Source organism: Collimonas rhizosphaerae (genome assembly GCF_038896935.1).
Taxonomy (GTDB): Bacteria; Pseudomonadota; Gammaproteobacteria; order Burkholderiales; family Burkholderiaceae_D; genus Collimonas; species Collimonas rhizosphaerae.
Genome location: NZ_JBANDC010000016.1, coordinates 56,424 through 113,264 on the forward strand (window position 1 = coordinate 56,424; position 56,841 = coordinate 113,264).

General features: G+C 61.4%; 53 protein-coding genes and 1 tRNA gene (2 of these 54 running past the window's edge). 28 read left to right on the top strand and 26 right to left on the bottom strand.

Translation table 11 applies throughout. The features are described from left to right. Both V8G57_RS19900 and V8G57_RS19905 read right to left on the bottom strand, forming a co-directional pair. Positions 1–107, bottom strand: partial view of a sugar ABC transporter ATP-binding protein gene (locus V8G57_RS19900; RefSeq protein ID WP_342830818.1) — the start only. The gene continues 1,381 nt to the left of window position 1, outside the view; only the first 107 of its 1,488 coding nucleotides appear in the window; it begins with the start codon at positions 105–107; its stop codon lies off the left edge, out of view. Positions 108–109: 2 nt separating this feature from the next. After that, positions 110–1,117, bottom strand: a complete 1,008-nt coding sequence (locus tag V8G57_RS19905; protein WP_092392447.1) for a LacI family DNA-binding transcriptional regulator — start codon at positions 1,115–1,117, stop codon at positions 110–112. 217 nt (positions 1,118–1,334) lie between these two features. On the opposite strand from V8G57_RS19905, the gene V8G57_RS19910 reads away from it, so the two are divergent. From V8G57_RS19910 to V8G57_RS19920, 3 genes are all read left to right on the top strand, one after another. After that, positions 1,335–2,627: an MFS transporter gene (locus V8G57_RS19910; protein ID WP_342830819.1), complete on the top strand. Its 1,293-nt coding sequence runs from the start codon at positions 1,335–1,337 to the stop codon at positions 2,625–2,627. 160 nt (positions 2,628–2,787) lie between these two features. Further along, on the top strand, positions 2,788–3,780 hold the full coding sequence (gene iolG, locus V8G57_RS19915) for an inositol 2-dehydrogenase (protein ID WP_342830820.1): 993 nt from the start codon (positions 2,788–2,790) through the stop codon (positions 3,778–3,780). Continuing rightward, positions 3,777–4,802: a Gfo/Idh/MocA family oxidoreductase gene (locus V8G57_RS19920; protein ID WP_342830822.1), complete on the top strand. Its 1,026-nt coding sequence runs from the start codon at positions 3,777–3,779 to the stop codon at positions 4,800–4,802. Before iolG ends, V8G57_RS19920 begins: the two co-directional genes overlap by 4 nt. A 25-nt stretch (positions 4,803–4,827) precedes the next feature. On the opposite strand, the gene V8G57_RS19925 is transcribed toward V8G57_RS19920, so the two are convergent. Next, a complete protein-coding gene (locus V8G57_RS19925; RefSeq protein WP_092392455.1) occupies positions 4,828–5,685 on the bottom strand; it encodes an oxidoreductase in 858 nt (285 codons plus the stop codon). Between the two features lie 168 nt (positions 5,686–5,853). Beyond that, a complete protein-coding gene (locus V8G57_RS19930) occupies positions 5,854–6,720 on the bottom strand; it encodes a MurR/RpiR family transcriptional regulator (RefSeq protein ID WP_092392457.1) in 867 nt (288 codons plus the stop codon). A 195-nt stretch (positions 6,721–6,915) separates the two neighbouring features. Here V8G57_RS19930 and V8G57_RS19935 point away from each other — a divergent pair, with 195 nt between their 5' ends. From V8G57_RS19935 to V8G57_RS19970, 8 genes are all read left to right on the top strand, one after another. Beyond that, positions 6,916–7,959 (top strand): substrate-binding domain-containing protein, encoded by a 1,044-nt coding sequence (locus V8G57_RS19935; protein ID WP_144742439.1) that lies wholly within the window; start codon positions 6,916–6,918, stop codon positions 7,957–7,959. A gap of 189 nt (positions 7,960–8,148) precedes the next feature. Further along, the gene (locus V8G57_RS19940) at positions 8,149–9,309 is read left to right on the top strand and encodes an ABC transporter permease (protein WP_254784858.1); all 1,161 of its coding nucleotides are present in this window, start codon (positions 8,149–8,151) and stop codon (positions 9,307–9,309) included. A gap of 2 nt (positions 9,310–9,311) precedes the next feature. Continuing rightward, complete coding sequence (locus V8G57_RS19945; RefSeq protein WP_342830824.1) at positions 9,312–10,094, top strand: ATP-binding cassette domain-containing protein; 783 nt, start codon at positions 9,312–9,314, stop codon at positions 10,092–10,094. A 12-nt stretch (positions 10,095–10,106) separates the two neighbouring features. Then, on the top strand, positions 10,107–12,065 hold the full coding sequence (locus V8G57_RS19950) for a bifunctional 5-dehydro-2-deoxygluconokinase/5-dehydro-2-deoxyphosphogluconate aldolase (RefSeq protein ID WP_342830826.1): 1,959 nt from the start codon (positions 10,107–10,109) through the stop codon (positions 12,063–12,065). Next, the gene (gene iolD, locus V8G57_RS19955; protein ID WP_342830828.1) at positions 12,062–13,927 is read left to right on the top strand and encodes a 3D-(3,5/4)-trihydroxycyclohexane-1,2-dione acylhydrolase (decyclizing); all 1,866 of its coding nucleotides are present in this window, start codon (positions 12,062–12,064) and stop codon (positions 13,925–13,927) included. Before V8G57_RS19950 ends, iolD begins: the two co-directional genes overlap by 4 nt. A gap of 46 nt (positions 13,928–13,973) precedes the next feature. Beyond that, a complete protein-coding gene (gene iolE, locus V8G57_RS19960; protein ID WP_342830829.1) occupies positions 13,974–14,882 on the top strand; it encodes a myo-inosose-2 dehydratase in 909 nt (302 codons plus the stop codon). Further along, positions 14,879–15,673, top strand: coding sequence for a 5-deoxy-glucuronate isomerase (gene iolB, locus V8G57_RS19965; protein WP_092392472.1), 795 nt, complete (start codon positions 14,879–14,881; stop codon positions 15,671–15,673). Before iolE ends, iolB begins: the two co-directional genes overlap by 4 nt. 143 nt (positions 15,674–15,816) lie before the next feature. Next, positions 15,817–15,901, top strand: a tRNA-Leu gene (locus V8G57_RS19970). 170 nt (positions 15,902–16,071) lie between these two features. Here V8G57_RS19970 and V8G57_RS19975 read toward each other — a convergent pair. Beyond that, the gene (locus V8G57_RS19975; protein ID WP_342830830.1) at positions 16,072–20,127 is read right to left on the bottom strand and encodes a Pls/PosA family non-ribosomal peptide synthetase; all 4,056 of its coding nucleotides are present in this window, start codon (positions 20,125–20,127) and stop codon (positions 16,072–16,074) included. Positions 20,128–20,489: 362 nt separating this feature from the next. Between V8G57_RS19975 and V8G57_RS19980 the strand changes: the two genes are divergently transcribed. Then, positions 20,490–23,312, top strand: coding sequence for an EAL domain-containing protein (locus V8G57_RS19980; RefSeq protein ID WP_342830831.1), 2,823 nt, complete (start codon positions 20,490–20,492; stop codon positions 23,310–23,312). 20 nt (positions 23,313–23,332) lie between these two features. On the opposite strand, the gene V8G57_RS19985 is transcribed toward V8G57_RS19980, so the two are convergent. From V8G57_RS19985 to V8G57_RS20000, 4 genes are all read right to left on the bottom strand, one after another. Next, on the bottom strand, positions 23,333–24,553 hold the full coding sequence (locus V8G57_RS19985) for a winged helix-turn-helix domain-containing protein (protein WP_342830833.1): 1,221 nt from the start codon (positions 24,551–24,553) through the stop codon (positions 23,333–23,335). Between the two features lie 12 nt (positions 24,554–24,565). After that, entirely contained in the window at positions 24,566–25,453 is an 888-nt protein-coding gene (locus V8G57_RS19990; protein ID WP_342830834.1) for a Dyp-type peroxidase, read from the bottom strand. Positions 25,454–25,545: 92 nt separating this feature from the next. Then, positions 25,546–26,856: a type II toxin-antitoxin system HipA family toxin gene (locus tag V8G57_RS19995; RefSeq protein ID WP_342830835.1), complete on the bottom strand. Its 1,311-nt coding sequence runs from the start codon at positions 26,854–26,856 to the stop codon at positions 25,546–25,548. Next, positions 26,853–27,140, bottom strand: coding sequence for a helix-turn-helix domain-containing protein (locus V8G57_RS20000; RefSeq protein WP_139219966.1), 288 nt, complete (start codon positions 27,138–27,140; stop codon positions 26,853–26,855). Before V8G57_RS20000 ends, V8G57_RS19995 begins: the two co-directional genes overlap by 4 nt. Positions 27,141–27,411: 271 nt before the next feature. Here V8G57_RS20000 and tauA point away from each other — a divergent pair, with 271 nt between their 5' ends. Genes tauA through tauC form a run of 3 tightly spaced genes read left to right on the top strand, consistent with a single transcriptional unit; the run spans position 27,412 to position 30,107 of the window. Then, on the top strand, positions 27,412–28,416 hold the full coding sequence (gene tauA, locus V8G57_RS20005) for a taurine ABC transporter substrate-binding protein (RefSeq protein ID WP_092392485.1): 1,005 nt from the start codon (positions 27,412–27,414) through the stop codon (positions 28,414–28,416). Between the two features lie 9 nt (positions 28,417–28,425). After that, complete coding sequence (locus V8G57_RS20010) at positions 28,426–29,229, top strand: taurine ABC transporter ATP-binding protein (protein WP_342830837.1); 804 nt, start codon at positions 28,426–28,428, stop codon at positions 29,227–29,229. Next, positions 29,226–30,107, top strand: coding sequence for a taurine ABC transporter permease TauC (gene tauC, locus V8G57_RS20015; RefSeq protein ID WP_342830838.1), 882 nt, complete (start codon positions 29,226–29,228; stop codon positions 30,105–30,107). The genes V8G57_RS20010 and tauC overlap by 4 nt, the downstream gene beginning before the upstream one ends. Before the next feature lie 75 nt (positions 30,108–30,182). On the opposite strand, the gene V8G57_RS20020 is transcribed toward tauC, so the two are convergent. Further along, entirely contained in the window at positions 30,183–30,917 is a 735-nt protein-coding gene (locus V8G57_RS20020) for an SDR family oxidoreductase (protein ID WP_342830839.1), read from the bottom strand. Positions 30,918–31,119: 202 nt separating this feature from the next. On the opposite strand from V8G57_RS20020, the gene V8G57_RS20025 reads away from it, so the two are divergent. Next, entirely contained in the window at positions 31,120–32,082 is a 963-nt protein-coding gene (locus tag V8G57_RS20025) for an AraC family transcriptional regulator (protein WP_092392493.1), read from the top strand. A 10-nt stretch (positions 32,083–32,092) separates the two neighbouring features. On the opposite strand, the gene V8G57_RS20030 is transcribed toward V8G57_RS20025, so the two are convergent. From V8G57_RS20030 to V8G57_RS20065, 8 genes are all read right to left on the bottom strand, one after another. Further along, the gene (locus tag V8G57_RS20030; protein ID WP_342830841.1) at positions 32,093–33,268 is read right to left on the bottom strand and encodes a low temperature requirement protein A; all 1,176 of its coding nucleotides are present in this window, start codon (positions 33,266–33,268) and stop codon (positions 32,093–32,095) included. Between the two features lie 153 nt (positions 33,269–33,421). Beyond that, positions 33,422–33,973, bottom strand: a complete 552-nt coding sequence (locus V8G57_RS20035; protein ID WP_092392497.1) for an acyl-homoserine-lactone synthase — start codon at positions 33,971–33,973, stop codon at positions 33,422–33,424. 185 nt (positions 33,974–34,158) lie between these two features. Next, positions 34,159–34,845 (bottom strand): autoinducer binding domain-containing protein, encoded by a 687-nt coding sequence (locus tag V8G57_RS20040; protein ID WP_254784859.1) that lies wholly within the window; start codon positions 34,843–34,845, stop codon positions 34,159–34,161. Between the two features lie 339 nt (positions 34,846–35,184). After that, positions 35,185–36,564: an ATP-dependent RNA helicase DbpA gene (dbpA, locus tag V8G57_RS20045; protein ID WP_092392501.1), complete on the bottom strand. Its 1,380-nt coding sequence runs from the start codon at positions 36,562–36,564 to the stop codon at positions 35,185–35,187. Between the two features lie 103 nt (positions 36,565–36,667). After that, positions 36,668–37,054 (bottom strand): SMU1112c/YaeR family gloxylase I-like metalloprotein, encoded by a 387-nt coding sequence (gene gloA2 / locus V8G57_RS20050; RefSeq protein WP_092392503.1) that lies wholly within the window; start codon positions 37,052–37,054, stop codon positions 36,668–36,670. Between the two features lie 65 nt (positions 37,055–37,119). After that, positions 37,120–37,650 carry a chromate transporter gene (locus V8G57_RS20055; RefSeq protein ID WP_342830850.1) on the bottom strand — a complete coding sequence of 177 codons (531 nt, stop codon included), beginning with the start codon at positions 37,648–37,650 and terminating at the stop codon, positions 37,120–37,122. Next, complete coding sequence (locus V8G57_RS20060; protein WP_092392507.1) at positions 37,647–38,219, bottom strand: chromate transporter; 573 nt, start codon at positions 38,217–38,219, stop codon at positions 37,647–37,649. The genes V8G57_RS20055 and V8G57_RS20060 overlap by 4 nt, the downstream gene beginning before the upstream one ends. Positions 38,220–38,237: 18 nt before the next feature. After that, complete coding sequence (locus tag V8G57_RS20065; protein ID WP_342830852.1) at positions 38,238–39,017, bottom strand: methyltransferase domain-containing protein; 780 nt, start codon at positions 39,015–39,017, stop codon at positions 38,238–38,240. A gap of 182 nt (positions 39,018–39,199) precedes the next feature. On the opposite strand from V8G57_RS20065, the gene V8G57_RS20070 reads away from it, so the two are divergent. Beyond that, positions 39,200–40,090: a transcriptional regulator GcvA gene (locus tag V8G57_RS20070; RefSeq protein ID WP_092392511.1), complete on the top strand. Its 891-nt coding sequence runs from the start codon at positions 39,200–39,202 to the stop codon at positions 40,088–40,090. 103 nt (positions 40,091–40,193) lie between these two features. Further along, entirely contained in the window at positions 40,194–41,477 is a 1,284-nt protein-coding gene (locus V8G57_RS20075) for a lipase family protein (protein ID WP_092392513.1), read from the top strand. A 5-nt stretch (positions 41,478–41,482) separates the two neighbouring features. Here V8G57_RS20075 and V8G57_RS20080 read toward each other — a convergent pair whose 3' ends face one another. The 3 genes from V8G57_RS20080 to V8G57_RS20090 are packed head-to-tail and all read right to left on the bottom strand — an operon-like array spanning position 41,483 to position 43,835. Then, positions 41,483–42,130: a hypothetical protein gene (locus V8G57_RS20080; protein ID WP_342830855.1), complete on the bottom strand. Its 648-nt coding sequence runs from the start codon at positions 42,128–42,130 to the stop codon at positions 41,483–41,485. Next, positions 42,127–43,077 (bottom strand): MlaD family protein, encoded by a 951-nt coding sequence (locus tag V8G57_RS20085; protein WP_092392517.1) that lies wholly within the window; start codon positions 43,075–43,077, stop codon positions 42,127–42,129. The genes V8G57_RS20080 and V8G57_RS20085 overlap by 4 nt, the downstream gene beginning before the upstream one ends. Positions 43,078–43,091: 14 nt before the next feature. Further along, positions 43,092–43,835 carry an ABC transporter permease gene (locus V8G57_RS20090; RefSeq protein ID WP_342830886.1) on the bottom strand — a complete coding sequence of 248 codons (744 nt, stop codon included), beginning with the start codon at positions 43,833–43,835 and terminating at the stop codon, positions 43,092–43,094. A 239-nt stretch (positions 43,836–44,074) separates the two neighbouring features. Here V8G57_RS20090 and V8G57_RS20095 point away from each other — a divergent pair, with 239 nt between their 5' ends. Beyond that, entirely contained in the window at positions 44,075–44,563 is a 489-nt protein-coding gene (locus tag V8G57_RS20095; protein WP_144742467.1) for a DUF4019 domain-containing protein, read from the top strand. Positions 44,564–44,694: 131 nt separating this feature from the next. Here V8G57_RS20095 and V8G57_RS20100 read toward each other — a convergent pair whose 3' ends face one another. Beyond that, positions 44,695–45,015, bottom strand: coding sequence for a hypothetical protein (locus tag V8G57_RS20100; RefSeq protein WP_425458310.1), 321 nt, complete (start codon positions 45,013–45,015; stop codon positions 44,695–44,697). A 29-nt stretch (positions 45,016–45,044) separates the two neighbouring features. Between V8G57_RS20100 and V8G57_RS20105 the strand changes: the two genes are divergently transcribed. Next, positions 45,045–45,332 carry a hypothetical protein gene (locus tag V8G57_RS20105; RefSeq protein ID WP_342830858.1) on the top strand — a complete coding sequence of 96 codons (288 nt, stop codon included), beginning with the start codon at positions 45,045–45,047 and terminating at the stop codon, positions 45,330–45,332. Here V8G57_RS20105 and V8G57_RS20110 read toward each other — a convergent pair. Together V8G57_RS20110 and V8G57_RS20115 are read right to left on the bottom strand one after the other, a co-directional pair. Continuing rightward, positions 45,329–46,495, bottom strand: a complete 1,167-nt coding sequence (locus V8G57_RS20110) for a tetratricopeptide repeat protein (RefSeq protein ID WP_342830860.1) — start codon at positions 46,493–46,495, stop codon at positions 45,329–45,331. The two genes, V8G57_RS20105 and V8G57_RS20110, sit on opposite strands and share 4 nt — an antisense overlap. Before the next feature lie 74 nt (positions 46,496–46,569). After that, positions 46,570–47,010: a CBS domain-containing protein gene (locus V8G57_RS20115; RefSeq protein ID WP_342830862.1), complete on the bottom strand. Its 441-nt coding sequence runs from the start codon at positions 47,008–47,010 to the stop codon at positions 46,570–46,572. A 463-nt stretch (positions 47,011–47,473) separates the two neighbouring features. Here V8G57_RS20115 and V8G57_RS20120 point away from each other — a divergent pair, with 463 nt between their 5' ends. Genes V8G57_RS20120 through V8G57_RS20130 form a run of 3 tightly spaced genes read left to right on the top strand, consistent with a single transcriptional unit; the run spans position 47,474 to position 49,851 of the window. Further along, positions 47,474–49,030 (top strand): cache domain-containing sensor histidine kinase, encoded by a 1,557-nt coding sequence (locus V8G57_RS20120; protein WP_175500847.1) that lies wholly within the window; start codon positions 47,474–47,476, stop codon positions 49,028–49,030. A 27-nt stretch (positions 49,031–49,057) separates the two neighbouring features. Further along, positions 49,058–49,417, top strand: coding sequence for a response regulator (locus V8G57_RS20125; protein ID WP_092392531.1), 360 nt, complete (start codon positions 49,058–49,060; stop codon positions 49,415–49,417). Between the two features lie 56 nt (positions 49,418–49,473). Next, positions 49,474–49,851, top strand: a complete 378-nt coding sequence (locus V8G57_RS20130) for an Hpt domain-containing protein (RefSeq protein WP_342830864.1) — start codon at positions 49,474–49,476, stop codon at positions 49,849–49,851. Positions 49,852–49,855: 4 nt separating this feature from the next. On the opposite strand, the gene V8G57_RS20135 is transcribed toward V8G57_RS20130, so the two are convergent. Together V8G57_RS20135 and V8G57_RS20140 are read right to left on the bottom strand one after the other, a co-directional pair. After that, the gene (locus V8G57_RS20135) at positions 49,856–50,494 is read right to left on the bottom strand and encodes a phosphatase PAP2 family protein (RefSeq protein ID WP_175500849.1); all 639 of its coding nucleotides are present in this window, start codon (positions 50,492–50,494) and stop codon (positions 49,856–49,858) included. A gap of 104 nt (positions 50,495–50,598) precedes the next feature. After that, positions 50,599–51,225 (bottom strand): helix-turn-helix domain-containing protein, encoded by a 627-nt coding sequence (locus V8G57_RS20140; RefSeq protein ID WP_092392536.1) that lies wholly within the window; start codon positions 51,223–51,225, stop codon positions 50,599–50,601. 371 nt (positions 51,226–51,596) lie between these two features. On the opposite strand from V8G57_RS20140, the gene V8G57_RS20145 reads away from it, so the two are divergent. The 5 genes from V8G57_RS20145 to V8G57_RS20165 form a co-directional block, all read left to right on the top strand. Continuing rightward, positions 51,597–52,718 (top strand): polysaccharide biosynthesis/export family protein, encoded by a 1,122-nt coding sequence (locus tag V8G57_RS20145; RefSeq protein WP_342830867.1) that lies wholly within the window; start codon positions 51,597–51,599, stop codon positions 52,716–52,718. Further along, the gene (locus V8G57_RS20150; RefSeq protein WP_092392540.1) at positions 52,715–53,152 is read left to right on the top strand and encodes a low molecular weight protein-tyrosine-phosphatase; all 438 of its coding nucleotides are present in this window, start codon (positions 52,715–52,717) and stop codon (positions 53,150–53,152) included. Before V8G57_RS20145 ends, V8G57_RS20150 begins: the two co-directional genes overlap by 4 nt. 126 nt (positions 53,153–53,278) lie before the next feature. After that, complete coding sequence (locus V8G57_RS20155) at positions 53,279–55,519, top strand: polysaccharide biosynthesis tyrosine autokinase (RefSeq protein WP_342830871.1); 2,241 nt, start codon at positions 53,279–53,281, stop codon at positions 55,517–55,519. A 13-nt stretch (positions 55,520–55,532) separates the two neighbouring features. Next, on the top strand, positions 55,533–56,735 hold the full coding sequence (locus V8G57_RS20160; RefSeq protein ID WP_342830873.1) for a hypothetical protein: 1,203 nt from the start codon (positions 55,533–55,535) through the stop codon (positions 56,733–56,735). Then, positions 56,732–56,841 carry the beginning of a polysaccharide pyruvyl transferase family protein gene (locus V8G57_RS20165; protein ID WP_342830875.1) on the top strand. 1,111 nt of this gene lie beyond the right edge of the window, so 110 of the gene's 1,221 nt are visible here — the first part of the coding sequence; it begins with the start codon at positions 56,732–56,734; its stop codon lies beyond the right edge, outside the window. The genes V8G57_RS20160 and V8G57_RS20165 overlap by 4 nt, the downstream gene beginning before the upstream one ends.

Consider the following 56,841-nt stretch of genomic DNA (forward strand, 5'->3'; position numbering starts at 1 on the left):
AGCAAACCGTAGACCCGGCCCAGTTCCACGTCGAAACTGACGCCATGCAGCACCCGCACCGCGCCAAAATCCTTGCGGATATTCTCGAAGCGGACGGCGACGCTCATGGTCAGCTGCTTTCTCTCTGGACCAGCTGGTGGGGCAGCAGCACGCCTTGCACGGTCGCCTCCGGATCAGCCAGCCGCCGCAGCAACAGCTGCGCCGCGGTTTCGCCGAGGGCGCGCATGGGCTGGGCGATGGTGGTCAGCGCCGGCCAGGTCTGCGCGGCGATGGCGATGTCGTCGAAACCCACCACGGCGACTTCCTCCGGCACCCGTTTGTTCAACTGGCGCAGGGCGCTCAGGGCGCCGATGGCCAGCGTGTCCGATACGGCGAATACGGCGGTGGGCGCGTCCGGCTGCGCCATCATCTGCAAGGTGGCGTGTTTGCCGGCTTCATAGTCCAGGCTGTCAACCTGGCGCCGCCATTGCGGGCGCGCCTGCAGTCCGGCGGACTGCAGGGCGTCAAGGTAGCCGCGCTGGCGCTCGCGCGCGTAGCGATAGCGCTGGTCCGAGTTGACCAGGCCGATCCGGGTATGGCCGCGGGTTATCAGGTGGCGCACGGCGTCGCCGGCGGCGCGGTAGTTGTCGACGCCCACATACGGCACGGCGATGCCGGGATCGAATTCGCAGCAGGCGACCCATGGCAGGACATTCGATTCGTTGGCCAGGGCGTGCTGTACGGTGTCGGGATCGAGGCAGATTGCGCCGTCGGCGCGGTGCGTGCGCAACAGGTCGAAGTAGGCGCTCTCGCGTCCGGCTTCGGCGCCGGTATCGCACAGCATGACGAAATAACCGTGCTCGCGCGCCACGCTGTCGATGCCGCGCACGATCTCCGAATAAAACGGATTGCCGACGTCCGGCACCATGGTCAGCAGCAGGCGGCTGGCGGCGGTGCGCAGGTTGCGCGCCAGGTGGTTCAGGCGGTAGCCCAGCGCCGTCACGGAGGCCATGACCTTGTCGCGGGTCCCTGGCCGTACGCCATCCATGTCGTTCATGACGCGTGATACGGTAGCCACCGATACGCCGGCATGCAGCGCGACAGCGGAGATCGAGGCGGACGTGGATTTAGGCGGCATGCGAGGAATTTGTTTGCTGTGGCCAATTTAAATGTAATCGATTACATTTGATTTATACGTGCTCGCTGCATGGCTGGCAAGGTGAATCCATGCTGTGATGCAACATCAAAACTGGATAGGGAAAGGGCAAGGAGAGGGAGAATTCAAGCGCAAGAAAGGGTTCAGAAAATAACCGAAACCGGGGTATCACCGTGGTCAAACAAAAAAGGATATGTCTATGAGCAGCATTGCAAGCAACAGCAGCACCGTCGCAACGCCTTTCGAACAGCACCCGCAGACCTGGCGCGCAGTCATTTCGTCGTCCATCGGCAATGCCCTGGAATGGTTCGATGTCTTGCTGTACAGCGCCATGGCGGTCACCATCGCCAAGCTGTTTTTCCCGACCTCGAACCAGACCGTCTCGCTGCTGATTACCTTTGCCACCTTCGGCGTCTCGTTTTTCATGCGGCCGCTGGGAGCGGTCGTCATCGGCGCCTATTCCGACCGGGTCGGCCGCAAGGCGGCCTTGACGCTGTCGATCCTGCTGATGATGATCGGCACCTTGCTGATCGCCATCATGCCGACCTACGCGCAGATCGGCCTGTGGGCGCCGGCCGGCATCGTGCTGGCGCGCTTGCTGCAAGGCTTTTCCGCCGGCGGCGAATTCGGCAGCTCGACCGCTTTCCTGGTGGAGCATGCGCCGCACCGGCGCGGATTCTTTTCCAGCTGGCAGGTCGCCAGCCAGGGCCTGAGCATCGTGCTGGCGGCGCTGGCGGGTGCGCTGCTGTCGTCGCAGCTCTCCACCGAGCAGCTGGAATCGTGGGGCTGGCGCTTGCCGTTTTTCTTTGGCCTGCTGATCGGGCCGGCCGGCTATTACATCCGCAAGAACCTGGAAGAGTCGCCTGAGTTCGCCCAGGCCGACGCAACCCGTACGCCGCTGCGCGACATCATGGCGAGCCAGAAGATGCGCCTGCTGATCGGTTCCGGCAGCGTCATCATGGCTACCGTGTCGGTCTACCTGGTGGTGTACATGCCGACCTATGCGGTCAAGCAGCTGGGCATGACTTCGACCGCCTCGTTCAGCGCCACCATCCTGGCCGGCCTGATCATGCTGCTGTTTTCGCCGGTGGTCGGCCAGTTGTCCGATAAATATGGCCGCACCCCGTTCATGCTGGGCAGCAGCGTGCTGTTCGTGCTGCTGACTTACCCCCTGTTTTCCTGGCTGTCGCTCAACCCGAGCTTTTTCAACCTGCTGCTGGTGCAAGGCGTCATCGGCTTGCTGATGACTATGTATTTCGCTTCGATGCCGGCGCTGCTGTCTGACATTTTTCCTGTTCAGACCCGTGGCACCGGCATGTCCCTGAGCTACAACATCGCGGTGATGATTTTCGGCGGTTTTGCAGGCATGACGATTACCTGGCTGATTGCGGTTACAGAGAACAAGCTGGCGGTGACCTTTTACGTGATCGGCGGGGCATTGCTGAGCGTGCTCGCCACGCTTGCCGCGCGTTACAAGCTGCGCTTGCGTTAAGCGCTGGAAATGCATGGCAGTCAAGGTGGCTTGCCTGTCATGCAAAAAATATTCGATTAAAAAATTAAACGAAAAATTGTTTCTATTTTTAAGAATCGTGCCTACAATGGCAGAAAGCGGCAACCAGACCAAAATACAAACATAGACTCGGAGATGAACCATGATGAACGTTGCGGTGTTCGGCGCCGGCCGTATCGGCAAGATCCATGCGGGCAACCTGGTGCTGCAGCCGGGCGCCAGGCTGAAATATGTGAGCGACGTCAACCTCCAGGCGGCGCAGGAACTGGCGGCGCAGCATGGCGCGCAAGTGGCGGATATCGATAGCGTCCTGGCCGATCCCGGCATCGGCGCGGTGCTGATCGCTTCCAGCACCGACACCCACGCAGAGCTGATCATGCGGGCGGCGGCGGCAGGCAAGGCGATTTTTTGCGAAAAGCCGGTCGACCTGACGCTGGAGCGCGCCAAGGCATGCGCGCGCGCGGTGGCGGACGCCGGCGTGACTTGCATGATCGGTTTCCAGCGCCGCTTCGATCCGACATTCCATGCGCTGAAGACGCGCCTGGCGGCAGGGGAAATCGGCGATCCGGAAATGCTGATCGTCACCAGCCGCGATCCTGGCGCGCCGCCGGTGTCGTATATCAAGAGCTCGGGCGGCATATTCAAGGACATGCTGATCCACGATTTCGACATTTTCCGCTGGATACTGGATGACGAGGCTGTCAGCATCTCGGCCACCGGCAGTTGCCTGACCGACCCGGCGATCGCCGAAGCCGGCGACATCGATTGCACCGCGGTTACCATCCGCAGCCGCCGCGGCCGCCTGTGCCAGATCAATACCAGCCGCCGCGCCGCCTATGGCTACGACCAGCGTTTCGAAGTGCTGGGCAGCAAAGGCATGCTGCAGGCCGGCAATCACAAGCCGACCGAAGTGATCGCCGCCACCGGGCACAGCGTCAGCCAGGACAAGCCGGAACATTTTTTCCTGGAGCGCTATCGCGCTGCCTATGCCAGCGAGATCGCCCATTTCTTTGATGCGGTGGTCAACCAGGTCGCCGTGCGCACCACGATAGAAGACGGTGTCAAGGCGCTGGAACTGGCTGAGGCGGCAACCTTGTCGTGGCGTGAAAACCGTACCATCGAGCTGGCCAAATGAGCCGGGCGCGGACACTGAAAGTTGGCATCGTCGGCCTTGGCAGGCTAGGGCGGCGCCATGCGGAAAACCTGATGTCGCGGGTGGCCGGCGCTGAGCTGGTCGCGGCTTGCAGTCCCTTGCCGGCGGAACTCGAATGGGCGCGCGACACGCTGCAGGTGCCGCACCTGTATGCCGATTACGGAGCCTTGCTGGCGCATGACGGGCTGGATGCGGTGTTCCTGGTGACGCCGACATCCTTGCACCCGCAGCAGATCATCCAAGCCTTGCAAGCCGGCAAACACGTGTTTTGCGAAAAACCCTTGTCGCTGGACCTGGAAGATTGCCGCCGGGTCAGCGCCGAGGCGGCACGCCATCCGCAGCTGAAGGTGATGATCGGCTTTGTGCGCCGGTTCGACGCCAGCTACCAGGATGCGTACAAGAAAATCCAGCAGGGCGCCATCGGTGCGCCGTTCATGGTGTATTCGCAGACTTGCGACCAGTACGATCCGGATGGGTTTTTCGTCAAATTCGCCGCCACCAGCGGCGGCATCTTCCTCGATTGCAGCGTGCACGATATCGACCTGGCGCGCTGGCTGCTCGGCAACCCGCGGGCGGTCCGGGTCTACGCCGGCGGCACCCGCGCCATCCACCAGGATCTGCAGCAGTTCCAGGACGTCGATAACGGCGTCGCCATTTGCGAGTTCGATAATGGCAAGATTGCCACCTTTTACGCCTCGCGCACGATGGCGCACGGACACGACACCATGACGGAAATCACGGGGACGGCGGGACGCCTGACAGTGGGCAGCAATCCGCGCAAGAACCGCGTGGAGATTGCCGATGTCCATGGCGTCCGCAACGAATGCCTGCCCAGTTTCTTCGAGCGTTTTGAGGATGCCTTCCTGACCGAGGTCAGCACGTTCGTCGATGCGATACGCCGGGAGCAAAAGCTGGAGCTCACCCTGGATGACGCTACCGAGGCAACCCGGATCGGTATTGCCTTGCGCGAGTCATTGCTGTCCGGGCAAGCGGTCCTGCTGTAACTGCCTTTGCGCCGGGGGCGGCTGGCTAGCCCCCGATTGCCGTAAACGCAGCATCCGAGCAGGCAGTGTCCTCGCCGATTTTCCGCCACTTTGCGGTTTCTTCATCCATGTAGGCGCGTTTTTGCTCCCACAATCCGTAAGCATCCGCTCCTAGCAGGATGCGTAACGGCGGCTCGCTGCTTTCGACCACCTTGATCATGACCTGGGCCGCCTTGCGCGGATCGCCCAGCTGCTTGCCGTTGACGCCGTCGAGATAGCTGCGGATGGGTTCAATCACAGGTTGGTAGTCAGGAATGTCTGTCTCCGGCCGCACGTTGGCCTGGCCGGCGAATTCGGTGCGGAATGCGCCAGGTTCGATGATGCTGACGCGGATCCCGAGCGGCTTGAGTTCATCGTGCAAAGCCTCTGAATAGCCTTCCAGCGCGAACTTGGCAGCACCGTAAAGCGCAAATCCGCCGACATTGACGCGCCCGCCGATGCTGGAAACGTTGAGGATGTGGCCGCTTTTCCTGGCGCGCATGCCCGGCAATACGGCGCGGATCATTTCAGCGCAGGCGATGAAGTTGATTTCCATCTGCTCGCGCAGCTGCGCCGAGGAAAATTCTTCCGCCGCACCCAAGCTGCCGCGGCCGGCATTGTTGACTAAAACATCAATTTTTCCAAAGCGCTGGATGGCCGCCTGGAGCGCCGCCTGCCGATCATTTTCACTGGTGACGTCCAGGCGCGCGGCCAGCGCCGTGTCCGGATATTGTTGCGCCAGGTCGGCGTTGGCCTCGGTTCTGCGCGCAGCCAATACGGCCTTGTCGCCGCGGCTGAGAACCGCTTCCGCAAGTGCGCGTCCCAGGCCGCTGCTGCTGCCGGTGATGAAGTAAACTTTACTCATTGCATGTTCTCCTCAGGTCAGGAAAGTCCTGCGCAACATCGTGCGCAATTGGCAAGGCGGGAAGTATTACTGGAATTACTGAAGCATGGCTTGCCGCTGCATCAATCCGTGCTGCGGATCACAGCGGCAAGAGCGCTATTCTAGCGCCGCAAGGGACGCCGTGCATTACTACTCATCATAACCGTCGATGGCGCCGGTCTCTTCTACATTCAGTTCCAGGCGATATGCCAGTGCGATGAACAACGCCTGGCACAGGCACATCGCATTGGTCAGCGAACGGAAGGCGAAGGCGCTGCCTTCTTTCACCGTCAGCAAGACAGATGCGTGCCGCGCCAGCGGACTCAGCTGGCTGTCGGTGATGACCAGCGACTTGGCCTGGTGGTGGTGCGCCAGCCGCACGCAAGCCTGGGTTTCCTTGCCGTAAGGAGTAAAGCTGATCGCGATCACGACGTCGTTCTTGCCGATGCTGCGGATCTGCTCGCGGATCATGCCGCCGAGGCCGGACAGCAGGTGCACGCGCTTGTTGGTGTGCTGCAGGGCGTACACGATGTAGCTGGCGATGGGGAAGGAGCGGCGCACGCCGATCACGTAGATGTTGTCGGCCTTCTGCAGCAGCTTGACCGCGGCGTCGAACTGCACGTCGTCCATGCCGTTCAACAGCTCGTCCAGGCCGCTGCGGCTGGCGGCGATGAATTCGCGCGCCATCGAGCCGCCGGTGAGCGGGGTCGGCTTGGCGTCGATCAGCTTGCGTATCCGCTGCTGGTAGTTTTGAGACGGTATCGCCTGCGCCGTATAGGCGTCGCGAAACACCGCCTGCATCTCGCTGAAGCCGCTGAAGCCGAACTGCTTGGCAAAGCGCACGATGGCGGACGGCTGCACATCGCAATGCTCGGCGATGTCGCTGATCCGTTCCAGCATCAGGCTGCTGCGATGCTGTTCCACATAGGTGGCGATAATCTTCAGCTGGCGCGAAAGCGTTGCGTATTGTTCGGCGATTTGCAGCATCAGCTGGTCGACAGTCGGCGTATCTGCCATGGTGTTCTTTCTGGTTTATGTCGTGAAGCAATTATAAAGAAAATCTGGCAAGTGAAAATAAAATTCTAATTTAAATTTAATTGAAAAAAACGTTGCATATTGCACCTGCTTGTTCTATTGTTTAATACCGATGACGCTGTCGGATCCGGGCGATCAGCCTAAAGGGTAGTGAACAAAACAACAACGGAGACAACTATGCAACGACTCAGATGCAAGGGCCTGGCCAGGGCCCTGATGGTGACGGCGCTGGCGATGAGCTTTGGCGCCATGAACCCCAGTTATGCCGCAAATGAAAAATTCGTCCTGATCAGCCATGCGCCGGACTCCGATTCCTGGTGGAACACCATCAAGAACGCCATCAAGCAGGCCGGCGAAGATTTTAACGTCACGGTCGATTACCGCAATCCGCCGAACGGCGACCTGGCCGACATGTCGCGCCTGATCGAACAGGCGGCGGCCCGCCACTACGATGGCGTGATCGCCAGCATTGCCGATTTCAGCGTGCTGAAAAAAGCCATGGAAAACGTCACGGCCAAGAAGATCCCGCTGGTCACCATCAATTCCGGCACCCAGCAGCAAAGTGAAGAATTGGGCGCGGTGATGCACGTCGGCCAGCCGGAATACGATGCAGGCAAGGGCGCCGGGGAAAAAGCCAAGGCAGCCGGCATCAAATCTTTCCTGTGCGTCAACCATTACGCCACTAATCCATCCTCGTTTGAACGCTGCCGCGGTTTTGCCGAAGCCATCGGCGCCGACTATAAAAAATCGACGCTGGACGCAGGCCAGGACCCGACCGGCATAGAGAGCAAGGTCAGCGCCTACCTGCGCAACAATCCCGGCACCCAGGCAGTGCTGGCGCTCGGCCCGGATTCAGCCTCGCCAAGCTTGCGCGCGCTGCAAAAGATGGGCTTGAAAGGCAAGATGTGGTTCGCCACCTTCGACCTCTCCGAAGAAGTCGCCAAGGGCATCAAGGACGGTTCGGTGCAGTTTGCGATTGACCAGCAGCCCTACCTGCAAGGTTATATCCCGGTCGCCGTGCTGGCCATCATGACGCAAAACAAGACCACCGACGTCGCCACCATCCAGGCCAAGCTGAAAGCCAATCCGAAATTCCAGGCACGGCTGGCCGAATATGGCCTGGCGCCGCTCTACGGACCGCGCCACATCAGTTCCGGTCCAGGCTACATCACCAAGGACAATCTCGACAAAGTGTTGAAATACGCCGGCCAGTATCGCTGATCGGGGGCTTGTCTTACACGGCTGCCCGTAACGGCGACGGCACGGGCAGCCAGGCGGAAACCCAGGGGGACGATGCACCCCGGGCCTTGTTTCGTCCGTAGCATCTCGCCATACCCCAACCGGGCGGTCCGACACGCGGCTAACGCGGTTAAGTTCGCGGTTAAGTTAATACATGCAGGAGAGACAACCATGAATTCAAGCAGTGCGCACGCTGACAAGCTAGGCGCGGACGGCAGCGGCCCGGCGCAGCAGAAGAGCGCGCCAAAAGACGAACGGGTGCGCCAGGAAGGCTCCTTGAAGCGCTTCCTCGGACGGCCGGAATTCGCCTCGCTGGCAGGCGCTATCCTGGTCTTTATCGTATTCGGTTTTGCCGCCGGCGATTCCGGCATGTTCAACCTGGACGGGGTGGTCAACTGGATGCAGGTGGCAGCCTACCTGGGCCTGATTTCGATCGGCGCCTGCGTGCTGATGATCGCCGGCGAGTTCGACCTGTCGATCGGTTCGATGATCGGCTTTGCCGGCATGATGGTGGCGATTCCCACTGTCTATTTCCACTGGCCGTTCTGGCTGGCGGTCATGTTTGCCTTCGCCGGCTCGATGGCACTGGGCTGGCTCAACGGCTACCTGGTAGTCAAGACCCGGCTGCCTTCCTTCATCGTCACGCTGGCGTTCATGTTCATCCTGCGCGGCCTGACGCTGGCGCTGTCGATCATGTTCGCCAACCGCACCATTGTCAGCGGCGTCGGCGACCTGGCGGCCAACGACTGGCTGGGCAGCTGGCTGTTCACCGGCAATCTCGGCAGCGGGCTGTTCCACTGGATGGCCAGCCATGGCTGGATCGCCACCATGAGCAACGGCCAGCCGTTGGTTGCGGGCATTCCCAAGGTCATCGCCTGGTGGCTGGTACTGGCGCTTGGGGCCAGCTTTGTCCTGGCGCGCACTCGTTTCGGCAACTGGATCTTCGCTGTCGGCGGCGACGCCAACGCCGCCAAGAATGTCGGCGTGCCGGTGAAGCGGGTCAAGACGTCGCTGTTTGTGTTTACCGCCTTCTGCGCCTGCCTGTTTGCCGTGCTGCAGGTGGCCGACGTCGGCTCGGCGGCGGCCGACCGCGGCCTGCAAAAGGAATTCGAAGCGATCATTGCTGCCGTGATCGGCGGCGCCTTGCTGACCGGCGGTTACGGTTCGGTGATCGGCGCCTGCTTCGGCGCCCTGATTTTCGGCGTGGTGCAGATCGGCATCACCTATACCAATCTCAATTCCGACTGGTTCCGGGTGTTCCTCGGCGTGATGCTGCTGGTAGCGGTATTGTTCAACAACTATGTCCGTCGCCGCGTGACGGAGGCGAGGTAATCATGAGCGATACCATTTTAGCCCTGGAAAATGTCAGCAAGTATTTCGGTTCGGTGATTGCCCTGCAAAATGTCACATTGCGCCTGAAAAAAGGCGAGGTGCATTGCCTGCTGGGCGACAACGGCGCCGGCAAGTCGACCTTGATCAAGACGCTGGCGGGCGTGCACAAGCCCTCCGAAGGAGAATACCTGGTGGATGGCAAGCCGGTCTCTTTCAACTCGCCGAAAGAGGCGCTGGATGTCGGCGTGGCGACCGTGTACCAGGATCTGGCGCTGGTGCCGCTGCTGTCGGTGGCGCGTAATTTCTTCATGGGGCGCGAGCCGACCAAGAAAGTGTTCGGCATCACCGTCATGGATATCAACTACGCGGCCGAGACGGCGCGCGAAAAGCTGGCTGAAATGGGCATCATGGTGCGCGATCCGCATCATGCGATAGGCACCATGTCGGGCGGCGAAAAGCAATGCCTGGCGATTGCCCGCGCGATTCATTTCGGCGCCCGCGTCCTGATCCTGGACGAACCGACCGCGGCGCTCGGCGTGAAGCAGTCGTTCAATGTGCTCAAGCTGATCCACAAGGCGCGCGAACGCGGCATTTCGGTGATTTTCATTACCCACAATGTGCATCACGCCTATCCGATCGGAGATTCCTTCACCTTGCTCAACCGCGGCAAATCGATGGGCACCTTCACCAAGGACAACGTCACCAAGGATGAAGTCCTGGACATGATGGCGGGCGGCGCGGAAATGCAGACGCTGATGAATCAGTTGGAAGGCATACAGGTTTAAAGGAAGGCACTCATGCTAAACACTAACAATACCTTCGCATCAGGGCGCAAGCTCGATGTGGTTTGCATCGGGCGCCTGGCGGTGGACCTGTATGCGCAGCAGATCGGCGCGCCGCTGGCGGATGTCAGCAGTTTTGCCAAATACCTGGGCGGGTCTTCCGCCAACATCGCTTTCGGCTGCGCCAGGCTGGGCCTGAAATCGGCGATGCTGGCGCGGGTCGGCAACGAGCATAACGGCCAGTTCCTGACGGCGGCGCTGGCGGCCGAGGGCTGCGATGTCAGCCAGGTCAAGGTCGATCCGGAGCGGCTGACCGCGCTGGTGATGCTGGGCTTGAAAGACAAGGACACTTTTCCTCTGATTTTCTACCGGGACAATTGCGCCGACATGGCGCTGGCCGAAGAAGACATCGATGAGGCGTTCATCGCCTCCAGCAAGGCGCTGCTGATTACCGGTACCCATTTTTCAACGCAGCAGGTGCACCGCAGCAGCAGCCTGGCGCTGGAATATGCACGCCGCAACAACGTCCGCACGGTGCTGGATATCGATTACCGGCCAGTGTTGTGGGGGTTGACGCAAAAGGGCGACGGCGAGACGCGTTTCATCGCCAACGACGGCGTGACGGCGCACCTGCAAGGAATCTTGCCGAAATTCGACCTGGTGGTCGGCACCGAAGAAGAATTCATGATCGCCGGCGGCGGCCGCGACATCATCGCTTCCTTGCAAGCGGTGCGCGCAGTGAGCCAGGCAACGCTGGTGGTCAAGCGCGGCCCGCTAGGATGCGCCGTGATCCATGGCGCCATTCCCAGCTCGCTGGATGAAGGTTTCAACTACAAGGGCGTGCAAGTCGAGGTGCTCAATGTGCTGGGCGCCGGCGATGCTTTCCTGTCGGGATTCCTGAAGGGCTGGCTGAACGGCGAAGACGATGAAAGCTGCTGCCGTTACGCCAATGCCTGCGGCGCCCTGGTGGTGTCGCGCCATGCTTGCGCGCCGGCGATGCCGACGCCGGTGGAACTGGCCTATTTCCTCGATCATGCGGAACGCATGCAGCGGCCCGACCAGGACGCGCACCTGCAGCGGCTGCACCGGGTCACGGCGCCGCGCAAAACCTGGGATGAGGTCAACGTATTCGCCTTCGACCATCGCAACCAGTTCTTTGAGCTGGCGCGCGAATCGGGCGTCAGCGAAGCGCGCTTACCGCAGCTCAAGCAGCTGCTGGTGCAGGCCGTGGCCGCCACCGAGCAGGCGTTGGGCCTGCAAGGGAAGATCGGCATATTGGCCGATGACCGGTATGGCCAGGATGCGCTGAATGCGGCGACCGGACGCGGCTGGTGGATCGGCCGCACAGTCGAACTGCCGCTTTCGAATCCGCTGGAATTCGACTACGGCCGTTCGATTGGTTCGCATCTGCTGAGCTGGCCCAAGGAACATGTGGTCAAGTGCCTGGTGCAGTTTCATCCGGACGATGCGGTAGAAAAGCGCCTGGAGCAGGAAGCGCAGATCCGCGGCTTGTATGACGCGGTGCAGGTCAGCGGCCATGAGCTGCTGCTGGAAATCATCCCGCCCAAGGATTTGCCGAAGGCTGAGGATACCGTGCTGCGCGGCATCAAGCGCCTGTACAACCTGGGAATTTATCCTGAATGGTGGAAACTGGAATCGATGTCGGCCCAGCAGTGGCAGGCGATCGACGGCCTGATTGCCGAGCGCGATCCCTATTGCCGCGGCGTGGTGCTGCTGGGGCTGGCGGCGCCGGTAGAAGAACTGGCCGCGGGTTTCCGTGCCTCGCGGCACAGCAAGACCTGCCGCGGTTTCATGGTAGGGCGGACGATTTTCCATGAACCGTCCAAGCTGTGGCTGCAAGGGCAAATAGACGACGCCGCCTTGATCCGCCAGGTAAGGACGACTTTCGAGAAACTCATCGGCGTCTGGCAAGCCAGCCGCAGCGAAGAACCGGCAGCGGAGCGCGCAGCATGAATGCAAAAACCATACGCCTGACCATGGCGCAAGCGCTGGTGCGCTACCTGGCCGCCTTGCAGGTCGATACGGCGGACGGCCAGGCGCCGTTGTTCGGCGGCGTCTTTGCCATCTTCGGCCATGGCAACGTGGCCGGCCTCGGCGAGGCCCTGTACCAGCATCGGGAGCAGTTGCCGACCTATCGTGCGCATAACGAACAAGCCATGGCCCATGCTGCCATCGCCTATGCCAAGACCAACATGCGACGGCGCATGATGGCGGTCACCAGCTCGATCGGGCCGGGCGCCACCAACCTGTTGACGGCAGCGGCGCTGGCGCATGTGAACCGTTTGCCGGTGCTGTTGCTGCCGGGCGATATCTTCGTTTCGCGGCGGCCCGATCCGGTGCTGCAGCAGGTGGAAAATTTCCAGGACGGCGGCGTATCTGCCAACGATGCGTTCAAACCCCTGTCGCGTTATTTTGACCGCATCTGTTATCCGGAGCAGTTGCTGACGGCCTTGCCGCGCGCGATCCAGGTGCTGACCGACGCCGCCGAGTGCGGCCCGGTGACGCTGGCGTTGCCGCAAGACGTGCAGGCCATGGCTTACGACTATCCGGTCGAGTTTTTTTCGCCGCAGACAGTCAGGTTCCGCGCCCGCGGACCAGCGGCGGACGAGCTGCAGGAGGCGCTGGCCTTGCTGAAAAACGCCCGGCAGCCTTTGATCGTGGCCGGCGGCGGCGTGCTGTATGGCGAAGCCACCGAAGCGCTGCGTGCGTTTGCGGAAAAACATGCGGTGCCGGTGGCGGAAACCCAGGCCGGCAAAAGCGCCTTGGCCTGGCGCCATCCCCTGCAGCTGGGCGCGCTCGGCGTAACCGGTTCGCCGGCTGCCAATGCCCTGGCGCAGAAGGCCGACGTAGTGATTGCGGTCGGTACCCGGCTGCAGGATTTTACAACCGGTTCGCATTCCCTGTTCGGCCAGGCAAAACTGTTGAGCATCAACGTCAATGCGGTCGATGCCATGAAATGGCAAGGGACGCCGATGCTGTCCGACGCCCGGCTGGGGCTGGCTGCCTTGTCGCAAGGCCTGCAGGACTGGCGTTCCAGCACTGGCTGGCATGCACTGGCGCTGGAACAGGCCAACAGCTGGCGCGCCACGGTCGACAAGATCACCGGCCAACGGGAAATAGAAGCGCCGGCCTTGCCGTATGACGGCGAAGTGATCGGCGCGGTGCAGCGTTCCAGCATCGACTCGACCGTGCACGACATCGTGGTGTGCGCCGCCGGCACCTTGCCGGCCGAGCTGCACAAGCTGTGGCGCACGTCGACTCCAGGCGGCTACCACGTCGAATATGGCTATTCGTGCATGGGCTACGAGATTGCCGGCGCGCTCGGCGTCAAGCTGGCGCAGCCGGACCGCGACGTGATCGTGATGGTGGGCGACGGCAGCTACCTGATGATGAATTCGGAGATCGCCACGTCAGTCATGCTGGACAAGAAACTGATCATCGTGGTGCTGGACAACCGCGGCTACGGCTGCATCAATCGCCTGCAGCAGGCTTGCGGCGGCGCGCCGTTCAACAACATGCTGGAGGATTGCCTGCAAGGACCGCAGGGCGCGCCGGCCATCGATTTCGCCGCGCATGCCAGGTCGCTTGGCGCGCTGGCGGAAAACGTCAAGACCATCGCCCAGCTGGAAGCGGCGCTGCAACGGGCGCGCGCCGCCGACCGTACCTACCTGGTATGCATCGATACCGACCCCGCGCGTACAACCGAAGATGGCGGCTGCTGGTGGGAAGTGGCGGTGCCGGAGGTATCCGAGCGGCCGCAGGTGCAGGCCGCGCGGGCCGAATACGAACAAGCGCGCCATAGCCAAAAAGTGTGAGGCTTAATAGAGTGAGTGTTAATAATGTAATGCAGCGAGAGAAACCATGACATTTAACGTAAAGATCGGCATCAACCCGATTTCCTGGATGAACGACGACCTGCCGTCGCTGGGCGGCGAGACGCCGCTGGAGACGGCGCTGGCGGAAGGCGCCCAGATCGGTTATCGCGGCTTCGAGCTGGGCAACAAGTTTCCCAAGGAACCGGCGGCGCTGGCGGCCGTGCTCGGCAAATACCGGCTGGAATGCATTTCGGGCTGGTATTCCGGCCGCCTGGCGACCGGTTCGGTCGAGGATGAAATCGCCGCCGTCGGCCCGCACCTGCGGCTGCTGGCGGAAAACGGCTCCAAGGTGATGGTGTACGGCGAGGTCGCCAACGCCATCCAGGGCCGGCCGGATCCCCTGTACAAGCGGCCGCGTTTCCTGACCGACCTGGAGTGGCAGCAATACGCTGAACGGCTGACGGCGTTTGCGCGCTTTACCTTGTCGCACGGCGTGCGCCTGGCGTACCACCATCACATGGGCGCTTACGTCGAAACGCCGGCCGATGTCGAACGCCTGATGGCGCTGACCGGCGACGAAGTCGGCCTGCTGTTCGACAGCGGCCATATCACCTTTGCCGGCGGCGATCCCTTGCAGGTGCTGGAACAGCATATCAAGCGCGTCTGCCACGTCCACTGCAAGGATGTGCGGCCGGCAGTGGTGAAGATGGCGCGCAACGGCAACTGGAGTTTCCTGCAGGCCGTGATCAACGGCGCGTTTACGGTGCCGGGCGACGGCGCGATCGATTTCGGCGGCCTGCTGCGCCTGCTGCATCGCCATGGCTACGCCGGCTGGCTGGTGGTCGAGGCAGAGCAGGATCCGGCCGTCGCCCCGAGCTATCAATATGCCGAAATGGGCTACCGCCACCTGGCAGGGCTGGTGCAAGCCATCGGCAACGAAAAGGAGGCCGCATGAGCTTGCTTGTCAAAGGCCAGGCGCAGGGGCGGGAAATCGTCAGCGTCACGCCGCAATCGGCCAACTGGCGTTTTGTCGGCTTTGCCGCCTATCGGCTGGCGGCTGCTGAACGGATCCGCTTCGATACCGCCGAGCGCGAGGTGTGCATCGTGGTGCTGCGCGGCGTGGTCAGCGTGCAGGCCGGCGACCACGCATGGAAAGAAATCGGCGAACGGCAAAGCGTGTTTGACCAAAGTTCGCCGTATGCGGTGTATGTGCCGCATAGCCATGCGGTCACCATCAGCGCCCATGGCGATGCCGAAATTGCGGTTTGCAGCGCCCCTGGCCATGGCAGCCTGGCAGCGCGCCTGATCGAACCCGGCATGGCCAAGCGTTCGGTGCGCGGGCAGGGCAGCAATACCCGTTATGTCTGCGACATCCTGCCGCAGACTGAACCGGCCGATCATTTGCTGGTGGTGGAAGTCGTGACGCCCGGCGGCCATTCTTCAAGTTACCCGCCGCACAAGCACGATACCGATAACCTGCCGCAAGAGAGTTCGCTCGAAGAGACCTATTACCACCGCCTCAATCCGCCGCAGGGTTTTGCGTTCCAGCGCGTGTACACCGACGATCGTTCGCTGGATGAATCGATGGCGGTGGAAAACCACGACGTGGTCATGGTGCCGCGCGGATATCACCCGGTAGTGGCGCCGCACGGCTACGACAGCTATTACCTGAACGTGATGGCAGGTCCCAGGCGCGAATGGCATTTCAAGAATGATCCCGCCCATGAATGGATGTTGCAGCGTTGATCCGGTGCCGGTTTGGGGCGTCGTCTATGAAGGGTAGTAAATAATTGCATAAAAATCGCAAACTCCGATTGACCGAAGCTATCAAATGCACGTATCATTCTGTCTTCGGAATTGCAGTGAGTCTTACGGGGCTTCGCATTACGGCCCACGTGGCGGAATTGGTAGACGCGCATGGTTCAGGTCCATGTGCCGCAAGGTGTGGGGGTTCGAGTCCCTCCGTGGGCACCAGGTAACTGGTGTTGGAAGTAAAGAGAAACCGCATAAACATCAATGTTTATGCGGTTTTTTTCTTTTCTGGCCCAATTTTGCTTGGTTCCATCCAGCGTCGGCAGCAGAAAATGCGACCAGGCTGATGAGTCTCCCGGCCGCGGCTGTCAACGATGAAACCCTGCCGCCTTTCAGTTTTTTGCCGGCGCCGCCGGGCAGCCGCGCCAGTTGGTGCCTGCCGGGATCGATTCGCCTTTCATCACCAGCGTCAGCGCGCCCAGCTTGGCATTGTCGTTGACCGTCGCGCTATACAGCACAAAGCTGCGCGGCCCCATGTAGACCCGGCTGCCGATGTGGACGTGGTCGATCTTCATGACCCGGTCTTCGAACAGGTGGGTCTGCGGACAAGCCTGGGCGTTCAGTTCGCTGTAGTCGCCGATGGTGACGCAGTCGAACTCGGTGATGTCGGTGGTATTCATGTATACCCCGCGCCCGATATGGCAGCCCAGCAGGTTCAAGGCCAGCGGCAGCCACGGCGTGCCGCGCAGGTAGTTCATGAAGTTGGGTATCGCGATCCCTTCATACAGGTTGGTGACGCCCTCCGACAGCCAGACGAACCGCGTCCACATGGGCACGCTGCATTTCTTGTAGCGCCCGATCAGCAGCCACTTGAGGGCGGCGATGAAGATGAAGGTGCCGATGCCGTACAGCAGGCCGGCGCTGGTGAGCAAGGAAATCACCTCGCCCCATTGGCCGGCGCCGGCCAGCGGCATCAGGTTCAGCACCACGGTATAGCCGACCGCGATCACGATCGCATGCGGCGAAACGATCCGGAAGCCTTCCACCAGCGAGCGGCCCAGGCGGCGCCGGCGCGATGGACGGAACGTCAGGTGTTCCGGGAAACCGCTGGTCTGCTCGCGCGCCGGCAGGTTGATCGGCGGCGAACCGAGCCAGGTGTCGCCCGGGCGCATGCGGTCGTTGTCCGGCGTACGCGAGTGGACGCCGATCAAGACGTTTTCCGGCAGGATGCTGCCGTCCGGCACGTAAGCGCCGTTGCCGACGAAGCTGCGGCGCGAGATCACGGTCGGTTTCATGGTCATCCAGCCGCCGTCGATCTGTTCGTCGCCGAGCAATACGGCATCGGCGATAAAGGTATCGTCGCCCAGGGTCAGCATGTCAGGCACCACGCCCAGCGCCGTCGAAATCTCGGCATGGCGGCCCACCTTTGCGCCCAGCAGGCGGTACCAGTAGGGCGCGTAGACAGTGGCGTAGACGCCATGCAAGACGCTCAGGCTGGATTCCTGGATCTGGTTGACCAGCCATTTGCTGCAATAGATATTGCTGCGCACCGGCCAGCTGCCGGCCCGCATGCGCGGCAGCAGGCTCCAGCGGATGCCGGCCGAGAGCAGGGCGGTGCACACGATCAGCACCGCAGTGGCGGGGAACGCCATGACGAAATATTTGGACAGCTGGAACGGCACATTGCCGTTGCTTTGCAGCCAGGGGAAACGATCGGTATCGTCGAGCCAGTCGATCAGGATGAAGCTGGGGAACACCGGCATGAAGAACAGGGTGGTGATCAGGAAGGCGCCGAACAGGAAAAATATCGACTCACCCAGCTGGCGCCTGCGCGTAACCGGCGGCCGCGGCGGTTTGGATGCCTGGTCGAAAGCGCCGGCGTCGCGCGCCGGGGAGCCGGTCCAGATGCGGCCGGCCGGCACCGCCTGGCCTTCGCTGATGGCGCTCTGGCCTTCCACATGGCCGAAGGCGCCGACATTCGTGTTGCCTTCCATGACGACATAGGAACCGATGCAGCTTTCACGCTGCAGCGTGATCGGCCCTAGCCACAGCTCGCCATGCTCGACGCGGGCGTTTTCAAAGTTGACGGCATTGCCGATGCTCACGCCGTCCTCTATGGTAAGCAGGTCGTGCGCGCGCAAGGTCATGGAGCCGATGATGACTTCCGAGCCGATGCGCGCACCCAGCGCCCGCAGCCACCAGCTGTACAAGGTCGAGCCGCTCAGCAGGTAGGCCGGCGCCGCCTCGATCAGGCGGTCCGCCAGCCACCAGCGGTAATAGGTCAGGCCCCAGAGCGGATAGCGGCCGGCTTTCAGGCGTCCCGCGATCAGCCATTTGGCGGCGATCGCAATGGCGAACTCAAACAGGGTGGCCAGCAGGAATACGCCTACCGACACCACGATTGCCAGGGCAATCGAATCGCCCGGATCGCCGGTGAAAAAGTGATAGGTGAAAAACGGCGCCAGCCATTGCATCATGCGCATCGCCACCAGCCACGGCACGGCGGCAGCCTGGGCAGCGCCGCACAGCCAGCGCTTCAGGTCCGACGGCGCGCTCCAGCTGGTATCGACCTCGATGCCGGCCGCCGGCGCCACGGCCAGCACCTGGGCGATGCGGCCGACGGTGCGGTTCATGTAAATGTCGCGCACCGTCACGTGGGCAAAATCGGGGTTGGCGCGCAGGGCGGAGGCAAGTTTTGCCGCGAACAGCGAATGGCCGCCGAGGTCGTTGAAGAAATCGGCGCTGCGCTGGATAGGCTGGCCGGGGAACAGTTTGTTGAGCGCCGTGAACAAGGCAACTTCGGCCGGCGTTTCAGGGACGTCGGAATCAAGGCCGCCGGCGCTGATTGCCGCCAGCGGCCGGGCTTTCAGCGCCTTGCGGTCGATCTTGCCGGATGTCAGGCGCGGCATCTCCTGCATCGCTTCGAAGAAGCCTGGCACCATGTAGGGCGGCAGCCGTTCGGCCAGGGCGCCGCGCAGCGCCGCGGGGACGATTTCCGTGCCGCTTTCGGCGACGATGAAGGCGATCAGCTGGTCGATGCCGTCTTCCTGGCGCAATATCACCGCCACCGTGCCGACTCCCGGCTGGCGCGCCAATACTTCCTCGATTTCACCCAATTCGACGCGGAAGCCGCGGATCTTTACCTGGTCGTCGGTGCGGCCCAGGCATTGGACCCGGCCGTCGGCCTCGATCCGGGCCAGGTCGCCGGTGCGGTACAGGCGGCGGTCATGTTCGCCGCTGGCCCAGGGATTGGCCAGGAATTTCTCGGCGGTCAGTTCCGGGCGCCCCAGATAGCCTTCGGCAACGCCGGGGCCGGTAATGCACAATTCGCCGGTTTCGCCGCGCGGCAGCAGGCGCAAACCGTTTTCCAGCGCCGGCTCAGTTACCACCTTAATCACCAGCAAACCGTAATTGGGCAAGGGCCGGCCTATGGTCACGACTTCGTTGGCGCGCAGTTCGGCCAGGCTGGCCGATACCGTCGCTTCGGTCGGGCCGTAGGTATTGAAGATATGGCGGCCCGATTCCGGCTTGGCCCAGCGGCTGACCAGCGCCTCGGGGCACATTTCGCCGCCCAGGTTGATGATGCGCAGGCTTGGCACATCCTGGTTGAACAGGGCCAGCAGGGTCGGCACCGCGTGCAATACGGTGACGCCCTGCGCCGCCAGCGCGAGCGGCAAGGCTTCCGGATCCGAGGCCAGTTCCTTGGGGGCTATCCAGAGCGTGGCGCCGGCCAGGTAGCTGATCCAGATTTCTTCGAACGACATGTCGAAGGCTACCGAAAAGCCCTGGTAGACGCGGTCGCTGGCGGCGACGCCCAATACCGCGTTTTCACTGCGCAGGAAATGGCATATGGCGCCTTGGGTGATGGCGATGCCCTTCGGTTTGCCGGTCGAACCGGAGGTGTAGATGACATAAGCCGGGTCGCTGCGCTGCACCTGCTGGCGCCGCAGCAGCGGTGCCTCGGGGGGCGCCAGCAGCTGTTCGGCGGTCCAGACCTGGCATTGGCCTTGGTCCAGGCGCGGCGCGAATTGCTGGCAGCTGACGATGCCCGGCGCTTGCGCGTCCTCCAGGCAGACGGCGATCCGGTCCGGCGGCGTATCCGCATCCAGCGGCAGCCAGGCGGCCCCGCTTTTGGCAATGCCGGCCTGCATCACCAGCAGGTCGATCCCGCGCGGCAGCCAAAGGCCGACGATCTGGCCCGGGCCGACGCCCGCCGCGATCAGTCGCGAAGCGACCAGGTCTGCGTATTGGTTGAGTTCCCGGTAAGTCAGCCGGCGTTCGCCGAACACCATGGCGACCTGGTCCGGCAGGCGCGCGGCAGTGGCTTCGAGCAGGTCTGCCAGCACCTCGTCCCGTATCAGCTCGGGCCGCAGCGGCCCCTGCAAAATGTCTGGATGGGCTGAAAAATCGCTGGCAGCCGCGGTATCGACGAGCAAAGACTGGGTCATGGATGAGGCAAGTAAAAAAGACAGGAGAAAGACAGCAAGGCGGCGATGGTAGCACGGCTGGTATCGGTAACGTTCAGACAATTTTGCACTGGGCCTGCGGTACGATTTCCCGGCCCGCGGCGAGCCCCGCCCGTGGTTATCCCAGCACCTTCAGATGGCCGGCCCGCGGCTGCTTTCCGGCTGCAAGCCGCGCATTGTTTTATCTGTTTTTTTATCTGTTGCTAATGAACTTGCTAATAGGAAACTATTGGCCGTATGATGGGCCATTCGGGCGCCGGTTTCAAGTAGTGTTGTTTTTCGCAATTTCCTGCAATTCCGCTAAAGCTTTCTGACTGTGCTGTTTTTATCAGTGAGGTTTTGTGATGCAGCGATTGAAGAAATTTTTCACCATGGACGGCGGCATGCGCTGGGTCAAGGTGGTCTTGCCTTTCCTGGCGATCGTCGCCTTGATGGTGGGGCTGCTGGCGTTCAGCATGAATATCCTGTCTTCGGTGCGCGCTTTTGTCGGCGGCGAGAGCCTGTGGTCGAAGGCGCAGAAGGAGGCGGTATTCCACCTGAACCAATATACGGTGACGCATGCCGACCTCGACTACCAGAAGGTGCTGAAGGCGCTGGCGGTGCCGATCGGCGACCGGCGCGCCAGGGACGAGCTGGATAAAGCCGATCCTGACCTGCAAGTGGTGCGCCAGGGTTTCCTCGACGGCGGCAATCACCCCGACGACATTGACGGCATCGTCAGCCTGTACCGCAACTTCAAGAATTTCAGCCTGCTGCGGGAACCGGTCGCGAACTGGAAGATCGGCGACAAGCTGATCCAGGAACTGAGCACGGAAGCCGACCGCCTGCACGCGGCGATCAATGCCGGCAACCCCGATCCACAGGCGATGATCGCCAGCGTCGCCCGCATCCGCGAGATAGACGCGGAATTGACGCCCCTCGAATTGCGCTTTTCAGCCAGCCTGGGCGAATCGTCGCGCGAGGTCCAGCGCCTGCTGCTGTTTGCGACGCTGGCCATCGCCGTCGGGCTGATGGTTTTCGGCAGCTGGATTTCCCGCTATATCCTGACCAAGAGCGACCAGTTCGAAGAAGCGCTGAAAGTCAGCCAGGAGCGGCTGCAGCTGGCGATGCTGGGCAGTAACGACGGCCTGTGGGACTGGGACATCGAGGCTGACAATATCTACTATTCCCCGCGCCTGAAGGAATTGCTAGGTTATTCCCTGGAAGACGACGAGCCGACGCCGCTGCAGTTCCTTAACTGCATCTATCCTTCCGACCTGGATGCGGTACGCGCCAAACTGACTTCGCACCTGCACGACAATTCGCCGTGCGACATCGAATTCCGGATTGTCACCAAGGGAGGAGAATTGCGCTGGGTGCGTTCGTGCGCGCAATCCACCAGCAATGCTGCGGGGGAGCCGGTGCGCATGGCCGGCTCGTTTACCGACATCACCGCCCGCAAGCGTTCCGAAGAGCAGCTGTATGCCGCCAAGGAGCGCGCCCAGGTGACGCTGGAGTCGATCGGCGAGGCGGTGATTACGCTCAGCACCGACGGCCTGGTCGAGTACCTGAACCCGACGGCGGAAATCCTGACCCGCTGGACGCTGGCCTCGGCGCGCGGCTTGCCACTGGAAAAAATCCTCAACGTGGTGGGCGAAAGCTCGGGCAACCGGATTCCCGACCTGATTCCCCAGATCCTCGACAACAGCATGCCCGTCGACAGGGCTTCCAACCTGCTGCTGGTCTGCGACGACGGCAGCGAAGTCGCGGTTAACCTGTCGGCCGAGCCGATCCGCAACCTGAGCGGCGAAACCATCGGCACGGTGCTGGTGCTGCACGATGTCAGCAAGGACCGCGAATATGCGGCCCAGCTGTCGTACCAGGCCAGCCACGACGAACTGACCGGGCTCATCAACCGGCGCGAGTTCGAACGGCGCCTGACGGTGGCGATGATTACCTCGCGCGACCAGCAGCGCCTGCATGCGGTGCTGTACCTGGACCTGGACCAGTTCAAGGTGGTCAACGACACCTGCGGCCATGCCGCCGGCGATGAGCTGATCCGGCAGGTCAGCGTCTTGCTGAAACAGCGCCTGCGCGATACCGACACCATTGCGCGCCTGGGCGGGGACGAATTCGGCGTCTTGCTGGAGAATTGCCCGGTCGAGCATTCGCTGCGGATCGCCGAAGGACTGCGGCAGACCGTCGCCGACTTCCAGTTCGTGTGGACCAACAAGCCGTTCACCATCGGCGTCAGCATCGGCCTGATCAACCTGGCGGGCGAAATGCATACGCTGGGCCAGATCATGAGCGCGGTCGACGCCGCCTGCTACCTGGCCAAGGAGAAAGGCCGCAACCGGGTGCACGAGTATCGGCTGGACGACAGCGAGCTGTCGATACGGCACGGCGAGATGGAGTGGATTACCCGTATCAACGAGGCGCTCACGCATGGGCGGTTCTGCCTGTTCTCGCAGGAAATCGCCGCGTTGGGCAAGCCTCCCAGCCACGGCGCGCATTTCGAGATTCTGCTGCGGATGCTGGACAAGGACGACAACCTGGTGCTGCCGATGGTGTTCATTCCTGCCGCGGAACGCTACAACCTGATGCCGGCCATCGATCGCTGGGTGGTCTCGACGGTATTCGCCACCCTGGCCAAAATGCGCCAGCAAGGGCGCGGCCGGGAAATCCAGACCTGCGCCATCAACCTTTCCGGCACCAGCATAGGCGACAGCAATTTCCTCAATTTCGTGCAGGAACAGCACGTCAAATACGGCATTGCGCCGCAGATCATCTGCTTTGAGATTACCGAGACCAGCGCGATCGCCAATTTTGCCAAAGCCGCGCATTTTATCCAGGAACTGAGGGGCGTTGGCTATCGTTTTGCGCTGGACGATTTCGGCGCCGGCATGTCTTCCTTTGCCTACCTGAAGAACCTGCCGGTCGATTTCATCAAGATCGACGGCGGTTTTGTCAAAGACATGCTGAACAGCCCGACCGATTATGCGATGGTGGAGGCGATCAACAAGATCGGCCATTTGATGGGGAAACAGACGATTGCCGAATTTGCCGTCAATGAACGGATTATCGGTACGCTGACCGAGATCGGCGTCGATTTCGCCCAGGGTTACGGCATCGGGCGGCCACGCGCTTTTGGCATAGGCGTCGACAGGAACCTGCTGAACGCCGGCTAGGGCCTATCGGCAGCAAGGCCCTAAGCCAGCGCTGCCTTGAGCATGGAGCGGAAGGCCCTAGGCGTGCATTGGTCGATGGCCACCTGCGGCGTACCGTGCCAGGCGGCAAAACGCCGCAGTGTCGCCGCCAGTTCGGTCACGAATCTCTGGCTGGTGCGGGTGCCGGGCTCCAGGTACAGCGCCTTGACCTGGAACACGCCCTGGCTGCGGTGCGCCTTGGCGTCCAGCCGTCCCGCCAGCGCGCCGCGATGCAGGATGGGCAGCGTGAAATAACCGTAGCTGCGCTTGGCTTCCGGCGTGTAACACTCAAGCCGGTAATCGAAATCGAACAGTTCCAGCGCCCGCTTGCGGTCCCATACCAGCGGATCGAAAGGCGAGAGCAGGCTGGTGGCGCTGGGTTTCAGCAAGCCGCCGGCGGCGGCCAGCGCCAGTTCGCGATGCGCCGGATGGATATACAGCGGCTGCTGCCAGCCGTCCACCGTCGCCCGCAGCAGGCTGCCATCGTCGGCCAGGATCTCGGGGTCGGGGCTGGGGCGGCTCTTGGCGGTGCGGAAGTAGTCGCCGATCCAGCTCGCTTTCGCTATCCCCATCGCTTGCACCGCCTTGAGCAGCAGGGTGCGCTGGGTTTCCGCGGTGGAGGGCATGCGGGCATCGTCCCAATCCGGCAAGATGCGCTCGGCGAGATCGTAGATGCGATGGAAATTGTGGCGCTTGGCGATCATCAGGCGGCCGGCCGTGAACAGCACTTCGAGCGAACGCTTCTCCGGTTTCCATTCCCACCAGCCGCCGCCCTTGCCGTCGGTACGCTTGAAATCGGCCGAACGCACCGGGCCGTGCCGGCGGATATGCTGCAGCAGCAGCTCTATGGCGGCGCCATGCTCTTCCATCCATTTGGCCGAATACTTCCAGCCCATGGAGCCGGGGTCGATCATGCGGTGCCGGTACAGGCCGTAATCCTCGATCGGCAGGAAACTGGCTTCATGCGCCCAGTATTCGAACAGCCGGCGTTCCTCCAGCAACTCGTCCAGCCAGCACGGCTGGTAATTGCCTAGCCGGCTCCACAACACCAGGTAGGGGCTGCGCGCCACCACGTGGATAGTGTCTATCTGCAGCACGCCCATTTGCCGGATGGCGGCCAGCACGTCTTGCTTGACGGCTTTCTTGCGCACCGGACTGAGCAATCCCTGGGCCGCCAGTTGCAGAGCGCGCGCGGCAGGAACGGAGAGCTGGATGGCAGTCATGCTGGCGCCGGCTCAGATGCCGATGCTGGACAGGTCGAGGCGGCCGTCCTGCAGCGGCGGGCACCAGTAGTAGCCGCCGGTGACCGGGCGCGAAAAACTGAACAGGGCGTCGACGATGCCGTCTTCATGGCCCAGCATGCGGCGCAAGACGTTTTCAAAACGGTCGCTGGATTCGCCGTAGGCGATGAATTCGGTCCCTTGCTGCAAGCCGTTGTCCCATGGCATGGAGTGGCGCACCATGTATGCCTCGGGTGTAAAACTTTCCTGTGCGGTGCGTTTGGCGTGGGCCGATTCCGGCGCATCTTCGATTTCCTCGTTGTCGGCGATCTGGCGGCCGATGGTGGCATCGCGCTGCGCGGCGGGGAAACCGCGGAAACGCGGCAGGTCGTGGATCCAGCGCTGTACCGCGACAAAGCTCGAGCCCTGGCGTCCCGCGCCGTCCGCTACCAGCGCGGCGGCGATGGCTGCCGCCGCCTTGGGGTTTTCGGTGCCGTCTTCGTAGCCGGTCAGGTCGCGGCTGTCGCGATAGCGGAAAGTATCCAGCGCGTCTTCCAATACCAATTCGTCGCCCAGCAGCGCAACCAGTTGCGCGGTGCGTTCGAACAGGCTGCTGCGGTCGCTGCCGCGCAGCAGGATCCACATGGCCTGCTGGGTCGACGGCGCCGCGCAGCCCTGTCCTTCAAGCGCCGGAAACGGACGCAGGCCGCCGACATGCTGCTCCAGCGCCTGGACCAGGGGCGCGCCCAGTCCAACCACGCCCCAGTCCGCCGCAAAAACTTCGCGCAGCCGTGCCAGCGCGGCTTGTGGGCTGTGGCCGCTGAGGCGGAACGTGAGTGAACGGCCGAGTGGCGCGAGTGCTTCGAGGATTCCTGGCTGGGCTTGGTCTGCGGTTGCTGGCATTGCTTGTCCTTAAACGGGGAAAGGGTGTGATATTAGCGGATTCCGGCCATTTTTTCGCATGGCGGGCGTTTTTGCATCGATGGCGCGAGGCACTAACCGGCTGCGGCTTTTGCGCTCTGCCTGGCCTGCCTTGCACGCAAGCCGGCGATGATGCCGCGATTCATGAAGTAGTCGGTCAGCCTGGTTTTCTGGTGCGGCAGCAACTGACTGGCGGCAATCAGGTCCGGCCACGCCGCCAGGGCTTTTTTGCAGACCTCGCCGATGACGTGGCGCAGCGGCGGCTCCAGCAGGCCGCTGCGGTTGGCGAAGGCGCGCAAGGTAAGCGGCGACAGGAATGAGCGCTTGGCCTGGCCTTCGGCAAACTTGAGGGCATGGCCGCTGCCGTTCAGGTACACGCTGTACGCCACGACGTCGTAGGCCGGCGAGAATTCGATGCTGCCGTCGGCCAGGTAGCGGACGCCGAAATTTTTCAGGTGGGCGTCGTAATTGCCGATCAGTTCGTTGACGGCGATGCGGCGCAGCAGCTCATGGCAGGCAGCTTCGCCCAGTCCCGGCACGGCTTGCATCACCAGCGCCATGTCGGCATAGCTGGCGCCCGTATATTTTTTGTCAGGATCGACCGCCAGTATCTGGCAAAAATCTTCGACATGGAGGCGGCCCGGCTGGTCGCGGTCGAAGCGCTGCACGGCCAGGAATTGCTGCTGCTCTTCCGCCGCATGCGGATGCTCGGCCATGATCGCGGCCAGCGGCTGCAGGCTGGCGCTGCATACGGTTACGCCGGCGGCTTGCGCCAGCTGCAGCGACAGGTGTTCGACTTCCGGCAGGCGGTCGTATTGCGCGGTGGGCAGCTTGCCGATGATGTGAGCGTCTTTGTGGCGGGTGCGGCTGACATACCTGCCGCCTTCCAGGATCAGGGCCAGTTTCGGCTGCATGCCGGAGATCGAGACGCCGTCCACCAGCGGCGCGGCGATCACGCTTTCTTCGATGGCTTCCTTGCCTTGCGTCACCAGGCGCGTCATCATCGCCCGCGTCAGTCTGGTCGGGATGGCCTTGACGGCGCCCGGCAAGTCGCGGCCGCAGGCTGCCAGCAGCTCGAAATGGTCGTCTTCCGCGCATTTGCGCTCGAACGCGATCTGCTTGCGCAATAGGCCTTCCGGCAACAGGTTCTGGAAGAAGGCGGGCAGCCGCATCTGGCCTGGCGAGTTGAACATCGCCGCCAGAGGGTTGAGCAGCAAGGCCATGTCCTGCTGCGGCGTGGCGGCGCGCATGGAAAGCGACAAGGTTGGCCGCTGCGGGTCTTGTGCATAGGCCGGGTCGACCTGGAAACGCACCATGTCGCCGTACTGAAACAGGACGCCCGCCAGGCGCTCTGCCACGAAGATATCCAGTGCGCTCAGGTTCATCGGCGCGCTCCCTGCCGCGCCAGCGCCGCAGCCACCAGGCTTTGCACTTCTTCCTCGGCGGGCGCATTTGCGGCAATCGAAGACGCCACGGCCTTGGGCAGCAGCATCAGTTCCAGTCCCAGCTGATCGGCAATCGTCATCAAGGTGCTGAGGCGAGGGTCGTTCTTGCCGGCCAGGACACCGCGTATCGTCACCGTCGTCAGGCCGCTGTCACGGCTCATGGCAATGACCGGCAAGGCCAGCCGGTCCTTGGCTTGGCGCAGGATGGCAGAGAGTTCGTTCAAGGTTTTCATGGAGGTTAGTAAACTATCTTTTATGGATATAAGGATAGTATAGTATCTTTTTCTGGAAAGGATAGTTTAGTATCTTATTTGTTTAAAAGGTTACTTAACTATCTCTTTACGCCGCCTACGCCAGGCGAAAACCATATAAGCATTGCCGAAAAGCTTCGTTCTGCTAGTTGCCCGAATCGATTAACTTTGCGCCAAAGCCTTAGCGTTGCATCAGCCAGGGCATTCAATTCCATCGATCGATTCAATCACAACGAGGGTTTGCATGATTGCCAATATTTTCAAACGTTTGCCAGCCTTGGCGGCTGCTTCAGTCATCGCGGTGCTGGCCGGCCGCGCCGGCGCCGCCGAACAGGAAGTCAATATTGCCTACCAGACGGTGGTCGAGCCGGCCAAAGTGGCCCAGGCTGACGGCGCATATGAAAAGGCCAGCGGCTGGAAAATCAACTGGAAGAAATTCGACAGCGGCGCCGACGTGATCACTGCGGTGGCGTCGGGCGACATCCAGGTGGGTTATGTCGGCAGCAGCCCGCTGGCAGCCGCGGCCAGCCGTGAACTGCCGATAGAAACCATCCTGGTCGCGGCCCAGATCGGCCAGGCTGAAGCGCTGGTGGTGCGTAACGGCAGCGGCATCAAGACGGCGCAGGACCTGGTCGGCAAGAAGATCGCGGTGCCGTTCGTTTCAACCACCCACTACAGCCTGCTGGCGGCGCTCAAGCACTGGGGCATTCCTGCTTCCAAGGTGCAGATACTGAACCTGCGGCCGCAGGAAATCACCGCGGCATGGCAACGCGGCGATATCGACGCCGCCTATGTCTGGGATCCGGCGCTGGGCAAGGTCAAGGAATCCGGCAAGATCCTGACCAATTCAGCCGAGGTCGCCAAGTGGGGCGCGCCGACATTCGACGCCTGGATCGTGCGCAAGGATTTTGCGCAAAAGCATCCCGATTTCGTGACCGCCTTCGTCAAGGTCACCGGCAAAGCCTACGCCGATTACCGCAGCCACGGCGCGGACTGGAAAGCCGGTTCACCGCAGTTCGAGAAAATCGCCCGCCTGACCGCCGCCAAGCAGAGCGATATCGCTGAACTGCTGGCCGGCAGCGGCTTTCCTACCCTGAGCGAACAGGAGCAGCTGCTGGGCGGCTCGACCGTCAAGGCACTGGCGGCGACTTCCGGCTTCCTGCAGGAGCAAAAGAAAGTAGAACGCGTATTGCCGGACTACCAATCCTATGTCAATCCGGCGTTTGTCAAACAAGCCGCGCTTCAATAAGGAGTTGGCATGATCCGCCTGCAATCCGTGGGAGTGCGCTACCCCGGCGCCGTACGGCCTGTCTTGCACGACCTGTCGCTGGATCTGCATGACGGCCGGTTTACCGTGGTGATCGGCGAATCCGGCTGCGGCAAGACGACCTTGCTCAACCTGATCGCCGGGTTCCTGGCGCCGAGTTCGGGTTCCGTCAGCCTCGACAGCGTGCCGGTCAGCGGACCGGGCGCGGAGCGCGGCGTGGTGTTCCAGAACGATACCTTGCTGCCATGGCAGACGGTGCAGGAAAATGTGGCGTTCGGGCTGCGCCTGGCCGGGCAGCCGTTGCAGCAGCGCCATGCCAAGGCGCGCGAATACCTGGCGCTGACCGGGCTGCAGGATTACGCCGACGCCGCCATCTGGGAGCTGTCCGGCGGCATGCGCCAGCGCGTCAGCCTGGCGCGCGCGCTGGCGGTGGATCCGCGTTTCCTGTTGCTGGACGAGCCGCTGGGCGCGCTCGACGCCTTGACGCGCGAACACATGCAAGAACATCTGCTGCAAGTCTGGAAAACCTCCGGCAAAGGCATCTTCATGATTACCCACAGCGTGGAAGAAGCCTTGTTCCTGGCGACCGACCTGGTGCTGCTGCGGGCGCGGCCGGGGCGGGTGGAAAGCGTGCGCCAGCTTGAATTCGGGGCGCGTTTCGCCGCCGGCGAACCGGCGCGCAGCATCAAGTCCGATCCGCGCTTCGTCGGCATGCGGGAGGAAATCCTCGAGCAGCTGCTGCATCCGCGCCAGGCTGCACGCAACGACGCCGGGCTGGAGGAGGCGCCGGCATGAGCGAATTGTCCGTGACGTTTTCACCGCTTGAACTTGAGTTGCCGCAGGAGCCTGAGGTGTCGCCAAGCGCTGCCCAGCGGCGTCAGGCGGTGCCGAAAACCAAGACCCGGCGCGCCATTTCAGAGCGCAGCATCACCCTGCTGACGGTGGCGGGTTTGCTGGGTTTGTGGTGGCTGGCCAGCGCCCTGGGGCTGGTGCCGCCGCTGTTCCTGCCGTCGCCGCTGGCGGTATTGGGCAAATTCAAGGCAGTGGCGCTCGACGGTTTTGTCGACGCCACCCTGTGGCAGCATGCCGCCACCAGCGTCGCCCGGGTATTCGCCGCGCTGCTGCTGGCCATCGCCAGCGCCATCCCGGTGGGCATCCTGATCGGCTTGAGCAGCCGTGCGCGCGCAGTGTTCGATCCGCTGATCGAGTTTTACCGGCCGATCCCGCCTTTGGCTTATTTGCCGCTGATCGTGATCTGGTTCGGCATCGGCGAACTGTCCAAGGTGCTGCTGATCTACCTGGCGATTTTCGCGCCGCTGGCGATCGCCACCTTGCATGGCGTGCGGCGCGTCGACCAGAACCGCTTGCGGGCAGCGCGGTCGCTGGGCGCATCGCGCTGGCAGCTGGTCCGTTTCGTCATCCTGCCGTCGGCGGTGCCGGACGTGCTGACCGGGATCCGCATCGGACTGGGCGTCGGCTGGTCGACCCTGGTGGCGGCGGAGCTGATTGCGGCCACGCGCGGACTGGGTTTCATGATCCAGTCGGCGGCGCAATTCCTGGTGACCGACGTCGTCATCATGGGGATCCTGGTGATCGCCCTGATTGCCTCAGGTTTTGAATATGGCCTGCGCTGGCTGCAGCGCAAGTACGTGCCTTGGGAAGGGCGCGCATAGTTTTCGATTCAGATTCAGGGAGGTGGGGCAGGCCAGCCTTGACCGGCTGGCCTGTTTTTTCATGACGCAACGATCTTAGGCTGCACTTGCCGTCGGGCGCACCACGATCTCGCTGAGGTCGACGTCCGCCGGCTGTTCGATGGCAAACAGGATGGTACGGGCGACTGCCTCCGCCGTAATGAAGATTTTGCGGTAAGTCTCCATTCCCAGCTTGGCGGCAGGGTCGGTGATGCTGTCCGCCAGCTCCGATTCGGTCACTCCCGGCGAAATCACCGTCACCCGGATGTTGTCGACTTCCTGGCGCAAACCGTCGGAAATCGCACGCACCGCAAACTTGGTGGCGCAATATACCGCCGCGCTGGGCACCACCCGATGGCCGCCGACCGAAGCCACGTTGATGATCTGGCCGCTGCCCTGAGCTTGCATGACCGGCAAGGCAGCGGCAATGCCGTACAGGACGCCCTTGATGTTGACATCCACCATGCGCTCCCATTCGTCCACCTTCAGCCGGTCCAGCGTCGACAGCGGCATCACCCCGGCATTGTTGACGATGACGTCGACCCGGCCGAAGCGGCTTTTGGCGAGCGCCACGATATCCTCAAGCTGGCTGCGCTTGGTGACATCCAGGGCTTGATATTCCGCTATGCCGCCAGCCGTGCGGATCAATCCCGCCAGGACTTCCAGGCGTTCGGTGCGGCGCGCGCCCAGCACTACCCGGGCGCCATGTGCCGCCAGTATGCGGGCGGTGGCTTCGCCGATGCCGCTGCTGGCGCCGGTGACGATGACAACTTTATCCTTGATTCCAGGCATGTGTTTCTCCTTGATGTGGTCAGGTCCCGCGCCGTCGGCGCCGGACATGCTTATCAATGTAGCGGCCGGGGACCAGCCCGGGATAGTCGCTTCGTCGCGACTTCTTGCCTGATCCTCCAGATGTGCAGCCCGGCGCCGCCGCGTCCGATCGAAAAATAGTAGACTCGGTCAAACCCTGCAAATGCTGAAAACGAGGCTGGAAATGAAAGATTCAGGATCAATCCAAGAGACCGCCGCCGACCCTTTGGTGTCGATCAAGCAAATCGAGCTGGCGCGCCTGATTGAGCAATACACCGGCACCGACGGCGTGCACCAGACGGCGATAGCGCCGCTCAACCTGATGCGGCTGTCGCAACCTTCGGCGCCGGCCCACAGCTTGCATAAGCCGGCCTTGTGCATCATCGCCCAGGGGCAGAAGCAGGCGATGCTGGCCGACGAAGTCTATGTCTACAACTCGGCCCAGTACCTGGTGGTGTCGGTCGACCTGCCGGTCATGGGCCATGTAACGCAAGCCACGCCGGCATTGCCTTACCTGTGCGTGCGCCTGGACCTTGATCCGAAGGACATCGGCGACATGATCATGGCCGGCGAGGTGCGTGCCAGAAAGCCGGATCTGCCGGCGCGCGGCATGTTCGTCAGCCGGGCCAATTCGAGCCTGCTCGATGCGGTGCTGCGCCTGATGCAGCTGCTGGCGACGCCGCAGGACATCCCGGTGCTGGCGCCGCTGGCGATGCGTGAAATCCTGTACCGGCTGCTGCAGGATGAACAGGGCGGCATGCTGCAGCAGATCGCCATGACCGACAGCCAGTCGCAGCACGTGGTCAAGGCGATCGAACTGATCAAGCGCGACTACCGGCTGCCGCTGCGGATAGAAAACCTGGCGCGCGAAGCGAACATGAGTTCCTCTTCGCTGCATCATCATTTCAAGGCGGTGACGGCGATGACGCCGTTGCAGTACCAGAAACAGCTCAGGCTGCAGGAGGCGCGCCGGCTGTTGTTTACCCAGGTCGGCGATGCCGCCACCGCAGGGCACCTGGTGGGTTATGAAAGTCCTTCGCAATTCAGCCGCGAGTACAACCGCATGTTCGGCTCGCCGCCGGCGCGCGATGTGGCGCGCCTGCGGGCTGCGGGCACTGCCAGTACCGGGGTCGCCAGCCCGGCTTAGGTCCCTTGCCTCATTCGGCGCGCCGCGTGCGGCGCCGCGAAATGCTTTCCTGGATGGCGACGACGATCAGTATCACGGTGGTCAGGCCGGAAATCATCAGCTGGTCGGTGTAATACGCGAACGGGACCAGTATCGCCAGCAGCGCCAGTCCGATCACATGCGAAAACGGAAACAGGCGGTAGACCACGGTCTTGTAGACGCCGTTGCCGAGCAGGTAAGCCATCGGCCCGCCGACCAGCACCGCCAGCGATCTGGTCTCTATGTGGCCGGCCGGATGGGCGATCGCCAGCTCGTTGCCGACCGCGGTGATGATCACGCCGGCGACGATGAGGACGTGGGTGTAGTGGAAATACGCGCCGATCCGTCCCGGATCCTTGGACTCGACGATGGCTTCGGTGCCGGCCTGGCTGCTGGTGTCGAAATAGATCCACCACATCGCCAGGCTGCCAAGGAAAGCCACCAGGAAAGCGATCAGGGTCGGCGCATCCCAGTGCGCCATGTGGCCGATGGTGGCGCCGGTCACCAGGATCGACTCGCCCAGCGCGACGATCACGAACAGCTGGCAGCGCTCGGCCATATGGCCGCCTTCAATGGTCCAGTCCTGGGTCCGCGAGCGGCCCAGCACCGGCAGCCACAGGCCGATCATCGGCGACAGGTATTCGCAGGCTACCGCCAGCGTCCAGAACAGCAGCCGGTAATAACCTTGCGACAGGCCGCCGGCAATCCAGAATGCGCCCGAGATGCAGAGCCAGCCAAGCATGCGCTGGAAGTTCTTGCTCAGGGCATGGTGGCGGCCCAGGTGGAATACTACAAACAGGGTGCGGCCGATCTGCATGCTGGCGTAGCACACCGCAAAAACCAGGCCGCGTTCGCCGAATGCATCCGGCAATACCGCCGACATCACCAGGCCGACCAGCATGATGGCGAACAGCAGCAGCCGGATCGGCATGGCGTCCGGGTCGAACCAGTTGGTCACCCAGCAGGTGTATTGCCAGACCAGCCAGACCGCAAACCACAAGACCAGGGTCTGGATGGCTCCCAAGGGCGTCAGGTTTTCCAGCAGATGGTGGGATAGCTGGGTGACTGCAAAGACATAGACCAGGTCAAAGAACAGCTCGACCGACAGCACCTTGGCCTCATGGCCGTCGCGCGCCCGCAATAGATTGGCTTTGCCCCAGATGCTCATTGTGCTGTTTCCTTATTGCGTTGATATCGTGATTCACAATAAGGGAGGTTTCCATCGCATGTCAATCGCCGCCGGCAGCGCTGCCGCGAGGCCTGATTGTGCACCATGCGCCTGGCGCCGCTGTTACCGCAAGACCCGGAAAACGCAGCTTGCCTAGACGTCGATCAGGCAGGCAAAAATGCGATGGCCGTCGACCAGCATGGGTGGTCCCGAACGGTGCGCTTTAAAACCGCCGCGCAGCAGCCAGCGCTCGATGCCTATCGGCGAAACGGTGATCAGGCGCTTGGCGCCGCGGTGGGCGGCGCAGTCGATCGAGGCCTGCAGCAGCTGGTAGGCGTTGGATGAAGAAACCTGTCCCAGCGGCGTTTCGTTTTTCTTGCTGAAATCGACTGCGGCAAAGCGCGACAGCTCCCACACTTCGGTGGTGCATGGCGGCGCGGCGCCTTTCAGCAGTTGCGGGAATACTTCGCTCAGCAGATAGGGCTGGTTGGTCGGCAGCAGGCGGGCGCAGCCGTTGACTTCACCGCGGTTGTCCTGCGCCACTACATAGATCGTGTCGGCATGGTCAAATTGATCCAGTTCTGCGCCGTCCTTGGTCTCCAGTTTCCATTGCAGTGTTTCGACAAAAACCTTGTGGCGGTAGCTGGAGATTTTCGAAAATAGTTCACTTGACAACTCGGCGGCGGCCCCGGAAATAACGTTCATCAATGGTGTCCTTAGTCAGAATTAGTGAATTAATTTTGAAATGCATGGGGCGCTTGGCGTAACTGTCAAGGTTGACAGGTGGGACGCGGCGGCATGTGAGACAGGGGCGGGCAAAAAAAATCCGGCCAGGGCCGGATTGACAGGGTTTGCGCGGGATTCCGGCGCCGGGGCAGCGCCCGGAGCGGTTACAGGATGCCGAACATCGCGGCCTTGATGGCCGCTGCGGTCTTGTTGGTGGCGTTGAGTTTTTTCAAGGTGTTCGAGATATGGAAATTCACCGTGCGGTCGGTGATATTCATGATCTCGCTGACTTCGCCCGACGTCTTGCCGTCAGCGGTCCAGCGCAGCACTTCGATTTCGCGCGAAGTCAGCTGCGTGGCGGCTTCCGGCATGTGTTTTTCGATCAGCAGCAGCGACAGGCCCTCATGCGCAACCCCCACCAGCCACGACAGCCTGAGCGAGATTTCACGCAATTCCTTGTGCGAGACGCTGTCATCCGAACGCGACAGGTTGAGCAGGCCGGAAATGCCTTTGGCGTCATGGCAGGATTGCGCCCAGCCTGCGTGCAGACCATGCGAACGCGCATCTTCCCAGAACGAGCGGTTGCTGGCGACGTGCTTGTCGGACCAGACCATGGGCAGGTTCGAGTGCCTGCCATGCGCCACGGTGGGGTCGATTTTTTCGTAGCGCTCCTGCATGTAGCGCTGCTGCCAGGTCGTCGGGTAGTTGTTCAGGCTGACGACCTTGGGTTCGGCTACGGGCCAGGGCAAGCGCATGTCGTAAGCGCAGTAGTCAAAACCCAGCTGCTTGGCGACTCCGGACAAGGCGTTAAAAAGGACGGGCGCGGATTTCGCGCCCAACATAGACTGCATTTGCTGCTCTTGCCAACTAAACATACCTGCACTCCCGTAAAAAATGTGTGTTTTTCATGGAAGGAAATTCTTTTCTTCTGCTGCAAAACCGCGTTCAGGCCATCGACAGGGAACGGCTTGGGAAACGGTATTGCAACGTCACATCAGCTAGCACTTGGAATCACGACCTGTATGCCTTTTCTGGCTTCAGTTGCGGCGCGGGCCTCGGATTTCCGCGCTCACAAAAAAAGTTTCCATTGGGAAATTTAACACACTTTTGCCGTCGTGGGGCTTGAGTGAACATACAAAAATAATTGTTGATTTATCTATGTTTCTGATGCGACCCGTCGGCGCCTGGATTTAAATGAAACGCATCTTGAAGCTCTTGCCCTTGATATTGCCGTTGCTAAGTTTGCCGAATGCCTGCTTGGCGATGCGTTTATCCAGCGCCACATAAGTCACGAATTCGAACACGCTGATCTTGCCGACCTGTTCCTTGCTCAGGCCGACATCGCCGGTCAGCGCGCCCAGCAGGTCGCCCGGGCGCAGCTTGTCTTTCTTGCCGCCCATGATGCACAGCGTCAGCATCGGCGCGGTGAGCGGTTCGCCTTCGGCCGGCTCCAGCGCATCGAGGTCGAACCAGCTGACCGGTCCTTGCTGGTAGTCCTCGATCAGCTTGACCCATTTCTTTTCGTTCGGCGCGCACAAGCTCAGCGCCAGTCCCCGGTCCTGGCCGCGGCCGGTGCGGCCGACGCGGTGGATGTGGACTTCGGTGTCCTTGGAAACATCGACATTGATGACCGCGCCCAGGGTCTGGATGTCGAGGCCGCGGGCGGCAACGTCGGTGGCGACCAGCACCGAGCAGCTCTGGTTGGCGAAGCGCACCAGGATTTCGTCGCGTTCGCGCTGCTCCAGTTCGCCGTACAGCGCCAGCGCGCTGAAGCCCTGCGCGCGCAGTTCATCGGCCAGTTCGCGGCAATGGATCTTGGTGTTGCAAAAGGCGATGGTCGAGACCGGCCTGTAGTGGTTCAGCAGCTGCGCCACGGCTGCATTGCGGCCCTCGTAGCTAACTTCGTAAAAACGCTGTTCGATGCGGCCGGTATCGTGCTGCGCTTCGACCTTGACTTCGACCGCATCGCGCAGGAATTCCGCGCTGGCCTTGCGGATGTCGTCCGGGTAGGTCGCGGAAAACAGCAAGGTCTGGCGGCGCGCCGGGCAGGCGCTGACGATGCCTGAGATTTCTTCGTAAAAGCCCATGTCGACCATGCGGTCGGCTTCGTCCAGCACCAGCGTCTGCACGGTGCCGAGGTTGATGCTGCCGCGGCCGATATGGTCGCGGATGCGTCCCGGCGTGCCGACGATGATATGGGCGCCATGTTCCAGCGAGCCGATCTGCGGGCCCATCGGCGTGCCGCCGCACAGGGTCAGGATCTTGACGTTGTCGGCGAAGCGCGCTAGCCGCCGCAGTTCCTTGGCGACCTGGTCCGCCAGCTCGCGCGTAGGGCACAGCACCAGCGCCTGGATCGCGAAATAGCTGGGATTGAGCTTGTGCAGGATGCCGATGCCGAAGGCCGCGGTCTTGCCGCTGCCGGTCTTGGCCTGGGCGATCAGGTCGCGCCGCTCGAGGATCACCGGCAGGCTCTGCGCCTGGATGGTGGTCATTTCGTGGTAGCCAAGGCTATCCAGGTTGCTGAGTAACGCCGGCGCCAGCGGGAGGGTGGAGAAGGAGGAGGTTTTCACGATGAGGTTGTCGCCAGCTTAAAAGGGAGGGAAGTCTAACAGGTGGGCGTGCTTAGGACCAGTGTAACCCCACCATGCTTGTCAGAACGGCTACTCGAATTGCTCAGTGCTCATACAGCTCCAGCGGCAAACCGTCGGGATCGGCGAAAAAAGTGAAGCGCTTGCCGGTGAACTCATCGATACGGATGTCTTCCACGGCGACGCCTTGGCCGCGCAATTCCTGCGCCGCCAGGGCGACGTCGGGCACCCGGAACGCCAGGTGGCGCAAGCCGCAGGCTTCCGGCCGGCTCGGGCGCGGCGGCGGCGACGGGAAAGAAAACAGTTCTATCTGCACGCCGTCCGGGGTGCGCAGGTCGAGTTTGTAGGAGTCGCGCTGCTCGCGGTAGGTTTCGGCGACGATGGCCAGGCCCAGCAGCTCGGTATAAAAGCGCTTGGAACGCTGGTAATCGGAGGCAATGATGGCTACGTGATGGATGCCGGAAATTTGCATGGGTAGTCAGGCGGGAGCTAGGTATGAAAAGCGGCCGCAGGCTTGCCGCGGCCGTCCAGCCCCGACTATACCTGACCAATCCCGCTCAAGCCTAGCAGCGCGCCGGCGGCCAGCACCCACAGCGGATGCACCTTGCTCTTGTAGGTCGCCAGGGCGCACGCCGCGGCGATCAGCGCCAGGCCCCGGGCATGGGTCGAGGCCTCGGTAATCAGGGCGGCGCTGGCAGCCACCAGGCCGACTGTCATCGGCACCAGCCCGGCTTGCACCGTAGCGCGCCATGGGCGGTCCTTGAAGCGCTGCCACAGGTGCAGGACGACGCCGGTCAACAGCGACGAGGGGCCGAATTTCGCCAGGCTGGTGACCAGTACCCCAGGCCAGCCGGCGACATGCCAGCCGACCAGCGTCACCACCATCATGTTCGGCCCCGGCGCGGCTTGCGCCAGGGCGAACATGGCGCTGAAATCCTGGGGCGACATCCAGTGGTGGATGTCGACCACCTGGCGCTGCATTTCCGGCAGGATGGTGTTGCCGCCGCCAAAAGCGAGCAGCGACAGCTGGCTGAAAATCGTTGCAAGGGCGAGCAGGGTATCGGTCATGACGGCAGCTTCCAGATAGCGATCACGCTGAGCGGCGCCAGCACCAGCATGGTTGGCAGCAAGGGCAGGCGCAGCAGGGCGATCGAGACAAAAAACAGGCAGGCGATAAACAGCGGCAGCGGCTTTTTCAAGATCGGCACCAGCATTTTCAGCGCCATCGAGATCAGCAGCCCGGAAGCCGCCGCGGCCAGGCCGGCGAACATGTGCTGCACCGAGGGATTGTCCTGGAAGCGCTGGTAGACCACGCCAAGCGCAATCACGATCGCCGACGGCGCGGCGATCAGTCCCAGCAGGGAAGCCAGGGCGCCGCCGACGCCGCGGAAGTGCAAGCCTATCGCGACAGACAGGTTGATGATATTGCCGCCCGGCAGGAACTGGCACAGGCCAAGCATGTCGGTGAACTGCGCCGGCGTCAGCCAGCGGCGCTGCTCGACGATCATGCGGCGCGCCAGCGGCAGCACCCCGCCGAATCCGATCAGTCCCAGCATCAGGAAGCCGGAGAACAGTTCGCGGGTGGACGGCGCGGCGCGCGCCATGTCCTGATTGGTGGTGATGGTTTCTGTAGTCATTGCATATTATATTGAGGCTCAAACATTGGCGACGATGAAAAGCCGCTTGAACGGCAGCAGCGTGACGCCGTTCTCGCGTTGCGGATAGGCGTCCCGCATCGCCTCGGCATAGGCGGTGCGGAAGGGCGCGCGCTTGTCTTCCGGCAATGCCTCCAGGTAAGGCCGCAAGCTGGTGCCCGCAGCCCATTCGGCGACAGCGTCGGCGCCGCGCAAGGTATGCAGGTAAGTGGTTTCCCAGATATCCAGCTTGCCGGTGCGGGAACTCAGCAAGTCGTAATAGTTTTCAGCGCTCAGGATCGAAGGCTGTTGCGGCACACCGCGCAGGTAAGGCGCAAACGATGGCGATCTGGCAAGTTCCAGCTGCATTTTCCTCAGCGGCGCATCGTGCATCGCCGGCATCTGCACCGCCAGCCAGGAGCCGCCGCGCAGGAATGACAGCAAGCGCGGAAACAGGGTGGGATGGTCGGGCAGCCACTGCAGCGTCGCGTTGGAGTAAATCACGTCCAGCAATCCTTCCGGCTGCCAGCGCGCCAGGTCGGCGCGCTCGAAGCGGCATTCCGGCACCGCGGCGGCAGCAGCTTCGAGCATGTTGGCCGAGCTGTCGACGCCAAGCACGTCGGCTGCCGGCCAGCGTGCCTTTAACAGGGCGGCGATGTTGCCGGTGCCGCAACCGAGGTCGACTACCCGCTGCGGTTCCTGCTCGGGGACATACGCCAGCAGATCGAGGGCGGGACGCAGGCGTTCATTGCCGAAGTGCATGTACTGCTTGGCGTCCCAGAAATCGGTGGTCGCATTCATGTCTTCTCCTAGAATTTGTCACAAGGTGGAGTGTTGGTGCAATTTCCTGGTATTTTTCGGAAAAATCATTCGTTTCACCCTAAAGAGCGATGAATATTGATTCGATAGACGCATGTTACAGAATTTTTAAAGCCTCACAAATCGACTTTTTTACTGCTTGTTTGTGATCTATAATCACAAGCATGTCTCGTCAACTACCACCTCTGCAAGCGCTGCGCGCATTTGAAGTCGCCGCCCGCTTTGAGAATTTCTCTGCCGCCGCCGAAGAGCTGCACGTGACGCACGGCGCCGTCAGCCGCCAAGTGGCGGCGCTGGAAGCCTGGCTGGGCATGCAAGTGTTCCATCGCATCGGCAAGCGGGTGCAGCTGACCGACGACGGCCGGCGCTACCTGCTGACCGTGCAGGCCGCTTTCGATAATATCGCCACCGCCACCAGGCAGCTGCGTGAATCCGGGACGGTGCGCGTATTGCACATCAACTCCTTGACGACCTTCGCCATGCGCTGGCTGCTGCCGCGCCTGAGCGGCTTCCAGCGCCTGTATCCGGGGGTCGAGCTGAAATTGTCGACCTCTGCCGCGCAGCAGCCCTTGGGGGAGTCGGGCGAGCTGTTCGACGTTGCGATACGGCGCGGCCCGGGGCACTGGCCGAACTGCGTCAGCGGCGAATTCCTGGGCGAAAGCGAGTTGCCGGTCTGCAGCCCGGCATTGCTGGCGCGTGCGCCTATCCGGGCGGCCGGCGACCTGGCCGCGCATACCTTGCTGCATTCGGATACGCGCCCCGACGCCTGGCCGGAATGGCTGGCGCAAGCCGGCGTGGCGCCGGCCCTGTGCAAGAAAAAGCAGTCGTTCAATCATTTTTACCTGGCTTTGCAAGCTGCCGTCGACGGTCTCGGCGTGGCGCTCGGGCCATTGCCGCTGATTGCCGACGAGCTGGCCAGCGGCCGCCTGGTGATCCCGCTGGCTGAACCGGTGATCCGCGCCAGGAGCTACTGGTGGATAGTGGCGCGGCATCAGGCCGAGGTGCCCTTGATCAAGCATTTTTGCGACTGGCTGGAGCAGGAGTCGCTGCGCTGAGGCGGGCTTGGTGGCGCGGATCCCGCAAATAATGATGCATAATGGCAACAGCCATTTTGGACTCGGCTCAATTTACATAAAAAATAATGAGGAGACAAAAGTCATGCGCCATATCCAGTTCAGCCGTTCTTTGAAATTGATAGCCGCGGTCCTGTCGAGCCTGGCGCTCGGCGCTTGCGGCGGTGGCGGCGGCAGCGATAACGTCGTCCCGCAATCGAAGGCGTTTACCGCCGACGGCGGGGTATCTTCGTTTTACCTCTGGAGCGGGACTGTTCCCGCCACCCCCGGCGTACTGCTGCAGCAGGAACCGTTGCCGGCCGGCCAGGTGCTGTCGAATGCCGCGCAGGCTGTGCGTATCCTGTACAGCTCGACCGATGGCGACGACGGCAAGACCGCGATCTACGTTTCCGGCGACTTGCAGCTGCCCAAGGGCGCGCCGCCGGTCGGCGGCTGGCCGCTGATCGCCTGGGCCCACGGTACGGTCGGCGTGGCCGACGTCTGCGCGCCGTCGTGGACAGTGCGCGATCCGCGCGATGTAGATTACCTGAATGCCTGGCTGGCGCAAGGTTATGCGGTGGTGTCCACCGATTACCAGGGATTGGGCACGCCCGGCCTGCATCCCTACCTGCATGCGCGGCCGGAAGCCTACAGCGTGCTCGACAGCATCCGCGCGGTTTCCAAGAATTTCCCGCAGCTGTCCGGTTCGGTGGTGATCGTCGGCCAATCGCAAGGGGCGCAGGGAGCGATTGCAACCGCCGCCTACGCGCCCAGCTACGCGCCCGAAATCAAGCTGCTGGGAACGGTCGCGACCGGCGTTCCTTACCAGCTGCAAAGCGTGCTGGCTTATCTGAACGCGCTGACGACACAGGTGCCCACCACCGGCTTCACCTCGGTGCTGGGGACGCTGGAAGCCTATGCCTGGCTGGGGTACGCCACCGCCGAACGGGTGGTGCCTGGCTTCCTGCTGTCGGATCACCTGACTGCCAAGGGCAAGGCGTTTTATGCGGTGGCGGCGAGCCAGTGCCTGGGGCCGATTGAAGACAACATCATGCAGAACAAGCTGGTCACTGCCGATGTGTTCAACGGCGACGTCACTGCCTGGGCTACGCAAACCTTGCAGTCGTCCAACTATCCGACGGTCAAGTTCGCGGCGCCGGTATTTGTCGGCACCGGGACCCTGGATACCGATATCCCGACCGTGGTCCAGTATCAGTTTGCGAAAGACGCTTGCACGGCCGGCAGCACCATCGAGCAGCATTATTACGCCGGCCAGGATCACGACGGCACGGTACTGGCGTCGCTGGTCGATTCAAAGCCGTTCGTGCAGAAACTGTTTGCCGGTCAGCCGATCACTTCGAATTGCGCGGCGCTGACGCCGCCGCCCTGACTGTTTCAGGGAAGAGGCTTGGCCGCGAGGTCGATGCGGCGCTGGATGCGCGCCTGGGCTTCGCGGTCGGCCGCGGCCTTGGCGCGTTGCAATTGCACTCCCAGCCAGGCCAGCAAGGGCCGGCGCCAGCCTTGGGCCGACGCTATCTCGACCGCGTTGGCGATGTCGGGCGGCGTCAGCCGTCCGCTTTGCAGCAGGGCGCCAGCCGCCACCAGGCGCGCCAGCGGATCTTCGATATCGCCGATGCGGCCGCTGCTGACCACTGCCCTGTGCTGAGGCGGCAGCAAACCAGGGTCCAATCCCTGCCACTGGCCATTCAGGTAAGCCGCATAACTGCGCTCGCCGGCGTCGGCGTCCGGCGCCAGCGGCTGGAACCCGGCGCAGTTGTCGAATTCCAGGCTGGCGGCGCGCGTGGCGCAGCGCGTCAGTTCGACGCGCGCTACCAGATCGGCGCGGCCGGTGCTGGCGACCGCATCGCGGGCGCGTGCGAATTCGACGTCGGCAACGCGCGTATTGCCGCTCAAATAGGCTGACGAAAAACTTTGCATGGAACCGAAGGCGTTGCCCTGCCATTCAGGTGCGGGCGGTTTGCTGCTGCAGGCGGCCAAGGTCAGCAATGCGGCGCCGAAGGCGAGGGGGGAGGCGATCTTCATGGCAGTTTGAGCTCCGTGTTGCGGGCGAAAGGCCATTTGCGGTTGATTTCGTCGACCAGTTGGGTCACCTTGCGCAAGCTGGCGTCGACTTCGGCGCGCAGTGCGCCCAGGTCGTTGCTGGCGATACGGGCATTGCTGCCTACCGCTTGCGCCTCGGCCAGCACGGCGTCCACTTTCTTGAGGCTGGCGCGGGCATCGCTCAATACATTGTTGAGCTGGACAACCGCGGCTTGCGCATCGTCCATCACGCCGCGCTGGCCGGGCTGGCCGAATACGCGTTGGTCGGCCTTGGTGAGCAGCGCATTGACGCGATCCAGCGTAGCGATGATTTTCTTGGCATTGTCGTCGCTGCCCAAGGCGCCGCCCAGCACGCCATATTGTCCGTTCAGGCGGCCGGTGACGGCCTGCACATTGGCCAGGCTGGTGTTGAGGCTGGAATCGGCGGCGGTGATGGCCTGCAGGTTTTCCAGCAGTTCCCTGGCGGTCGCCACCAGGCGCGGGATTTCCGCCGCGGTATCGCCGCGCAGCACGGTGCGCACCGAGTCGGGCGGCAGCAGCGGATCGTCGAGCACGCCGGTAAAGGCGCGGATGCGGGTGTCGCCGACCAGCCCGCGCTCCAATGTAAATACGCTGCTGGTGCGCAGCCAGTTGGCGTCCTTGCTCGGGACGTCGATCAGGATGCGCGCCTTGCCATCCGAACCGAGATCGATGCGTTGCACGCGGCCGATGGGAAAGCCGGAGAAGGTCAGGTCCATGCCCACCAGCACGCCCTCGGAATCGTCAGCCACCAGCACCAGGCGCTGGGTGGATTCGAATACCCCGCGCGCGTACATCACGTACAGCACAAAACCGCACACCAGCGCAGCCATCAGGATCAGCAGCAGCAGCGCCTTGAGCTCGACATTGGCGGGTGGCCGGACAGAAGGAGATTCGGGGGCAAGTGCCATGGTCGCTTTCCAGATTAGATGTATTTCACTGCCAGCGCCCCGACTTCGATCAGGACCAGCACGAACAGCAGGCGCGTGGCGCCTGGCTGCAGGGTGGATGACAGCGTGGTGTTGCGGCGCGCGCTTTCAAGAATCGCGGCGGTCGGGATGACCGCCACCGCCAGTCCGAACAGCAGGGTCTTCAGGGCGAAACCGAGCGTAACCGCCGGATCGAACACCCGCCCCACGGTACGCGTGTAATCGAGCAGGCCCCAGGGCGTGACGCCGTAGACATTGATATACGCCAGCAGCAGGACAATCATGCCGCTCACCGTGGCCAGGCTCATCACCGAGAAGGCGCTGGCAATCACGCGCGGCACCAGGTCCAGCTGCAATTGTGCGATGTCTGGCGCGGTTGCGGTCTGGCCGGCGGCGGTCGCCGGCAGTTGCGCGCCGTTGAATGCCAGGCCGGCGCGCAGCGCCACGAACAGGGCTGCCGACAGCGGGATCAGTTCCAGCACCAGCACCCGCACCATCATTTCCAGCGCATAGCGCGACAGGCCGTAGCTGAGCGCGGTGACCAGCACGATGCGGATCAGCACCAGGCTGAGCAAGGTCGACAGCACGGTGAACCAAGGGAGGATCTGCCACGTGCCGCTATAGATATAGCGGTAGGTCGCGCTGCGGTTGGCCCGGTGATAGGTCGACGGCGACACGCCCATGGCCAGCGCGATGCCGACCAGGTGCAGCATATGCCACCAGCTGCTCAGGGTGCGCATGAAAGTCACGGCCCATTGCTCTGGTTTTATGTAGCGGGACGGGGTTGGATACATAGCGCAATGATAACGCAGCAACACTGGAAACAGGCCTGTACGGATTTCTTTTTAATGCCGCTGGATTTGTGTTTTTCCCGCTGCGGTCGTCTACCGGCAATAAAAACCGATATGCTAGACTTTCTGGCAAGAATCGGCTGTTGGGGATTTTCTGGAACCCGTATCAATTTCACGGAAAGAGAAAAATGACTACCTTGCTATCGCTGAAGAATATTTCTTGCGCCGCCGGATTTGCGCTGGCCGGCATGCTGGCTTCCAGTCCCGCGCATGCGCAAACGACCGCGTCGATCGACGGCGCTATCGCAACCGCCTCGCAGTGGGTGGCGCTGGCGGACAGCAACCAGGCCGAGCGGATGTGGAGCAGCAGCGGGCCTGCCATGCAAAAAAGCACCAGCAAGGAAGACTGGCTGAAATACCTGAGCGCGGTGAAGAACGAACTGGGGCCATTGGGCAGTCGTCAATGGGCGCAGATTGTGCATGTGACCAATCCACCCGATTTGCCGCCGGGAGAGTATTTGAATATCGCGTTTACCGGCCGCTTCGCCAAAGCGCCGACTGTCGAAAAAGTATCGATGGTGCAGGCCGGCGACAAATGGATACCGGTCGGTTACGTGATCACGAAATTTGAACCGGCTGCGGCGGCCGCACCGGCAACTGCAGATCCCAAAAAATAAATCGCTCGGTCGCTACTGCTGTGCGATCTCTGCGCTTCACTTCATCAATTATCAGCAGTACGCAATCAGCGGGCGCAGGCGACTGCCGCGCGCGCTCATTGCGCTGCTGTGATCGATCGGATCCTGGAGCGTCAAGCGGCTCCGCGGTACGTGCTCAAATCTGGTGTAAGCCGCTGCGGGCCTTGCGGTTGAGGTGTGTGCTTGGGCCTCTGCGAATCGGCCACGCTTTCCACGCCGTCGGCGGCAATCGCTTCGAGGAAGCCGAGAACGTTACGGTAATAGTCAACCCGCATTTCCGCTTCCAGCAATTGCCTTTCTGACTGATACAGCGCCAGGCGCGTATCGCGGAGTTCATTTTCTGCCAGCTTTTCAGGCGTCTGGATATATTTTATCGCCAATCTGTTAAGCCATCCCATGTCGGCACCTCTTTTGTATGGAGACGATTTGATCATAGATCGTTCTTGGCAAATAAACCTGATAATTGACATCATTTAACTATCTTGTTGCGCAATTTCCACGCCAATATTTATGTGAAACAGCTGAATATCGTCTTCGCGAAAATGCAAGGCATAACAAACAAGATGTGCGCCAGGCAGGTGTCGACAATTGGCGCGCGATTGCGCGAAGCTGTCGCTTTGCGCGCGTTCATCCTGACTGGAATCATTTTCAACCAGGAACCCTGATGCCGGCGCGCATCCTGGGCGAGCCGGCAAGCCATATGCGGGCTTATGCGGTCAGCGTACTGTCGAGCCGCGGCAGCACTGCTTAGTGAATCAAGAGCGGAGCGCGGTACGACTTGACCCGGTCGAGCTTGGCTGCATACAGGTCGTGGTCGTTGCTGGTCGTGCTGTTTTGCATGGCGATGCTCAAGTGCTTGACCGCCTGGTCGATTTCTCCCAGGCGCAGGCAGGCAATGCCTAGCCAGTACTGGAATTCATGATAGTAGGGATCGCGCGCAATTTCCCTGCTGAAGTGCAGCTTCGCGGCCTTGTAGTCGCCGGCGCGCATTGCCGCCATGCCCAGGTTGAATGCCTGGAAGGGGGCTTCCGGCTGCAATTGCGCCAGCCTGGCTGCCAGCGGTTTTGCTTCCGCCGATTTGCCGAGATCGTTCAGGACGCCGATCAGGTTGAAGATGACCACGGTGTTGTCCGGCTCGCGGTCATGTACCTGGCGGAATGTGCGTTCGGCTTCCTGCAAATTGCCGTGGCGCCGGTACACCACTCCCAGCGTATTGTAGGAAGCGAGGAAACCCGGGTCCTGCCGGATCGCTTCGCGCGCCCACCAGTAAGCGTCGTCCAGCCGATGCATGGCGAGGGCTTCGGCAGCCTGGTTATTCATGTACATCGCCACCACGGTGTTCTCTTCGATGTCCAGCCGGCGCTGGCCTTCGGTATCTTCCGGCGGCAGGAAATCAATCGTCATCAGGCGGCTATGGTCGAGCGGGGTGCGGATGGCGCTGGGCCGTTTGCCGAGGGTGAGGTTGACATGGCCGCTGGCAAAATAGAGGTCGTCGTTGCGGCTCCATGCCTGGTCCATGAGTATGGTCTGGTAGCGCACCGGCAGCCCCAGTTCCTTGGCGAAGGCAGCGGTCATGATCACCAGCGACAGGCAATTGCCGCTGCGCGCCGCAAAGGTCTCGGCGGCATTGCGGGTGTGTTCGGAACTGTATTCCAGCTGCAGCTGGTTCTTGCTGTACAGCGCGTCGAACAAGCCTTGCTGTATGCCCTTTACACGCATCTGGTGGGCATTCTCGTCCCTGGCCAGGTATTGGCGCATGGCGTGGCTGACGGCAAATACATCGTCGGCGCTGATGTGCTGCGAAGGTGGGGCAAACAAGCGGTCGCTGAACAGCTTGTCAGCTTGCGGCGCCGGCGGCGGGGCCGCGCAGGCGGCGAGCACGAGACATAAAGACAGGATTAGCCAGCGTTTCATCTGGGGCCGCCGCTCGGTAGGATGTTCCAATATGCAGCTTGCAATGCGCTGCTTCCAATATATACCTGAATCGCTCAGGCCGGGTGTCCCATGATGTAGTGTTCGAGCTGCTGGATGATGAATTGCTGCTCCGAAATGATGTCTTTCACCAAGTCGCCGATAGAGATGATGCCGACCAGCTTGTCATCGTCCAGGATCGGCAGGTGGCGCAGGCGATTCTCGGTCATCAGCGCCATGCATTGTTCATTGGTATCGTCCAGGCGCACATACATGACGGAGGACGTCATGATGTCGCGCACCGAAGTGTCGGTCGACGAGCGGCCCTTGAGTATCATCTTCCTGGCATAGTCGCGTTCGGTGACGATGCCGACGATTTTCCCCTGCGCCGTCACCAGCAGCGCACCGACGCTTTTGTCCGACATCATCTTGATGGCGTCGAACACCTTGGCGTCAGGAGCAATCGTGTAGACGGTTTGGTTCTGCTTGGTCTTGAGAATCTGCGCGACGGTTTTCATCAGTCATCCCTTCAGACAAACCTGCAATTCGAGTAATTATTTTGCGGCCCTGCTTAGTCTAGAAAGTAGCCTTTTCGTTTTCAAATTGCAAGCATCTTCAGTACGGGCGCGCGTTGCGGCTGACAATTCTGACAGTAGTAAAAAGATGGGCTATTATATTATTATTGCAGTGCGGCAATAATTCTTTGGCTGGCGAAATTGAACCATAGGCGGATAAGGCGCTCTGTTTGTGGGGCCCGACGCAGCGGATATTCCCGCTATGGAGGCAAGTCAATGCAAGAAACAGGAAATCTTCTTTTAATGACAACGTATTTCAATGGTCGTTTTGCCAATGACCGATTTTAGTTTTACCGCCGTGCTGAAAAAAATACAGAAGTCAGATGCAGCAATAGCTTTGCCGCGCCGATCGGATATCCGGCTCGCGATATTTTTTTTTGCAAGCGCATTAATCGCATGCATATGGGTGGTTACCTTATATGACGAAGCCAGCGAAACGCAGCGCGAACTGGAAAAAGTCGGGCGCGATGCACAGAACGTGGCCCGGGCGTTCGATGAAAATATCAGCCACGTCATCGAGCAGGCCGATGAAGCCAGCGACCTGCTGAAATTCCAGTACGAGCGTTTCGGCGCAAAAATGAACAGTCTCGAATATCGGGACGCATGGCTAATGCAAGGCAATCTCGCGAACCGTTTTTTTATCCTTGACGAACATGGAAAGCAGATCTACGCCAACGACGATATCGTGCTCAACGACGGACTCATCGCAGGCCATATGCAATTGCACCAGGGGCACGATTCCGGCCAGCTGATGTTCCTCGCCAAACCGGTGCGCGATCGTGTCTCGGGGGAATGGTCGATGCAAGCCAGCCGACGCCTTAACCGGCCCGACGGCAGCTTCAGCGGCATAGTCGGCGTCTCGATAAGCAACGAGGCGGTGACGCGTTTTTATCACCAGATCAATGTCGGCCGCGACGGCGCCATCAGCGTGGTCGGCGATGAAGGCACGATCAAGGCGCGCGAGCCGAACGGCGCCAAGGCGATCGGCATGGATTTTTCCGGCAGGCCGTCGTTTGCGGTGATGAGGCAGCACAAGCAAGGCTACCTGACCAGCAACGGCGTGGTCGACGGCAAGCAGCGGACGTATGCCTATCGCCAGCTGGAAAATTACCCGCTGATGGTGATCGTCGGCATTTCGGTCGAGGAAGCGATGCAGCCGTTCTACAACAACCGCTTTCGCGGTTATGTGCTGGCGGCGTTTTCCACCGGAGTGGTGGTGGTGTTTACCGTCTTCATCCTGTTCATGGCGAACGGCCTGGTGAGCACCGGGCGCGTGGCGACTCTTGCCAACCAGGCCAAGTCGCAGTTCCTTGCCAATATGTCGCACGAATTGCGCACGCCGCTGAACGGAATTTTGGGTTATGCGGAACTGTTGCGGGAAGATCTGGTCGGAACCGACGAGCAACATTTTGCGCAGGCAATACATGACAGCGGCACGCATCTGCTGTTGCTGGTCAATACCGTGCTTGACCTGGAGCGGATCGCGGCGGGGAAAATGGAAGTTTTCATCGCGTCCGAAAATTTGCGCGAGCTGATGCAGAAAATTGTTGCCAGCCATGCGTCCACCGCGATGCGCAAGGGGATCGCCTTGAGGCTGGTGCTGAGCCCGGCGCTGCCGATCGAGTTTGCCTGCGATCGCGGCAAGCTGATCAGGGTGCTCAACAACCTGATCCACAATGCGTTGAAATATACGGATCAGGGAGCGGTAACGGTGCGCGTGCTGCAGGGCGACGGCGTGCTGATATTCCGGGTAGTGGATACGGGCGAAGGCATCCCGATGGAACTGCAGCGCGTCATCTTTGAAAAATTTGCCCAGGTGGACGGCTCGGACATGCGGGCGCAAGCCGGCAGCGGCCTGGGCCTGGCGCTGGCCAAGGAACTGGTGAAATTCATGGGCGGCACCATCGCCGTACGGTCGCGGGTCGGCAAAGGTTCGATTTTTGCCTTCACGATACCGGTTTGAACAAGGCTTTACAGTGATTAGGTGTTAATGAAAAACATATTGGTAGTGGATGATAATCCTCTCAACAGCAACCTCGCCAGGATCATCCTGACCAGGGCGGGACATACGGTCCACGTGTTTGCCGGAGCTTCCGAGGCTCTGCGTTATCTGGAAAAAAATACAGTCGATGTGGTGTTGACCGACGTCGGCATGCGCGATATAAACGGAAAAGAATTCTGCCGCCTGGTCAAGGACGGCAGTCACGAGGTGGTTCCTCGCATGGTGGCGTACACCGCATTTGCGATGGAGGAGGAGTTGTTGTCGATCCGGGCGGCAGGTTTCGATGCCGTAGTCATCAAGCCGGCGACCCGTGTCCAGATCCTGGCAGCAGTGGATCCTGCCAGTTGAAGCGCCGTCTCGCCTTGTTTGATATGGCGCTTCAGGAACATAACCAACCGCCGACCATGCAATCTTATATCTGCCATCACTTCAGCCCGGAAATGTTTTTAAAGCATTCCTATAACGACAAAGGCGTTTTTGTCGATTTGTGCAAACTGTTTCTGCAAGTCGGCAACGAACAGTTCGCGCGCCTGAAATCGGCCGTGCAGGCCGGGAATGTAGGCGCCACGACGCAGGAATGCCATGCGCTCAAAGGCACGCTGCTCATTTCTGGCGCCGATGCCGCCGTGCGCATGCTGGATCAGATAGAGATCGAGTTCAACCGGAAAAAACAGGTCTGTGCAGCGGAAAAAATCCTCGAGCTGCAAAATGAAATCACGCTTACGATGGATGAAGTGCGCGACTTCCTGCTGGAGCTGGAAAGCCTGGAGCTCCAGCACTGAAGCGTCAGGGCGCCGGCAGTTGCGCCGGCGGCTCGCAGCATTTTTCCACGGCGTGGCGGCGGCTTTCAGCAGCCAGCGCGGAATGGCCCGACAATAACAATGCAGCCTTGTCGATCAAGAGTTGGGTCGGTATCGGCCGGGCAAAAGAAGCCGCCAGCAGCAGCACAAAACTGACTGCCATCAAGGTGCGGTTCAATACCGGCTTGGGCAGGCTTTCAGCGCACCAGATGAAAGCGAGGCTGACTGCGCCGCCCAGCAGCCAGCCGCTGAGGGCTTCCGAGACCGAGTGAAAGTCCAGCACTACGCGCGACAGGCTGATCAGCGCCGCGAAGGCCATGCCAGACACTACCGCAAGCTGCCGCACGGCAGTGGTTTTCTGCTGGAACAGGAAATAGAAGAGCAGGGGGATGATCGCCGCGGAGCGCATGGCGTGGCCGCTGAAACCGGTGAAATCCAGTTCGTCTATGCCTATGCCCCAGCCGACGAACGCAATCTTCGAGGCGGCGACCAGCAGCAAAGCGGAACCGAACAGCAGGCACCAGGCCCAGAACAGACGTTGCGCGCGTGCCGCCAGCAGCCACGCTGCAATCGCAACGGCGGCGGGAAGCATGATGGTGCTGCCGCCGACTTTGGTGATACCCATCCATGAAAGCATAAAACTCATTGCCTAATTAGCGGCCAATACCGGTCTCCTGCGATACCAGCAGGTTGATCTGCGCTGATCGCGCTATTTTTACTTGAGTTGGTTCAAGCAGCGGATGCTGCACGAGCCTGGCGCGCCTTGCGTGCCGCACAGCCGCGCAAGAAACCGCGCAGCTCTTCGAACACGATAGGCTTCTGGAAAAACAGGACCTCATCGGGCAAGCCGCCGCGCGCATCGAGCTCGTCCCTGCTGAGCGTGGTGAGGACGGCGATGTCGATATGCCTGAGGTCGGGATTGGCAAGCACCGTTTTGACAATCTCATAACCGTCGATGCCTTCCATGACGATATCGAGCAGCAGGATGTCGTACTTGCGCTGGGCGATTTCTATCAGCGCCTGGTAGCCGTTGTCGCAAAAGCGCGTCTCCAGCGCGATATCCCAGGAAGCGATCTGCTTCTCATACACCATCCGCTGCAAGGCATTGTCTTCGACGATCAATGCGCTCAGTGTCGAAGACAGCGCGGTACGGCCCTTGTCCATCGGCAGGTCGCTGCGTTCGGCCTTCAGCGCTTCGATGGCTTCGCGCGGAATGCGGCGGTGTCCGCCTTGCGTCTTCCATGCCACCAGAACCCCGCGCTCCACCAGCTGCTGCACCGAGGTGACGGAAATTCCCAGCAGCTTGGCTGCTTCTTGCGTAGTGACATCGCTTTGATTGAGTTTCACTGCTGACATTGGGCGATTGATTGGGCGGTTAATTGGGCAGTTAAGGAGTTAGGCGGCGCGGGACAAGCTGCACATTCTATCAAACGTATTTATCGGAACGCATTTTATCAATTTATCAAATAGCTGCCACCAACTGATTGGAGGAGCGTCGCGCCAGGTAGTTCAGGCGTCTTTGCCGCCTGAAATGCATTTAATTGCCCGCGGATTGAATTATCTCTGGTCATCCAAATAAAAAATACTATAAAATCGTTGAAATCGGTATTTATGTGATTTTAAACGATTTTTGTTGTTTTTTTGATTTTAAATTCACATGGTTGCCTGGGTTGGTTCGAGCTGCGTATCGTTAAATTGGATCGGTGTGAATTAAATTGAAAAAAATATTGCTGCTAACTCTCGTGTTTGCGCTGGGCGGGTGTGCCTTTGCCCCAGGCATGAAATTCGATTCCTATTCGCCGCTGGACGCAAGCGATCCTGAGTCGGTCCCGGTGATCACGCCGATCACCCTCAAGCTGGTGCAGCAGGAGAACGCCGAGCGCATGCGGCTATCCGGGCAAGGCGAGCAGTACCGGGAACTGATCGGCAAGCCGCAGCCGTATCGCATGGGGCCGGCCGACATATTGTCGATCATCGTCTGGGATCATCCTGAACTGGTGGTTCCTAACCTTACCTACACCCTGGGCGCTACCGGCAACCTGTCCAACAGCGGCATGACCGCGCAGACGCTGCCGGGTTATGTGATCAGCAACGAAGGCGAAGTGCAGTTTCCCTACGTCGGGCTGTTCAAGGCGGAAGGATATACCGAAGTAGAGGCGCAAAAGAAATTGCGCGGGCTGCTGGCCAAATATATACGTGATCCGCAGATCACCTTGCGCGTCATCGGCTACCGCAGCCAGAAGATCTATGTCGACGGCGAAGTGCGTTCGGCCGGGGTCAAGCAGATGAGCGATGTGCCGATGACGCTGTCGGAAGCAATCAACCAGGCCGGCGGCATTCCGCCAAGCGGCGACGCCAGCCGGATTACGCTGGTGCGCGGCGCCAAGAGCTATGAAATCAGCGTGCCGGACCTGATTGCGCGCAACCTCAGCCCCTCCGACATCATCTTGCAGAACGGCGACGTGCTGCGGGTCGCGCCGCTGAGCGACAACCAGGTGTCGGTTTCCGGCGAGGTGCGCAGTCCAGGCTTGCTGCCCTTGCGCAGCAACGGCCGCCTCACCCTGAGCGATGCATTGAACGGCGCCGGCGGCGTCGACGCCAACACCAGCGATCCAAGCGCGATCTATGTGGTGCGGGCCGCTCCCGACGGCACCATGCCCAAAGTGTTCCATCTTGACAGTAAATCGCCGGTGGGCATGGCGCTGGCGGAAAATTTCCCGCTGCAGGCCAAGGACGTAGTGTATGTCGATGCCCCAGGCCTGGTCCGTTTCAGCCGTGTGTTTGCACTGCTGGTCGGCACTTCTACTACCGCGGTCAATTCGCGTAACGCTGTGGATAAGAAAAATTGATCAAGTCCATTCTTATCGTCTGCATAGGAAACATCTGCCGCAGCCCCATGGCGGCGGCGCTGTTCGCAAAAAAACTGCCGGGACTGCATTGCCGCTCGGCCGGCATCGGCGCGCTGATAGGACAGCCCGCCGCGCAGGATTCGATTGAATTGATGGAGCAGCGCGATATTGACATCCGCGACCACCGGGCGCAGCAGCTGCAGTCCTGGCTGTGCGATTCCGCCGACCTGATCCTGGTGATGGATATCGAGCAGAAACAGCATATTGAAAAGCAGTACCCGACCACGCGCGGCAAATTGTTCCGGCTGGGGCAGTTCAGCCAGTTCGATGTGTTCGATCCTTACAAACGTCCGCGCGATGAGTTCGAGAGCTGCCTGCGCCTGATCGAACAAGGCGTGGACGACTGGGTAAAGCGCATCGATTCGGTCAATTAGCGACGGCCGGCGAACCTGTTGCGAATTTGCTGCCAGACGGCGCCGTGCGATGTCGGTGCGCGTCCTTCGCAAGCAATGCATGTTGTCAGTACCTCTATCAATATTTGCCAACCAGCTGAATAATCCATGACTTCACTCAATCCGCTGCAACAAAATTTCACCGACAGGCATGAGGAAATCAGCCTTGCGGCCATTCTCGATATTCTGCTGGACAACCGCTGGCTGATCGGCCTGATCACCGCCGGCTTTTTGCTGCTTGGCGCTTTATACGCTTTCCTCGGCACGCCCATCTACAAGGCCGACATCCTGGTGCAGGTGGAAGACAATTCTCCCAGCGCCGCCGCCAGCAACATGCTGGCCGACATGTCGGCGATGTTCGACGTGAAGTCCACCGCGCCGGCCGAAATAGAAATCCTCGGCTCGCGCCTGGTGGTGTCCAGGAGCGTCGACAACCTGCATCTGTTCATCGACCAGGGGCCGAAGTATTTCCCCATCATCGGCGCCTTGATCGCCCGCCATAACCTGGAGCTGTCGGAGCCCGGCCTGCTTGGCATGGGCGGTTATGCCTGGGGCAGCGAAAAGATCGATGCCGACGTCTTCAATGTGCCGCAGGTGCTGGAAACCGAAACCTTCAAGCTGACCAACCTCGGCAAGGGCCGCTACAGCCTGGCCAGCTCGGTGTTCGACCAGGTGTTCGAAGGCACGGTCGGCAAGACCGAAAAATTTACCGTAACCGCCGGCGTGATCGAGCTGCACGTGGCGCAAATGCAGGCCAAGCCCGGCATCGTGTTCAAGCTGGTGCGCAATTCGCGCCTGAAGACCATACAGGATTTGCAAGACCAGCTGAATATCGCCGAAAAGGGCAAGCAGTCCGGCGTCATCGGCGCCGAGCTGCTGGGGCCGGATCCCTACCTGGTTAGCGCCACCATGAATGAAATCGGCCGCCAGTACGTGCAGCAGAACGTCGAACGCAAATCGGCCGAGGCCACCAAGTCGCTGGATTTCCTGGACGGCCAGCTGCCGGAACTGAAGGCTGAGCTGGACAAGGCGGAAAACCTGTACAACGCCTTGCGCGAACGGGTCGGCACCATCGACATGGGCGAAGAAGCCAAGCTGGTGCTGCAGCAGTCGGTATCGACCGACACCCAGATCCTGGAGCTGAGGCAGAAGCGCAAGGATCTTTCCACCCGCTTTGCCGATTCGCATCCGTCGATCCTAGCCATCGATCGCCAGATTGGCGCGCTGCAGAGCGAGCAAGGCAAGATCTCGGGACGCATCAAGACATTGCCGAACAGCGAGCAGGATGTATTGCGCCTGATGCGCGACGTCACCGTCAACACCAGCTTGTATACCGGCTTGCTGAATAATATCCAGCAGTTGAAACTGCTCAAGGCGGGCAAGATCGGCAACGTGCGGGTGGTCGATTCCGCTGCGCTGCCGGAAATCCCGGTCATCCCGAAAAAACCGCTGGTGTTCGCGCTTGCGCTGCTGCTTGGCCTGTTCTTCGGCGTGGTGACGGCGGTGCTGCGCAATATCCTGTACGGCGGCATCAGCAACCCTGAAGACATCGAGCGCCACGCCGGCCTGAGCGTGTATTCGACCGTGCCGCTGAGCGACGCCCAGCAGCTGCTGAATTACAAGATCAAGACGAAATCCAAGGAGATGGCGCTGCTGGCGGTGTCCGAGCCGCACGATACGGCGATCGAAAGCTTGCGCAGCCTGCGCACCGCATTGCAGTTCGCCATGCTGGAAGCGCACAACAACATCGTACTGCTGACCGGCCCGGCGCCAGGGGTCGGCAAATCCTTCATCTCCGCCAACCTGGCGGCCGTGATTGCCTCTTCCGGGAAGCGCGTATTGCTGATCGACGCCGACCTGCGCAAAGGCCACCTGAACCAGTATTTCGGCATGGGCCGCGGCAAGGGCCTGTCCGAGCTGATTTCCGGCAGCAGCAAGCCGAGCGAAGCGCTGCATAAAGGCATCGTGCCAAACCTGGATTTCATTTCCACCGGCACCTTGCCGCCGAATCCTGCCGAGCTGTTCCTGGTCGGGCGCATGTCTGAACTGCTGCAAGAATTTTCCGCTTCCTACGACCTGGTGCTGATCGATACGCCGCCGGTGCTGGCGGCATCGGATACCGGCATCCTGGCGGCGCTGGCAGGCACGGCATTCCTGGTGGCTCGGGCCGAGACCACCAAGCTGGGAGAAATCGTCGAATCCATGAAGCGCCTGGCGCAGAGCGGCGTCCATGCGAAAGGCGTGATCTTCAACGGCCTCAGGCTGGATACGCGCCGTTACGGCTACGGCAATTCGGGACGTTATCGCTACACCGCCTATTCCTATAAACCGCAAGACGTCAAATCCTGATCGCACCCGCCACATGAAAAAAGCCAAGGCGCTGCTGCAAGTGATTTTTGAGCAAGCAGTTTTCACACTGTCGTTTTTTGCCACCCAGGCGCTGCTGGCGCGCTACCTGAGCGTGGAGGCGTTCGCGTCGTTTTCCGCGATCTATTCGGCGGTGATCCTGCTCAATATCGTGCACGGCTGCACGGTCATGGAACCGTTGCTGGTGTTCGCCAAATCGAATTATTCGATCGGCCGCAAGCTGTTGCTGCAGCTGCACCTGCCGGTGGCGCTGCTGAGCTTGCTGGTCGTGGTCTACCTGGTCTTGCGCATTCCCGATACGCCGCCGTATTTCATTTATGCGCTGATCCTGGCGCTGGCGGGTTTCGTGGCGTACTGGACCGTACGCTCGGTTGCGATCCTGGACAACAAAAGCCTGAAATCCGTGATACCGGCGCTGGCCCAGCTGGCTGGCGTGTTCGCGGCAATTGCGGTGATTCCCAAGGACAGTCCTTACCAGCTGAGCGAGCTGCTGGCAGCTATCGGCCTGCCTTTGCTGCTGGCCAGCGGACTGGTCGCCATCGGCTCGAAGAGGAAAGACGCCCATCCGAACCCCGTGCCCGGCGAAAAAATCTCCTGGCTCAGCTTCGGCCTGAACAATTCCCTGAGCCAGATCATGGTCTGGGCCATGACCCACGGCCTGGTGATCTATTACATGTCCAGGCAACAGGCGGACCTGGCGGCCAACTTCCGGGTAGTGATGACGCTGGTGCTGCCGGCGCAGTACCTGAATATCGCGATCTCGAACTTCGGCCTGCCGAGGCTGGCGCGGCTGGCCGATGAAAAATCGTCCAGCTTTGCCGCCATGGCGCGCATGCTGATCGCGGCGACGCTGGCTTCCAGCCTGGTGTACAGCCTGGTGCTGTGGCTCTCGGGACAATTGCTGGTCGGCTTGCTGTTCGGCGCCAAATACAGCGGCCTCGACATGCGCGACTACTTCCTGCTGCCGATGATCCTGGCGGCGATCCAGGGCACGCGCACCGTATTGAAGGCGCTCAGGCTGACCCACCACGCCAGCTGGGCGGTGGCCGGCGGCTTCCTGTGCTTCGTGCTGGTGTTTGTCACGCGCCCGGCGACCTCGGTCAGCACGGTGTTCGTGCCGACCGTATTCGGCCTCGGACTCGCTGCTTTCATCATGTTTTATCAAATCCGTAAAAGTCTGAAAGTGGTGGCCATATGAAAATCGTGATTTGCGCTGTTCCCTATAGCCCCAACCTGGGCGACGGCGTCATCTATGAAAACATCAAGCAGTTGCTGCTGGAGCGGGTTCCCGGTGCGCAGGTCAG

Coding starts and splice junctions, on each gene's coding strand:
- V8G57_RS19905 (WP_092392447.1), bottom strand. CDS start 1,117: ATGCCGCCTAAATCCACGTCCGCCTCGATCTCCGCTGTCGCGCTGCAT.
- V8G57_RS19910 (WP_342830819.1), top strand. CDS start 1,335: ATGAGCAGCATTGCAAGCAACAGCAGCACCGTCGCAACGCCTTTCGAA.
- iolG (WP_342830820.1), top strand. CDS start 2,788: ATGATGAACGTTGCGGTGTTCGGCGCCGGCCGTATCGGCAAGATCCAT.
- V8G57_RS19920 (WP_342830822.1), top strand. CDS start 3,777: ATGAGCCGGGCGCGGACACTGAAAGTTGGCATCGTCGGCCTTGGCAGG.
- V8G57_RS19925 (WP_092392455.1), bottom strand. CDS start 5,685: ATGAGTAAAGTTTACTTCATCACCGGCAGCAGCAGCGGCCTGGGACGC.
- V8G57_RS19930 (WP_092392457.1), bottom strand. CDS start 6,720: ATGGCAGATACGCCGACTGTCGACCAGCTGATGCTGCAAATCGCCGAA.
- V8G57_RS19935 (WP_144742439.1), top strand. CDS start 6,916: ATGCAACGACTCAGATGCAAGGGCCTGGCCAGGGCCCTGATGGTGACG.
- V8G57_RS19940 (WP_254784858.1), top strand. CDS start 8,149: ATGAATTCAAGCAGTGCGCACGCTGACAAGCTAGGCGCGGACGGCAGC.
- V8G57_RS19945 (WP_342830824.1), top strand. CDS start 9,312: ATGAGCGATACCATTTTAGCCCTGGAAAATGTCAGCAAGTATTTCGGT.
- V8G57_RS19950 (WP_342830826.1), top strand. CDS start 10,107: ATGCTAAACACTAACAATACCTTCGCATCAGGGCGCAAGCTCGATGTG.
- iolD (WP_342830828.1), top strand. CDS start 12,062: ATGAATGCAAAAACCATACGCCTGACCATGGCGCAAGCGCTGGTGCGC.
- iolE (WP_342830829.1), top strand. CDS start 13,974: ATGACATTTAACGTAAAGATCGGCATCAACCCGATTTCCTGGATGAAC.
- iolB (WP_092392472.1), top strand. CDS start 14,879: ATGAGCTTGCTTGTCAAAGGCCAGGCGCAGGGGCGGGAAATCGTCAGC.
- V8G57_RS19975 (WP_342830830.1), bottom strand. CDS start 20,127: ATGACCCAGTCTTTGCTCGTCGATACCGCGGCTGCCAGCGATTTTTCA.
- V8G57_RS19980 (WP_342830831.1), top strand. CDS start 20,490: ATGCAGCGATTGAAGAAATTTTTCACCATGGACGGCGGCATGCGCTGG.
- V8G57_RS19985 (WP_342830833.1), bottom strand. CDS start 24,553: ATGACTGCCATCCAGCTCTCCGTTCCTGCCGCGCGCGCTCTGCAACTG.
- V8G57_RS19990 (WP_342830834.1), bottom strand. CDS start 25,453: ATGCCAGCAACCGCAGACCAAGCCCAGCCAGGAATCCTCGAAGCACTC.
- V8G57_RS19995 (WP_342830835.1), bottom strand. CDS start 26,856: ATGAACCTGAGCGCACTGGATATCTTCGTGGCAGAGCGCCTGGCGGGC.
- tauA (WP_092392485.1), top strand. CDS start 27,412: ATGATTGCCAATATTTTCAAACGTTTGCCAGCCTTGGCGGCTGCTTCA.
- V8G57_RS20010 (WP_342830837.1), top strand. CDS start 28,426: ATGATCCGCCTGCAATCCGTGGGAGTGCGCTACCCCGGCGCCGTACGG.
- tauC (WP_342830838.1), top strand. CDS start 29,226: ATGAGCGAATTGTCCGTGACGTTTTCACCGCTTGAACTTGAGTTGCCG.
- V8G57_RS20020 (WP_342830839.1), bottom strand. CDS start 30,917: ATGCCTGGAATCAAGGATAAAGTTGTCATCGTCACCGGCGCCAGCAGC.
- V8G57_RS20025 (WP_092392493.1), top strand. CDS start 31,120: ATGAAAGATTCAGGATCAATCCAAGAGACCGCCGCCGACCCTTTGGTG.
- V8G57_RS20030 (WP_342830841.1), bottom strand. CDS start 33,268: ATGAGCATCTGGGGCAAAGCCAATCTATTGCGGGCGCGCGACGGCCAT.
- V8G57_RS20035 (WP_092392497.1), bottom strand. CDS start 33,973: ATGAACGTTATTTCCGGGGCCGCCGCCGAGTTGTCAAGTGAACTATTT.
- V8G57_RS20040 (WP_254784859.1), bottom strand. CDS start 34,845: ATGCAGTCTATGTTGGGCGCGAAATCCGCGCCCGTCCTTTTTAACGCC.
- gloA2 (WP_092392503.1), bottom strand. CDS start 37,054: ATGCAAATTTCCGGCATCCATCACGTAGCCATCATTGCCTCCGATTAC.
- V8G57_RS20055 (WP_342830850.1), bottom strand. CDS start 37,650: ATGACCGATACCCTGCTCGCCCTTGCAACGATTTTCAGCCAGCTGTCG.
- V8G57_RS20060 (WP_092392507.1), bottom strand. CDS start 38,219: ATGACTACAGAAACCATCACCACCAATCAGGACATGGCGCGCGCCGCG.
- V8G57_RS20065 (WP_342830852.1), bottom strand. CDS start 39,017: ATGAATGCGACCACCGATTTCTGGGACGCCAAGCAGTACATGCACTTC.
- V8G57_RS20070 (WP_092392511.1), top strand. CDS start 39,200: ATGTCTCGTCAACTACCACCTCTGCAAGCGCTGCGCGCATTTGAAGTC.
- V8G57_RS20075 (WP_092392513.1), top strand. CDS start 40,194: ATGCGCCATATCCAGTTCAGCCGTTCTTTGAAATTGATAGCCGCGGTC.
- V8G57_RS20080 (WP_342830855.1), bottom strand. CDS start 42,130: ATGAAGATCGCCTCCCCCCTCGCCTTCGGCGCCGCATTGCTGACCTTG.
- V8G57_RS20085 (WP_092392517.1), bottom strand. CDS start 43,077: ATGGCACTTGCCCCCGAATCTCCTTCTGTCCGGCCACCCGCCAATGTC.
- V8G57_RS20090 (WP_342830886.1), bottom strand. CDS start 43,835: ATGCGCACCCTGAGCAGCTGGTGGCATATGCTGCACCTGGTCGGCATC.
- V8G57_RS20095 (WP_144742467.1), top strand. CDS start 44,075: ATGACTACCTTGCTATCGCTGAAGAATATTTCTTGCGCCGCCGGATTT.
- V8G57_RS20100 (WP_425458310.1), bottom strand. CDS start 45,015: ATGATCAAATCGTCTCCATACAAAAGAGGTGCCGACATGGGATGGCTT.
- V8G57_RS20110 (WP_342830860.1), bottom strand. CDS start 46,495: ATGAAACGCTGGCTAATCCTGTCTTTATGTCTCGTGCTCGCCGCCTGC.
- V8G57_RS20115 (WP_342830862.1), bottom strand. CDS start 47,010: ATGAAAACCGTCGCGCAGATTCTCAAGACCAAGCAGAACCAAACCGTC.
- V8G57_RS20125 (WP_092392531.1), top strand. CDS start 49,058: ATGAAAAACATATTGGTAGTGGATGATAATCCTCTCAACAGCAACCTC.
- V8G57_RS20130 (WP_342830864.1), top strand. CDS start 49,474: ATGCAATCTTATATCTGCCATCACTTCAGCCCGGAAATGTTTTTAAAG.
- V8G57_RS20135 (WP_175500849.1), bottom strand. CDS start 50,494: ATGGGTATCACCAAAGTCGGCGGCAGCACCATCATGCTTCCCGCCGCC.
- V8G57_RS20140 (WP_092392536.1), bottom strand. CDS start 51,225: ATGTCAGCAGTGAAACTCAATCAAAGCGATGTCACTACGCAAGAAGCA.
- V8G57_RS20155 (WP_342830871.1), top strand. CDS start 53,279: ATGACTTCACTCAATCCGCTGCAACAAAATTTCACCGACAGGCATGAG.
- V8G57_RS20160 (WP_342830873.1), top strand. CDS start 55,533: ATGAAAAAAGCCAAGGCGCTGCTGCAAGTGATTTTTGAGCAAGCAGTT.